Annotated in this window: 51 protein-coding genes, 1 tRNA gene and 1 pseudogene (1 of these 53 only partly in view); 31 read left to right on the top strand and 22 right to left on the bottom strand. The window is 73.0% G+C overall.

What is annotated here, in order from left to right; all coding sequences use genetic code 11:
- Positions 1-141, top strand: partial view of an FAD-binding oxidoreductase gene (locus ACFSHS_RS03725; RefSeq protein ID WP_376871907.1) — the 3' end only. 1,308 nt of this gene lie to the left of the window's left edge; only the last 141 of its 1,449 coding nucleotides appear in the window; the start codon falls outside the window, past its left edge; the stop codon is at positions 139-141.
- Between the two features lie 101 nt (positions 142-242).
- On the opposite strand, the gene ACFSHS_RS03720 is transcribed toward ACFSHS_RS03725, so the two are convergent.
- From ACFSHS_RS03720 to ACFSHS_RS03695, 6 genes are all read right to left on the bottom strand, one after another.
- A complete protein-coding gene (locus ACFSHS_RS03720; protein WP_376871904.1) occupies positions 243-1,463 on the bottom strand; it encodes an alpha/beta fold hydrolase in 1,221 nt (406 codons plus the stop codon).
- Positions 1,456-2,985 (bottom strand): FAD-binding oxidoreductase, encoded by a 1,530-nt coding sequence (locus ACFSHS_RS03715; RefSeq protein ID WP_376871901.1) that lies wholly within the window; start codon positions 2,983-2,985, stop codon positions 1,456-1,458. Before ACFSHS_RS03715 ends, ACFSHS_RS03720 begins: the two co-directional genes overlap by 8 nt.
- Positions 2,982-4,952, bottom strand: coding sequence for a hypothetical protein (locus ACFSHS_RS03710; RefSeq protein WP_376871899.1), 1,971 nt, complete (start codon positions 4,950-4,952; stop codon positions 2,982-2,984). The genes ACFSHS_RS03715 and ACFSHS_RS03710 overlap by 4 nt, the downstream gene beginning before the upstream one ends.
- Entirely contained in the window at positions 4,949-7,372 is a 2,424-nt protein-coding gene (locus tag ACFSHS_RS03705; RefSeq protein ID WP_376871896.1) for an MMPL family transporter, read from the bottom strand. Before ACFSHS_RS03705 ends, ACFSHS_RS03710 begins: the two co-directional genes overlap by 4 nt.
- The gene (locus ACFSHS_RS03700) at positions 7,369-9,816 is read right to left on the bottom strand and encodes a GMC oxidoreductase (RefSeq protein ID WP_376871894.1); all 2,448 of its coding nucleotides are present in this window, start codon (positions 9,814-9,816) and stop codon (positions 7,369-7,371) included. Before ACFSHS_RS03700 ends, ACFSHS_RS03705 begins: the two co-directional genes overlap by 4 nt.
- A 384-nt stretch (positions 9,817-10,200) precedes the next feature.
- Positions 10,201-10,878, bottom strand: a complete 678-nt coding sequence (locus ACFSHS_RS03695; RefSeq protein WP_376871891.1) for a GntR family transcriptional regulator — start codon at positions 10,876-10,878, stop codon at positions 10,201-10,203.
- A gap of 63 nt (positions 10,879-10,941) precedes the next feature.
- On the opposite strand from ACFSHS_RS03695, the gene acnA reads away from it, so the two are divergent.
- From acnA to ACFSHS_RS03670, 5 genes are all read left to right on the top strand, one after another.
- Complete coding sequence (acnA, locus tag ACFSHS_RS03690) at positions 10,942-13,662, top strand: aconitate hydratase AcnA (RefSeq protein WP_376871889.1); 2,721 nt, start codon at positions 10,942-10,944, stop codon at positions 13,660-13,662.
- A 315-nt stretch (positions 13,663-13,977) separates the two neighbouring features.
- The gene (locus tag ACFSHS_RS03685) at positions 13,978-14,445 is read left to right on the top strand and encodes a LysM peptidoglycan-binding domain-containing protein (protein WP_376871887.1); all 468 of its coding nucleotides are present in this window, start codon (positions 13,978-13,980) and stop codon (positions 14,443-14,445) included.
- 58 nt (positions 14,446-14,503) lie between these two features.
- On the top strand, positions 14,504-14,950 hold the full coding sequence (locus ACFSHS_RS03680; RefSeq protein ID WP_376871885.1) for an SRPBCC family protein: 447 nt from the start codon (positions 14,504-14,506) through the stop codon (positions 14,948-14,950).
- A gap of 113 nt (positions 14,951-15,063) precedes the next feature.
- Complete coding sequence (locus ACFSHS_RS03675; protein WP_376871882.1) at positions 15,064-15,549, top strand: GNAT family N-acetyltransferase; 486 nt, start codon at positions 15,064-15,066, stop codon at positions 15,547-15,549.
- A gap of 152 nt (positions 15,550-15,701) precedes the next feature.
- Positions 15,702-17,243 (top strand): adenylate/guanylate cyclase domain-containing protein, encoded by a 1,542-nt coding sequence (locus tag ACFSHS_RS03670; RefSeq protein ID WP_376871880.1) that lies wholly within the window; start codon positions 15,702-15,704, stop codon positions 17,241-17,243.
- Here ACFSHS_RS03670 and ACFSHS_RS03665 read toward each other — a convergent pair.
- Positions 17,215-17,625 carry a hypothetical protein gene (locus ACFSHS_RS03665; protein ID WP_376871877.1) on the bottom strand — a complete coding sequence of 137 codons (411 nt, stop codon included), beginning with the start codon at positions 17,623-17,625 and terminating at the stop codon, positions 17,215-17,217. The two genes, ACFSHS_RS03670 and ACFSHS_RS03665, sit on opposite strands and share 29 nt — an antisense overlap.
- A 360-nt stretch (positions 17,626-17,985) precedes the next feature.
- Here ACFSHS_RS03665 and ACFSHS_RS03660 point away from each other — a divergent pair, with 360 nt between their 5' ends.
- The 6 genes from ACFSHS_RS03660 (at position 17,986) to ACFSHS_RS03635 (ending at position 22,913) form a co-directional block, all read left to right on the top strand.
- Complete coding sequence (locus ACFSHS_RS03660; RefSeq protein ID WP_376871875.1) at positions 17,986-18,930, top strand: trypsin-like serine peptidase; 945 nt, start codon at positions 17,986-17,988, stop codon at positions 18,928-18,930.
- Positions 18,931-19,125: 195 nt separating this feature from the next.
- A complete protein-coding gene (locus ACFSHS_RS03655) occupies positions 19,126-19,656 on the top strand; it encodes an RNA polymerase sigma factor (protein ID WP_376871872.1) in 531 nt (176 codons plus the stop codon).
- Complete coding sequence (locus ACFSHS_RS03650; RefSeq protein WP_376871869.1) at positions 19,653-20,504, top strand: anti-sigma factor family protein; 852 nt, start codon at positions 19,653-19,655, stop codon at positions 20,502-20,504. The genes ACFSHS_RS03655 and ACFSHS_RS03650 overlap by 4 nt, the downstream gene beginning before the upstream one ends.
- Positions 20,501-21,364 (top strand): ABC transporter ATP-binding protein, encoded by an 864-nt coding sequence (locus ACFSHS_RS03645; protein WP_376871867.1) that lies wholly within the window; start codon positions 20,501-20,503, stop codon positions 21,362-21,364. The genes ACFSHS_RS03650 and ACFSHS_RS03645 overlap by 4 nt, the downstream gene beginning before the upstream one ends.
- Complete coding sequence (locus ACFSHS_RS03640) at positions 21,361-22,314, top strand: hypothetical protein (RefSeq protein WP_376871865.1); 954 nt, start codon at positions 21,361-21,363, stop codon at positions 22,312-22,314. The genes ACFSHS_RS03645 and ACFSHS_RS03640 overlap by 4 nt, the downstream gene beginning before the upstream one ends.
- Before the next feature lie 35 nt (positions 22,315-22,349).
- The gene (locus ACFSHS_RS03635) at positions 22,350-22,913 is read left to right on the top strand and encodes a hypothetical protein (protein ID WP_376871863.1); all 564 of its coding nucleotides are present in this window, start codon (positions 22,350-22,352) and stop codon (positions 22,911-22,913) included.
- Between the two features lie 70 nt (positions 22,914-22,983).
- Here the strand turns inward: ACFSHS_RS03635 and ACFSHS_RS03630 are convergent, their stop codons facing one another.
- Both ACFSHS_RS03630 and ACFSHS_RS03625 read right to left on the bottom strand, forming a co-directional pair.
- Complete coding sequence (locus tag ACFSHS_RS03630; RefSeq protein WP_376872235.1) at positions 22,984-24,006, bottom strand: potassium channel family protein; 1,023 nt, start codon at positions 24,004-24,006, stop codon at positions 22,984-22,986.
- A gap of 106 nt (positions 24,007-24,112) precedes the next feature.
- Positions 24,113-25,846 (bottom strand): class I adenylate-forming enzyme family protein, encoded by a 1,734-nt coding sequence (locus tag ACFSHS_RS03625; protein ID WP_376871861.1) that lies wholly within the window; start codon positions 25,844-25,846, stop codon positions 24,113-24,115.
- Positions 25,847-25,940: 94 nt separating this feature from the next.
- On the opposite strand from ACFSHS_RS03625, the gene ACFSHS_RS03620 reads away from it, so the two are divergent.
- Entirely contained in the window at positions 25,941-26,792 is an 852-nt protein-coding gene (locus tag ACFSHS_RS03620) for a patatin-like phospholipase family protein (protein WP_376871859.1), read from the top strand.
- Between the two features lie 194 nt (positions 26,793-26,986).
- Here ACFSHS_RS03620 and ACFSHS_RS03615 read toward each other — a convergent pair whose 3' ends face one another.
- On the bottom strand, positions 26,987-27,502 hold the full coding sequence (locus ACFSHS_RS03615; RefSeq protein ID WP_376871857.1) for a MarR family winged helix-turn-helix transcriptional regulator: 516 nt from the start codon (positions 27,500-27,502) through the stop codon (positions 26,987-26,989).
- Between the two features lie 90 nt (positions 27,503-27,592).
- Here ACFSHS_RS03615 and ACFSHS_RS03610 point away from each other — a divergent pair, with 90 nt between their 5' ends.
- The 6 genes from ACFSHS_RS03610 (at position 27,593) to ACFSHS_RS03585 (ending at position 32,963) form a co-directional block, all read left to right on the top strand.
- A complete protein-coding gene (locus tag ACFSHS_RS03610) occupies positions 27,593-28,156 on the top strand; it encodes a YceI family protein (RefSeq protein ID WP_376871855.1) in 564 nt (187 codons plus the stop codon).
- 199 nt (positions 28,157-28,355) lie between these two features.
- Positions 28,356-28,682: a hypothetical protein gene (locus ACFSHS_RS03605; RefSeq protein WP_376871853.1), complete on the top strand. Its 327-nt coding sequence runs from the start codon at positions 28,356-28,358 to the stop codon at positions 28,680-28,682.
- Between the two features lie 173 nt (positions 28,683-28,855).
- Complete coding sequence (typA, locus tag ACFSHS_RS03600; protein WP_376871851.1) at positions 28,856-30,748, top strand: translational GTPase TypA; 1,893 nt, start codon at positions 28,856-28,858, stop codon at positions 30,746-30,748.
- Positions 30,749-30,971: 223 nt separating this feature from the next.
- Positions 30,972-31,463, top strand: a complete 492-nt coding sequence (locus ACFSHS_RS03595; RefSeq protein ID WP_376871848.1) for a DUF5994 family protein — start codon at positions 30,972-30,974, stop codon at positions 31,461-31,463.
- Between the two features lie 60 nt (positions 31,464-31,523).
- Positions 31,524-31,901: a cupin domain-containing protein gene (locus tag ACFSHS_RS03590; RefSeq protein ID WP_376871845.1), complete on the top strand. Its 378-nt coding sequence runs from the start codon at positions 31,524-31,526 to the stop codon at positions 31,899-31,901.
- Between the two features lie 66 nt (positions 31,902-31,967).
- On the top strand, positions 31,968-32,963 hold the full coding sequence (locus ACFSHS_RS03585; protein ID WP_376871843.1) for an NAD-dependent epimerase/dehydratase family protein: 996 nt from the start codon (positions 31,968-31,970) through the stop codon (positions 32,961-32,963).
- Between the two features lie 108 nt (positions 32,964-33,071).
- On the opposite strand, the gene ACFSHS_RS03580 is transcribed toward ACFSHS_RS03585, so the two are convergent.
- The 5 genes from ACFSHS_RS03580 to ACFSHS_RS03560 all read right to left on the bottom strand — a co-directional run bounded on the left by ACFSHS_RS03580 (position 33,072) and on the right by ACFSHS_RS03560 (position 38,024).
- Positions 33,072-34,061: a sulfite exporter TauE/SafE family protein gene (locus ACFSHS_RS03580; RefSeq protein ID WP_376871841.1), complete on the bottom strand. Its 990-nt coding sequence runs from the start codon at positions 34,059-34,061 to the stop codon at positions 33,072-33,074.
- Positions 34,062-34,299: 238 nt separating this feature from the next.
- A complete protein-coding gene (locus tag ACFSHS_RS03575) occupies positions 34,300-35,712 on the bottom strand; it encodes an MFS transporter (RefSeq protein ID WP_376871838.1) in 1,413 nt (470 codons plus the stop codon).
- Between the two features lie 6 nt (positions 35,713-35,718).
- Entirely contained in the window at positions 35,719-36,720 is a 1,002-nt protein-coding gene (locus tag ACFSHS_RS03570) for an inorganic phosphate transporter (RefSeq protein WP_376871836.1), read from the bottom strand.
- 19 nt (positions 36,721-36,739) lie between these two features.
- On the bottom strand, positions 36,740-37,357 hold the full coding sequence (locus ACFSHS_RS03565; RefSeq protein WP_376871833.1) for a DUF47 domain-containing protein: 618 nt from the start codon (positions 37,355-37,357) through the stop codon (positions 36,740-36,742).
- Positions 37,358-37,460: 103 nt separating this feature from the next.
- Entirely contained in the window at positions 37,461-38,024 is a 564-nt protein-coding gene (locus tag ACFSHS_RS03560) for a sigma-70 family RNA polymerase sigma factor (RefSeq protein WP_376871831.1), read from the bottom strand.
- Positions 38,025-38,119: 95 nt separating this feature from the next.
- On the opposite strand from ACFSHS_RS03560, the gene ACFSHS_RS03555 reads away from it, so the two are divergent.
- The 5 genes from ACFSHS_RS03555 to ACFSHS_RS03535 are packed head-to-tail and all read left to right on the top strand — an operon-like array spanning position 38,120 to position 43,107.
- On the top strand, positions 38,120-38,764 hold the full coding sequence (locus tag ACFSHS_RS03555) for a zf-HC2 domain-containing protein (RefSeq protein WP_376871829.1): 645 nt from the start codon (positions 38,120-38,122) through the stop codon (positions 38,762-38,764).
- Entirely contained in the window at positions 38,761-40,560 is a 1,800-nt protein-coding gene (locus ACFSHS_RS03550; RefSeq protein ID WP_376871827.1) for a copper resistance CopC/CopD family protein, read from the top strand. Before ACFSHS_RS03555 ends, ACFSHS_RS03550 begins: the two co-directional genes overlap by 4 nt.
- A 50-nt stretch (positions 40,561-40,610) precedes the next feature.
- A complete protein-coding gene (locus ACFSHS_RS03545; protein ID WP_376871824.1) occupies positions 40,611-41,348 on the top strand; it encodes a YcnI family copper-binding membrane protein in 738 nt (245 codons plus the stop codon).
- Positions 41,345-42,016 carry an SCO family protein gene (locus tag ACFSHS_RS03540; RefSeq protein ID WP_376871822.1) on the top strand — a complete coding sequence of 224 codons (672 nt, stop codon included), beginning with the start codon at positions 41,345-41,347 and terminating at the stop codon, positions 42,014-42,016. The genes ACFSHS_RS03545 and ACFSHS_RS03540 overlap by 4 nt, the downstream gene beginning before the upstream one ends.
- On the top strand, positions 42,013-43,107 hold the full coding sequence (locus ACFSHS_RS03535) for a hypothetical protein (protein WP_376871819.1): 1,095 nt from the start codon (positions 42,013-42,015) through the stop codon (positions 43,105-43,107). The genes ACFSHS_RS03540 and ACFSHS_RS03535 overlap by 4 nt, the downstream gene beginning before the upstream one ends.
- 27 nt (positions 43,108-43,134) lie before the next feature.
- On the opposite strand, the gene ACFSHS_RS03530 is transcribed toward ACFSHS_RS03535, so the two are convergent.
- The 4 genes from ACFSHS_RS03530 to ACFSHS_RS03515 are packed head-to-tail and all read right to left on the bottom strand — an operon-like array spanning position 43,135 to position 47,541.
- Entirely contained in the window at positions 43,135-43,959 is an 825-nt protein-coding gene (locus ACFSHS_RS03530; protein WP_376871817.1) for a phosphocholine cytidylyltransferase family protein, read from the bottom strand.
- Between the two features lie 44 nt (positions 43,960-44,003).
- Positions 44,004-45,095 carry a CDP-glycerol glycerophosphotransferase family protein gene (locus tag ACFSHS_RS03525; RefSeq protein ID WP_376871814.1) on the bottom strand — a complete coding sequence of 364 codons (1,092 nt, stop codon included), beginning with the start codon at positions 45,093-45,095 and terminating at the stop codon, positions 44,004-44,006.
- Positions 45,092-45,892, bottom strand: a complete 801-nt coding sequence (locus ACFSHS_RS03520; RefSeq protein ID WP_376871811.1) for an HAD family hydrolase — start codon at positions 45,890-45,892, stop codon at positions 45,092-45,094. The genes ACFSHS_RS03525 and ACFSHS_RS03520 overlap by 4 nt, the downstream gene beginning before the upstream one ends.
- Positions 45,893-45,927: 35 nt before the next feature.
- On the bottom strand, positions 45,928-47,541 hold the full coding sequence (locus ACFSHS_RS03515; protein WP_376871809.1) for a mannitol dehydrogenase family protein: 1,614 nt from the start codon (positions 47,539-47,541) through the stop codon (positions 45,928-45,930).
- A 486-nt stretch (positions 47,542-48,027) separates the two neighbouring features.
- Between ACFSHS_RS03515 and ACFSHS_RS03510 the strand changes: the two genes are divergently transcribed.
- The 4 genes from ACFSHS_RS03510 to ACFSHS_RS03495 all read left to right on the top strand — a co-directional run bounded on the left by ACFSHS_RS03510 (position 48,028) and on the right by ACFSHS_RS03495 (position 49,966).
- Positions 48,028-48,801, top strand: a complete 774-nt coding sequence (locus ACFSHS_RS03510; protein WP_376871806.1) for a M23 family metallopeptidase — start codon at positions 48,028-48,030, stop codon at positions 48,799-48,801.
- Positions 48,802-48,914: 113 nt separating this feature from the next.
- On the top strand, positions 48,915-49,346 hold the full coding sequence (locus ACFSHS_RS03505) for a helix-turn-helix domain-containing protein (RefSeq protein WP_376871803.1): 432 nt from the start codon (positions 48,915-48,917) through the stop codon (positions 49,344-49,346).
- Between the two features lie 19 nt (positions 49,347-49,365).
- Positions 49,366-49,779 (top strand): VOC family protein, encoded by a 414-nt coding sequence (locus ACFSHS_RS03500; protein WP_376871801.1) that lies wholly within the window; start codon positions 49,366-49,368, stop codon positions 49,777-49,779.
- A 114-nt stretch (positions 49,780-49,893) separates the two neighbouring features.
- Positions 49,894-49,966 (top strand) — tRNA-Ala (locus ACFSHS_RS03495).
- 206 nt (positions 49,967-50,172) lie between these two features.
- On the opposite strand, the pseudogene ACFSHS_RS03490 reads toward ACFSHS_RS03495, so the two are convergent.
- Together ACFSHS_RS03490 and ACFSHS_RS03485 are read right to left on the bottom strand one after the other, a co-directional pair.
- Positions 50,173-51,012, bottom strand: a pseudogene (locus ACFSHS_RS03490) (site-specific integrase); the annotation flags it as partial.
- A gap of 256 nt (positions 51,013-51,268) precedes the next feature.
- Positions 51,269-51,568 (bottom strand): helix-turn-helix domain-containing protein, encoded by a 300-nt coding sequence (locus tag ACFSHS_RS03485; protein ID WP_376871798.1) that lies wholly within the window; start codon positions 51,566-51,568, stop codon positions 51,269-51,271.
- A gap of 334 nt (positions 51,569-51,902) precedes the next feature.
- Here ACFSHS_RS03485 and ACFSHS_RS03480 point away from each other — a divergent pair, with 334 nt between their 5' ends.
- Positions 51,903-52,139 (top strand): DUF433 domain-containing protein, encoded by a 237-nt coding sequence (locus ACFSHS_RS03480; protein WP_376871796.1) that lies wholly within the window; start codon positions 51,903-51,905, stop codon positions 52,137-52,139.
- A 541-nt stretch (positions 52,140-52,680) separates the two neighbouring features.
- Here the strand turns inward: ACFSHS_RS03480 and ACFSHS_RS03475 are convergent.
- Entirely contained in the window at positions 52,681-52,890 is a 210-nt protein-coding gene (locus ACFSHS_RS03475) for a hypothetical protein (RefSeq protein WP_376871794.1), read from the bottom strand.
- Between the two features lie 673 nt (positions 52,891-53,563).
- On the opposite strand from ACFSHS_RS03475, the gene ACFSHS_RS03470 reads away from it, so the two are divergent.
- The gene (locus tag ACFSHS_RS03470) at positions 53,564-53,926 is read left to right on the top strand and encodes a hypothetical protein (RefSeq protein ID WP_376871791.1); all 363 of its coding nucleotides are present in this window, start codon (positions 53,564-53,566) and stop codon (positions 53,924-53,926) included.
- Positions 53,927-54,838: 912 nt separating this feature from the next.
- The gene (locus ACFSHS_RS03465) at positions 54,839-55,354 is read left to right on the top strand and encodes a hypothetical protein (protein ID WP_376871789.1); all 516 of its coding nucleotides are present in this window, start codon (positions 54,839-54,841) and stop codon (positions 55,352-55,354) included.
- Positions 55,355-56,577 lie beyond the last annotated feature (1,223 nt).

Below are 56,577 nucleotides of genomic sequence, written 5' to 3'. Positions count from 1 at the left end.
GACGTCTGGCCCGAGGAGGTCTACGCACGGCTGCGGCGGGTGAAGGCCGACTACGACCCGCACGAGGTCTTCCGGCAGGGGCACCGGATCCCACCGGCCCCGTTCGTGCCCCGGCCGTCGGAGGCAGTGGCGGCCTCGTAGACCGACGTGGTCGGCGGCGGGGGGCACGCCTCCCGCCGCCACCGCGGCGACCGCCGCAGCCGGACGGTGGAAACCACCCACCCCGACGCGGCCGCAGCGGGTCAGAGCGCCTTCTGCATGCCCTCCTTGTCGCCGACGGCGGCCGACTCCGCGGAACCCCGCGGTGCCGGCGCGGTCGCGGGCACGGCCTCGGCCGTCCGGTCGGCGCCCGCCGGCACGGCCGTCGCACCCGCGCGGTGCCGGTCCAGGAAGTCGAGGAACGTCGGGAAGACCTCCTCGGCCACGTGCTCGCCCATGAACGGGTCCTGGTGCCCGTAGCCGGGCAGCACCGCGAGCTCGTGCCGGCCCGGTGCGCGGCGTTCCAGCTCGCGGTGGCAGACGATGTTGGAGTCCCGGAACACGTTGTTGTGGTCGCCGGTCGCCAGCATCACCGGCGTCCGGATGTCCGCCGCGTTCTGGAGGTAGTCGTCCGGCAGCCGGTCGTAGCGCGGGTCCTCGGGGTGCATCTTCACCGCGTTCCCGGCCGCGACCATCTTCCGGACGTGCCGGTAGTAGTTCATGCTCGTCGCCCCGTAGAGGTCGCCGCCGCGCCGGTGGGTGACGTCGGCGAGCTTCTCGTGGCTGTAGAGCGCCGGCCATCCGGTGCCCCACATCAGGCTCAGCATGTGGCAGTCCGGCTCGTCGCACTCCTTGTGGAACGCCGACACGATCTTCGAGAAGAGCTTCCCGCGGGACGGGCCCGGGTCCTCGCTCCAGCGGGGGTTCAGGTACGGCAGGCCGATGACGTCCTCGACCAGGACCGGTGCGAAGGTCAGCTTGGCCCGCGACCACGTCGGCACCCGCGGCGTCAGCCCCACGCTGTTGGCGATGACGCTGGCGATCCCGTCGACGGCCCCGCCGAACAGGCTCATGAGGAACGACACCGCACCGAGGCAGTGGCAGATGACGTGGATGGGTTTTCCGTCGGTGTGCTGCCGCATCAGCTCGACCGCCGGGGGGAAGTCGTACAGCGCGATGTCGTCCATGGTGTAGCGGTGCTTGAACAGGTTGTACGAGAACCGGTTGCTCATCCGGAAGTCCATGCACCAGACGTCGCTGTAACCGTTGTCGAGCAGGTAGGTCACCAGGTTCCGGTGCTCGGGCATGATGAACATGTCCGTGGACGTCGTGAGGCCGTGGATGACCAGCACCGACTCGGTGGCCTGGGTGCCCCGGCTGAACCGCAGCAGGCTCAGGCCGAGTCCGTCCTCGGTCGGGAAGTAGTACGTGCGGACGTCGGCGTCGGGCACGCCGTCCAGGGTGTAGAGCGGGATCTCACGCACCGACGATCTCCTCCTTCGCGGCCGCAGCGCTCTGCTGCTCGGCCATCCGGGTCCAGTACGCGTTGGGGTCGACCTCGGCCCGGCGCGCAGGGTCCTTCGACGTCTTGGTGTGCATGTAGCGGAAGCCGTGGTGGGCGATGCAGATGTCGTCGAGCTCGGTCACCAGGTCCTCGAGGGCCTGCTCGTCCATGCCGCCGGCGCTCATGCCCTGGAAGAACATGAGCTCGCAGAACTGCTTGCCGCGGCCCTCCGTGGCGAGGTACTCGCTGGTGATGCCCTTGACGTACACCGAGATGAACGTGAAGCAGTCCCGCTCGGCGCGGTAGCGCCGCATCAGGTCGTAGGTCTCGCGGAACAGCTCCTCGAAGCGGTCGAGCGGCGCCAGCACGATGAACATGCGGGTCGGGTCGCCGACCGTCGAGTCGAGCACCTTGTCGGTGAAGAACTCGACGTTCTTCACGGTCGCGTACGCCGGGCTGAAGACGACGCCGGTCATCCCGACGTACTTCAGCGCCTGGTCCAGCGGCGCCGGCAGCCGCCCGCCCACGTAGCCCAGGCCGTGCAGGGCGTCGTAGGCCACCCGGTCGCGCAGCCGGGCGTACGTCGTCTGCTCGGTGGGGTGGTACGCCGAGAACTGGCCGAGGCCGAAGCTCCCGCCGTCCCCGCGCGGGAAGTCGATCCACACCCCGCGCTCGTACAGCGCCTCGCCGGGGTTGCGGATCGCCTGCGCGGCGCCGTCGATGAACGTCGCGACGTCCCAGTAATGGGTCTGGTGGTTCTTCAGCACGGTCGTGTACTTGTCGATGTCGATCAGCCGGACGGTGATCGTCGCCATCACACCGTGCCGGCCCAGCCCGCAGAGCACCTTGTGGAAGTCGGCCGCGTTCTCCTCGCGGCTGCAGGTGACCAGTTCGCCGTCCCAGGTGACGTACTGCAGCCGCTCGATGGTGTCGACGAACAGCCCGAACCGGTGGGACGCCGGGCTGATGCCGCCCACGGAGGCGAACCCGCCCGCCGTGATGTGGTTGTGGTCGCCGATGACGGGCAGGCCCAGGCCCATCTCGGAGAGGTGGTCGTCGATCTGGGCGGAGACGGCGCCGGCCTGGATGGTCGCGGTCATCCCCGCCCGGTCGACCTCGAGGATCCCGTTCAGCTTCTCCGTCAGCAGCACCGAGCCGCCGTCGGTCACCACCAGGTCGTTGCTGGAGTGGCCCTTGCTGCGCACCCGGAGCTGCTCGCCGAGCGACTTCGCCTCGCGCACGGCGGCCACCACGTCCTCGGTCGTCTGGGGCAGGTAGATCTTGCGCGGGAACCTCGGCGCGATGCCGGGGTTGGCGACGCGCTCCCAGTCGAAGCCGAGGCTGTCGATGCTGTCGTGGACGAACAGCTCGTGGCTGTTGATGCGTTTCTTCCAGGCCGGCGCGCCGCCGGAGTCCGGGATCGGTGGCGGGTCCTCGGCCGGCGAGGGCACGCCCCGTTGTCGGGGCAGGCCGGCGCGCACGCCCGCGCGCGTGGTGGTCATGACGTCGTCCTCTCGGAGGCGGGGAAGGCGGGCGGGGCCTGGCTGGCCCCGGGAGGGTTCGGAGGGACGTGGGACCCGGTCACGGGCGCACCTCGGGGAACCGCGTCGTCGAGCGTGGACACCGTCTGCGCCGGGATCCGTCGTGCCGCGGGCGGCTGCGGCGCGGGCGCCTGCGGCGTACGGGCGATCCGGATGGGGGGCTCGATGAGGACCGGCGCCAGTGGCGTGTCGACCGCCTCGAACCGCTCGCCGTCCGTGGGCGCCCCCTCCCGCACGCGCCAGCGGCGGGGCACCCGTGGCAGGCCGACGGGGTAGACGGTGAGCGTGCCGTCGGGCTGCAGCCGCAGCCGGAGGAAGTTGCGGCGGTCGGGGATGGCCTGGCCGGCGAACAACTCGTTGCTGTTCAGGCCGAAGCGGTCGGCGACGAGCAGGTAGACCGCCACCAGCTCCGCCGCCAGCAGCCCGCCCACCACGAACACCAGCGGCACGACCAGCGCCAGCGACCAGACGCCGGGCACCCCGGCGGTCAGCCAGGTGGCGAGCCGGATCACCGCCACCGCCAGCGCCAGGTGCAGGAGACCGTGGGCCAGCCCCACGATCCGTCCGCGCCACTGCGAGGCGTGCTTGGTGAAGGCGATGGCGCCGCCGAGCGCGACGGCGCACAGGACGAGGCCGGCGACGCTGTTGACCAGGCCCCCGGCGAGGTTGGCGAGGCTCGCGTCGCGCAGGGCGGCGGCCATCGCCCGCAGGTCGTCCAGCAGGCCGTGCGCCGGCTCGCGCAGCGCCGCACCCACCGCGAGGGCGAGCAGCGCGTAGAGACCGCCCAGCAGGGCGGCGAACGTCCAGGTGCCGAGGGGCAGGCGCAGGATGCCCCAGCCGAGGCGGCGGGAGTCCGCCGGGTCGGGGTAGACGGCCTCGCGTTCGTACGGCGTCGAGGGGCTCTTGCTGCGCGCCCGGCTCTCCGGTGGCGGCACCAGGATCGACGGCGGCAGGTGGTGGGTGGGGGAGAGGTAGGCGCCGCCGGCACCCGCGGTGATCTTCTGCGCGCCGTCCCGCGCGGCGTAGCGCGAGTAGTGGTGCCGGTCGCCGGTCAGCGCCAGGCGGACGGCGGCGCCTCTCGGGCGGACCACGGTGCGCTCGAAGAAGTCGAGGGTGGCGTAGGCCTCGACGTCGTCGTCGGTCGCCGCCACCCAGCTGGGCTTGGCCGTGCACAGCACGATCGCGTCGCCGGGCTGGAGCTCCCGGGCCACCGTCTTGAAGTAGGCCAGCTGCGCCTCGTCGAGGTAGGTGTCGAACTGGATGTCGATCCCCCACAGCCACCAGCCGGCCGACAGCTTCGTGGCGAAGTAGCTGCGGGCCTGCGCGCTGCGCCACCCCCCGATCCACCGCTTCTGGCAAAAGGTGCGCATGAAGGCGGTCAGCCCGTCGTACCAGTCGTGGTTGCCGGGCACGGCCTGTAGGTAGGGGGCCTCGTCGTCGGGCACCTCCGGCAGCGCGGCCCGGTAGGGGCCGATCAGCCGGTTCTCGTACTCGTCGACGCTCGCGGCCGGGTAGCACTCGTCGCCGCCCATGACCAGCAATCGGCCGCGCCGGGTGGGGTGGGGCTGCCCGACCGGCGTCGCGAGCTCGAGCGCCGGGCGGGAGAGCAGCGCCGCGACGGCGTAGGTGGCGTCGAAACCGTCGCCCGTGTCGGACACGTAGTCGACCCACAGGTCGCCGTCGGCGTCGCTGAGGTCGAGGTAGCCCTGGGCGTCGATGTCGCCCATCTGCTCGCGCTTGTCGTTGTACTGGCCCAGCACGCCGCTGATGACGGCTTGCAGGGCGGTCTGCAGCAGCAGGCTCGGCTGCAGCCACCGGGTGCCCCGCTGTCGCTCGAAGGACTCCGCGGGGTCGTCGGCCGGCACCCTCGGCGGCGCCAGGCCCTGGGTGCGGACGTCGGGGGGCGGTCCGTCGGCCGTGGCGGTCATGAGCGGCTCCTGGTGTCCTCGGGCGGTGTCGTCGCGGCCGACCGGGAGGTCGCGGCCGCGTCGGATTCCTGACGTGGGGCCTGACGTGGGGCCGGCACGCCGGCCGGCACCGGGGTGGGGCGGGCCGGGCGGCCCTGCCCGGGCAGCCACCAGTTCCAGGCGCCGAGCAGCCGCATCGAGGCCGGGACGACGAGCAGCCGGATCACGGTCGCGTCGAGCGCGATGGCCACCGCCAGCCCCAGGCCGAGCTGCTGCAGCGGCAGGATGGCGGTGAACGCGAACGCGCCGAAGACGGCGACCATCAGCACGGCGGCACCCGAGATGAGCGGGCCGGTCCGCGCGACGCCCCGGGCCACGCTGACCGTGCCGTCGCCGGTGGCCAGCCACTCCTCCCGCACCCTGCTGAGCAGGAAGATCTCGTAGTCGGTGCTCAGGCTGAACAGCAGCGCCAGCAGCAGGACCGGCACGATGTTCTGCAGGTGCGTGGAGGGCTCGACCCCGAGCAGCCCGGCGCCGACGCCGTCCTGGAACACCAGGACCAGCAGCCCGAACGCGGCCGCGGCCGACAGCAGGTTGACCGCGATTGCCTTCAGCGGCAGCAGCAGCGACCGGAACGTCAGCAGCAGGACCACGAAGATCACGCCCAGCATCAGCGCGAGCGCCCACGGCAGCCGCTCGGTGATCGCCTGGTTGCTGTCGACGCCCTCGGCGGTCTCCCCGCCGACGACCGCCGACACCCCGCTGCCGTCCAGGGCGGCCGCCGTCTCCGACCGCACCTCGCCGATCAGGGTGCGCGCCGAGGCGCTGGCGGCGTTGTCGTCGGGCACGACGTCGAGCACCAGCCGCCGCCCGTCGTCGGAGACGAAGTGGTCCACGGTGGCCGCGACGTCCGGTGGCAGTCCGTCGCGGACCTCGGGGTCCAGCGCCGCGAGCGGGTCACCGGGACTCAACTGGTCCAGCAGCCCCAGCGGGGAGTCCACCCGCGCGACGCCGTCCAGGCCTTCGAGCCGCTCCTGCAGGCCGGTCAGCCCGTCGCCGGCGCCGGACCCGGCGAGCGGCATCCGGCTCTGGACGACCACGGTCATGGGGGAGGCGGCGCCCGGGCCGAACTGCTCCTGCAGCACGTCGTAGCCCTGCCGCACGGGGGAGCTCGGAGGCACGATCCGGGCGTCGGCGGTGAAGACGTGCAGGTTCAGCGCCGGCCAGGCCAGCGCGAGCAGGACGGCCAGGGTGACCAGCAGCACCGTCCACGGCCGCCGCATGATCCGCACGGTGAGCGCTTCCCAGCCCGAGCCCTCGCGGGCTGCCCGACGGCGGGGCAGGGGGATGCGCCCGGCCTCGATGCGGTGGCCGAGCAGCAGCAGGAGCGTCGGCAGCACCAGCACGCTGGTGAGCGCGGCCAGCGCCACGACGACGATCGCGCCGAGCGCGATGGAGTGCACGACGCCCAGCGGGACGAGGAAGAGCGACGCCATCGCCAGGACGATCACCAGCGCCGAGGACAGCACGGTCTCGCCGGAGGTCCGCAGCGTCGTTGCCACCGCCTGCCGCGGTGTCGCGCCGCCGCGGAGCTCCGCGGTGAACCGGCTGATCACGAACAGCGCGTAGTCCACCCCGACGCCGAGCCCCAGCATCGTCACGGCGCTCTGCACGAACACCGAGAGCTCGAGCCAGCCGGTCACCACGGTGAGGACGCCGAGGGCCACCACGATCCCGGTGATCGCCACGACCAGCGAGACGACCGAGGCGACGACGCTGCGGTAGAGGAGCAGCAGGAGCAGCAGGATGAGCGGCAGGGTGACCAGCTCGGCCTGGGTCAGCCCCTCCTCGCTGAGCACGGTGACCTCGCCCCAGAAGGACGCCGCGCCCACGAGGGCCACCCGCAGTCCCTGGTCGCCGTAGCGCTCGGTGAGCTCGTCCTGCACCTCGGGGAGCAGCTGCCGGGCACGGCCGTCGTCCAGATCGAGCGCGACCAGGGTGATGACGGTGCGGCCGTCCTCGCCCACGAAGGGCTCGCGGGCCTGCTCGCCGAGCGTGGCCCAGCCGTAGGTGCCGCTCACCTCCAGCTCGTCGCGACCGGTGAGGTCGTCGGTCACCGCGCGGACGCGGTCGGCGAACTCGGGCTCGTCGGCGGTGTTGCGCTCGTCGTGCACCAGCAGGGTCACGGCCGTGGCACCGCGGGCGAGGAAGCCCTCCCGGACCGCCTCGACGGCCTGCTGCGACTGGGAGCCGTGCACGTACCAGCCGCCGCCGGAGAGCAGGCCGGGCAGCGGCCGGCCGACGACCGCGGCCGTGGCGAGGACGAGGACCCAGAGGACCAGCACCGTCCATCGCCGCCTGCCGAGCAGGCCGCTGACCCTCTCGGCGAGCGATCGGCGCGAGGCGGGGGAGGGAGCCTGCGCCGTCGCCGGCGTCGTCACGGCCGGCTCCCCGCCGTCTCCAGCACCCGGGGGCCGTAGGTGTTCCACAGCTCGCCGAGGAAGACCGAGCCGAAGGCCTGCACCGCCCGCACGGAGTCACCGGGCCGGGGCCCGCTGGCGCGGAGCGTGGTCAGCTGCTTCATGAAGTCGGGCAGGTGGATGGTGATGATGCCGCTGCCGAGCAGCTCGGCGTCCCCGTCCTCGTCCGTCTCCCGGTGACCGGAGTAGAGCCGGACGTACAGCGTCGACGTGTCGCGCCAGACGTCCCAGCCGGGGTCGTCGTGCACGTCCTTGAAGCCCGACAGGGTGACCGGGTTGCCGGCGCCGTCGCGGAAGAACAGCCGGTAGAGCATCCGCGAGCGGCGCGGGTCGCCGCCGTCGGCCGGCGTGTGCACGAAGAGGTTGAACGTGCCTCGCTCGACCGGCAGCCGCCCGCCCAGGGCCTCGCACTCCACCCAGCCGACGGCCGTGCCGGTCCGCTCGGCATCGACGAGGAAGCGGTCGACGTCCTCGATCGTGATGGTCAGGTGGAACATCAGCCGCGTGCCCTGGGCCCGGCCGCGGTCGAAGCCGCGCTGGTGGTCGGTCTCCCCGAGGGTGACGAAGCCCTTCATCTCCTCGGTGAAGGCGAGTCGGGTAGCCCGCCCCTCCGGGGACGGGGCCGGCGCCGGGATGGTGGGCGCGGCCGGGGTGTGCTCCTCCCCCTTCGCCCGCGCGGCGGTGCGGACGACCGTGCCGCGTCGTGCGTGCTGGTCGAGCAGGTGCTCGGCCAGCCGGTCGGCGAAGGCGGCGATCGTGAGCGACGGGTTGGCGCCGACGGGGCCCGGCATGGCGGCCCCGTCGGCCACGTACATGCCCGGGTGACCGAAGACCTCGCCGAACGAGTCGACGACACCCTCCCGGGGATGCCGGCCCATCGGCGCGCCGCCGAGCGGGTGCACCGTGATGACCCGCCGGCGCAGGTGCCAGATCGGGTTGTCCCGGAAACCGGCGCCGAGTTCGCCCGCGACGTCGCGCATGACGCCGCGGACCCGTGCGAAGTAGCGCGTGGACGTGGCGCTGGTCCAGTCGACCTGGAGGTAGCCGCGGCGCAGCCGCAGCACCCCGTCGGGCACGTCCCGCCCCATGCCCAGGATCGGCAGCGAACCCGCGGAGAAGGCGGCGTTGCCCAGCAGGGCCTGCATCTCCGAGCCGAGCCCCGACCGGGGCGAGCCGGTGACCCGCGCCCACAGCCGGTTGGCCGCGAACCTCGCGATGCGCACGGCGGTGGCCGGCGCGTTGGCGGCCTCCACCATCCACTCGGCGAAGTAGGGATAGCCGGCGTCCTCGACGTAGAAGCCCCGGCCCTCGGCCCCGTCGCCGTCGGCCTCGTCGGCCACCCGGATCCGGCTGGTGATCACCGGGCCGCGGCTGCCCTCGATCCGCCGGGGGCTGCCGTCGGTATTCCGCGCGCCCAGGACGAAGGTCAGCAGGTCGCCGTTGCCGCTGAACCGCGTGCCCAGGGTCCGGGACATCGCCGGGAAGGCGGACCGGTTGCGCAGCAGCAGGTACGGGGTGCCCAGGGCACCGGCGGCCAGGACCAGCCGGTCGGCGCTGATCTCGGTCTGCGGCAGCCGATCGGTACGGGTGCGCCGTCCTTCGGCCGCCGGGTCGTGGCCGACGTAGGAGATCCGGTAGCCGCCGCCGTCGGCCGGGGCGATCCGCCGGACCTCGCTGCGCGTCCGGATCGTGGCGCCGGCGTGGGCCGCCGCGGACAGGTAGGTGTGGTCGAGGGTGTTCTTGCTGCCGTAGTTGCAGCCGATGTCGCACTCGCCGCAGAGCCGGCAGGTGGTGCGCAGCCTGCCGTGGAGATTGCCGTACTCGTACGGCTGGATCGCCTCGCCCGGGACCGGCCGGCCGCCGTTGCTGCTGAAGCTCACCGCGAGCTTCGGCAGGTCCCAGTCCAGGCCGAGCCGCTGGGCGGCGTCCCGCAGGGCGAGGGTCTTGGGCGTGGAGGCGTACGGCTCGGTGTCCATCGGGTACGGCCGGGCGCGCAGCATCCGCTCGACCGCGTCGTAGTGCGGGTCCAGGTCGGCCCGGCTGATCGGCCAGTGCTCGTAGCCGCCGCCCGGCACCGGGTCCTCCTGGACGAACCAGCGCTCGTCCTTGCGGATGAGGACGTTGGCGTAGATCAGCGACCCGCCGCCCAGACCGCTGGCGACGACGGCCTCCAGGCCCCGGAAGGACCACAGGTCGAACAGCCCCTGCAGGCCCTCGCTGGGATCCCAGAAGTTGCGCTGCATCTCGTACGGGGTGCGCGCGAAGGAGCCCGGGGGGTAGGCCTTTCCCCGCTCCAGGACGCAGACGCGCAGTCCGGCCGAGGCCAGGCGGTAGGCGGTCACGGAGCCTCCGAAGCCACTGCCGACGACGACCGCGTCGAAGTGCTCGGAGCCGGCTGCTGTCATGAGTGGGTCCTCATCCGTCGTGCCGCGCCGGGGAAGCGCTGCCGAGTGTGGCCCTCCCGGCGCCGTCGCGGACCCCGATTCCGCGCGCCGGACGGACCGGCTCGCGGCGCCGCCCGGGCGCTGATCCGGGCGCGCGGCACGGCCACGCCGGCGGCCGCACGAAGGCCCTGGTCAGCGCCGCCGGACGGCCGGGGGATCCCCCGGGGCGGGGTTGGCGAGGACGAGTTCGACATCGTCCGGAGGAGGGGACAGGTTCCCCGTCGGATACACCCGGCTCCGGGCATCGCACGTCGGGGTGGAGCGGTGGGCCGGGGACCGTCGGGCCGGCCGGTCGGATCGGGGGACGGGTCACCGGTGCGCAGCGGGCCCGGACGCGTCGCCTGCTCAGCGCTCCATCAGCACGTCGATCGCGCGACGGCCCAGGCTGTTGGCCACGTGGACGCGCATCTGCTCCTCCGCCGCGTCGGCGTCGCGGTCGAGGACGGCGCGCATCATCGCCTGGTGCTCGGCCTGGACGCGGGCTCGGTCGTCGGGTGAGTCCTCCCGGGCCTCCAGCGCAGCGCGGCGGTAGCGGTCGGCCTTGTCCCACAGCCCGTCGAGCAGGCTGATCAGCAGCTCGTTGTGGGAGGCGCGGTACAACGCGGCGTGGAAGGCGCGGTGGGCCTCGAGGGCGGCCAGGCCACTGCCGGCGCCCAGGGGCTCGAGCGATGCGGCCGCCGCCCGGATCTGCGCGACGTCCGCCTCGTCGCGCCGCTCGGCGGCCAGCCGGATGGCCAGGGGATCGAGCTGCTGCCGCACCTCGAACAGGTTCCGGGCCTCGGCGGCAGTCAGCCGGGCCACGTGCGCGTCCCGGTGGGCGTCGAGGACGACGAAGCCCTCGGAGGCCAGCCGGCGCATCGCCTCGCGGACCGGGGTGGTGCTGACGTCCAGCTCGGCCGCGAGCGCCTCCAGGTTCACCGTGGCGCCCTGGGGCAGCCGGCCCGACATGATGCGCTCGCGGACCTCGCCGTACGCGTAGTCGGACTTGGTGAGCATCGGGCGCGCGGCCGGCAGTCCGTTCACGCTGCGTTCCTCCCCGTGGTCACGCTGATCTTAGCGCGTCGGTACAGCCTGTAGGATATATCCGTGCTCCGTACGTCCGTGCGACGACTCGACAGCTTCGACGCGCGGGGCAGGGTGGCCCTCGGCGACGCCGGCCCGCGCGAGATCTGGCGGCTGGAGGCGGTCCCTGGCGCGGAGCGGCTGCCGTTCTCCCACAAGGTGCTGCTGGAGAACCTGCTGCGGCACGAGGACGGCGTCTCGGTCACCGCCGACGCCGTCCGCCGCCTGGTCGACGGCACCGGAACCGGGGACGCGGTTTCCTTCTCGCCCGCGCGGGTCTTCCTCCACGACACCAACGGCGTCCCCGTCCTGGTCGACCTGGCGGCCATGCGGGAGGCCGTCGGAGAGCTCGGCGGGGATCCCGCGTCGGTCAACCCCGTCATCCCCGCCGAGCTCACCGTCGACCACTCCGTGGTCGCCGACCACTTCGCCCGCCCCGACGCCATCGCGCTCAACGTCGAGCAGGAGTACCGCCGCAACGACGAGCGCTATCGATTCCTCAAGTGGGGGCAGGACCAGTTCCGCGGGCTCGCCGTCGTCCCGCCGGGAACCGGGATCATGCACCAGATCAACCTCGAGTACCTCGCCGACGTCGTCGTCCTGCGCGACGGGCTGGCCTTCCCCGACACCCTGGTCGGCACCGACTCGCACACGACGATGATCAACGGCCTGGGCGTGCTCGGCTGGGGCGTCGGTGGCATCGAGGCGGAGGCGGCGATGCTCGGTCTGCCGGTCGCCACGCTCGTCCCGCCGGTCGTGGGCCTCGAGCTGACCGGCGAGCTGCGTCCCGGCGTCACCGCCACCGACCTCGTGCTGACGATCGCCGAGCTGCTGCGGGCGCACGGGGTGGTCGGCTCGTTCGTCGAGTTCACCGGCCCGTCGGTGGCCGCCGTACCGCTGGCCGACCGGGCCACGCTGGCCAACATGAGCCCCGAGTTCGGCTCCACGTGCGCGATCTTCCCGATCGACCGGGTGACCGTCGACTACCTGCGGTTCACCGGCCGGGACGCCGACCACGTCGAGGCGGTCGAGCGGTACGCCAAGGAGCAGGGGCTCTGGCACGACCCCGCCGCGGCGCTGCGCTTCGCCGACCTGCTGCGGCTGGACCTGTCGACGGTGGAGCCGTCGCTGGCCGGTCCGCGCCGTCCCCAGGACCGCGTCCCGCTGGCCAGCGCGCGCAGCCGGTTCCAGGCTGTGCTCGGCGAGATGCTGGCCGAGCGGTCTCCCGCACCTCCCGACGACGGCGTCGACGAGGCGAGTCGGGAGTCCTTCCCCGCCAGCGATCCGCCGGCACTGTCCGCGACTCCTGCCGTCGGCCGACCTGCGGGCCTCGACCACGGGGCCGTGGCGATCGCGGCCATCACCTCGTGCACCAACACCTCCAACCCCTCCGTGATGGTCGCGGCGGGACTGCTCGCCCGGAACGCCGTGGCGGCCGGGCTGTCGACCCGGCCGTGGGTGAAGACGAGCCTGGCGCCGGGGTCCAAGGTGGTCACCGACTACCTGCACCGTTCGGGCCTGGACCGGCCGCTGGAGGAGCTGGGCTTCCACACCATCGGCTACGGCTGCATGACCTGCATCGGCAACTCCGGGCCCCTGGCCCCCGGGGTCGGCGAGGAGGTCGCCGATCGGGACCTGCTGGTGGCCGCCGTCCTCTCCGGCAACCGCAACTTCGAGGGGCGCATCCACAACGACGTCGCGATGAACTACCTGGCCTCGCCACCCCTGGTGGTCGCCTACGCGCTGGTGGGCTCCATGGACGTGGACCTGCTGCACCAGCCGCTGGGCACCGGGCGGGACGGCCGGCCGATCTACCTCGGCGACCTGTGGCCGACCGATGCGGAGGTCCAGCAGGTGATCCGGGCGGGCCTGGAACCCGCGATGTTCACCGCCCGCTACGCCGACGTCTTCCGCGGTGACGAGCGGTGGGCCGCGTTGCCCTCAGCCGGCACGGCGACGTTCGACTGGGACCCGCGGTCCACCTACGTCCGCCGCCCGCCCTTCCTGGAGGGGCTCACGCGGACGCCGCCGGAGGCCTCCGACATCACCGGCGCGCGCGTGCTGGCGGTGCTGGGCGACTCCATCACCACCGATCACATCTGCCCCGCCGGGCGGATCCCCGCGGACAGCCCGGCCGGCGCGTTCCTCCGGGCCCGGGGCGAGACCGACCTCAGCACCTACGCCTCTCGGCGCGGCAACCACGAGGTCATGCTGCGCGGCGCCTTCGGCAACCAGCGCCTCCGCAACCGGCTCGTCCCCGACCGCCGCGGCGGGTGGACCCTCGACCACCTCGACGCCACCCCGCGGACCATCTACGACGCGGCCGAGCACTACCGCGCGGCCGACGTGCCGCTGGTCGTGCTGGCCGGCAAGGAGTACGGCACCGGCTCCTCCCGTGACTGGGCGGCCAAGGGCACCGCGCTCCTCGGTGTCCGGGCGGTGCTCGCGGAGAGCTTCGAGCGCATCCACCGGTCCAACCTCGTCGGCATGGGCGTCCTGCCCCTGCAGTTCCGGGACGGCGACAGCGTCGGGACCCTCGGGCTCACCGGGCACGAGACCTTCGACGTCCTGGGCCTCGGCGGGCTGTCGGAGACCGACCGGCCCCGCTGCGTCGTCGTCCTGGCGCGGTCGGACGACGGGACGGAGAAGCGGTTCTCGGCCACCGTCCGACTGGACACCGCCACCGAGGCGCTGTACTTCCGCCACGGCGGGATCCTCCCGTACGTGGCCCGCTCGCTGGTCTGAGCGCCGGCCGCCGAGCCAAGAAGCATCACCGCGGCGACGTGGCGCGCGGTCAGCGGGACCAGGGCCCCGACGAGGCGGGCCGGGCGCGCGGATCCGGCCCCGCGGCACTCCTTCCGGGACGCGTGCCTCCGGCGTCATCACGGAGCCCGCGGCGCCGCGGGGACGAGCCCCACGTGCTTCGTCGCCCACTCGCGATGCAGCGCTCTCCGGCGTGCCGCCCGGCGCGTCGCCGGCACGGCACGGGACCGGGTTGTCGCGGCCGCCCGTGCGGGGGACAGTCGCGGCGCCCGAGCCCTGCACGTCACGGGAGGTGCGATGGACGCCTTCGGCATCCAGCTCCGCCAGCCGCTCGCCTGGGACCTCATCGGACGGAACCTCGCCGTCGCCGCGCTGGGCACCGCGTTCGAGGCCACCTACGGCTGGCTGCTCCGCGCCGCGGACGGTGAGATCGCGGCCGGCTCCTTCACGGCCGGCTCCATGGGCCTCATGGAGTCCTTCGTCCACGAGGCGCCGGTGGCCACCGACTTCGTCGGCCAGGCCACCTTCGAGCTGTTCGGCGACGACCCGACCGGCGAGCGCGATCCCGGGCTCGACACCCAATCCGTGCCGGTCATCGTCATCGGCGGGATGCAGGGCTACTCGCTGCACCAGGTGGTGCGCGGCGACACCCTCACCGCCATCGCCCGGAACACCGGCTCCACCGTGCAGCGGATCGCGGTGGCCAACCGGCTGCAGGACCCGAACCGGATCCTCGTCGGGCAGGTCCTGCGGATCCCGCTCTAGGACGGCCCCTGGACGGTCCGCCGTCGCCCGCGCGACGATGCGGGCGGAGGTGACGGTCATGCCGCGGGACGTCGACGTGTGCACCGAGACGGTGATCCGGCGTCCGTGCGACGAGGTGGCCGCCTACGCGGGCGACCCCACGCACGCCCCGGAGTGGTACGCCAACATCTCCTCGGTCGAGTGGCGCACACCGCCCCCGGTCGCCGTGGGGTCGCGGATGGACTTCGTGGCCACGTTCCTCGGCCGTCGGCTGGCCTACACCTACGAGGTCGCCGAGCTCGAGCCGAACCGGCGACTGGTGATGCGGACCGCGGACGGTCCGTTCCCCATGGAGACGACCTACACGTGGGAGCCGGTCGGCGACGGCACCCGCATGACGTTGCGCAACCGCGGGCGGCCCGGTGGTCTCTCCGCCCTGGCGGGCCCGTTCATGGCGGCGGCGATGCGCCGGGCCAACCGCAAGGACCTCGCCGCGCTGAAGACCCGGCTGGAAGGACCCTCCTGATCCGCCACACCGGGGACGTCGTCGGGTGCGCGCTGCTGAGCGAGCAGTTGCTCCAGCCGGGAACGCGTGCCCTCGGGGCCGACGAGCGAGCGGGGCGAGGGCGACAACTGCTGGTGCGCGACGCCACGGCGCCGATCGGCGACCGCTCCCTCCGCCTCCTGCCGCTCGACGCCGACAACCGGTGGGCTCGGTACACGCGGGAGCGGATCGCGGTCGAGGCGGCGTTCGGTCTCGACGAGCCGGGGGCACGGGAGCTGGTTGCGCAGGCCCGGGCTCGGACCCGGCGGCTCGGCCTCCGGATGTGGCTGGCGACCGACGTGGGCGAGCGCGTGGTCGGAGGCATCGGCGGGTTCTTCCTCCCGGCGCCGCACGCAGCGGTGGCGCGGCTGCAGGAGGTCGATGTCTTCCCCGAATACCGCGGGGCGGGGCTCGGCGACGCCCTGCTGGAGGCCGCGCGCCGGCGGCTGGCCCACGACGGGGCACGCAGCCTCGTCGTCGCAGCGGACGAGGACGACTGGCCACTGGGCTGGTACCGCCGCCGGGGGTTCCTGCCGGTCCTCCGTGTGGCGGCGACCGACGCCGACGGTCCGCCGGCCTGACACCGGCGAAGGGCGGCGAGGGCCGACACCCCACCGGGCGACGTCGGTGCCCGCCGTGCGGCGCCCGGGCCGCCGACCCGCGATCATGACCGCATGATCACGATCGGGTGCACGGCCGCATCCGCGGGGCGGCACCCGTCGTTGCCCCGGGCATGACCACCGGCAGCGGCGTGACCTCCGGCAGCGGCGTGGAGGAGATCCCCCGGGACGGCGCATGGGCCTCCTGGGCGCCCTCCGGACGGGCCGCCGTCCCGGCGATCGTGCTCCTCGTGGTCGTGGCCAACCTGGTCGGGGTCGCCACTGTGTTCCTCCTGCTGCTCGGCGTGGAGGACGGCAGCGGCCACACCGGTCGGGCGCCGGTGCTCTGGGCGGTCGCCGCCTACCTGGCGGTCGCGTTCCCCGCCGGCACGGTGGCCGGACTACGGCGGCAGCGGGTGACCAACCAGTGGCTGATGGCCGGTCGGCAGCCCACCAGCGACGAGGCGGGCCACGCGCTCCGCCTGCCCGTCGACACCGCGCTGATCGCAGGGCTCATCTGGCTGGTGGGCGCGGTCCTGGTGGCCGCGGTGTCCGCCGCCGCCTTCCCGAACCCGCTGGTCGGGCTGCGGACCGGCGTCGCCACCCTGCTTGGCGGCATGGCGACGGCCGGCGTCACCTACCTGCTGGTCGCGCGGGCGGCCCGCTCGGTCACCGCGATCGCCCTCGCCGCTCACCCGCCAGTCGGCGCGCTGACCCTCGGCGTCCGGCCGCGCCTGCTGCTCACCTGGGGCCTCACCAGCGGCGTCCCGATGCTCGGGGTGGTGCTGCTGTTCGTCGACCCCAGCAACCCGTCCGGCCCCGGCAGGGGAGCGGTGGTCTTCCTCGTCGTCGTCGCGCTGCTGGTCGGGGCGCTGGCGACCCTGCTGACCGCCCGTGCGGTGGGGCAGCCCCTGCGCGACCTGCGGCAGGCGGTCCAGCGCATCGGCCGGGGCGACTACGCCGTCCGCGTGGTGGTCGACGACGCCGGTGAGATCGGGCTGCTCCAGGAGGGCGTCAACACGATGGCCGCGGGGCTGGCGGAGCGGGAGCGGCTGCGCGACCTGTTCGGCCGCCACGTCGGGGCGCCGGTCGCCGACCGCGCGCTGGCGACCGGCGTCTCCCTGGGCGGCGAGGAGCGCACCGTCGCCGCGTTGTTCGTCGACATCGCCGGGTCCACCTCGCTGGTCCGGCGCACCGGCCCGGCGGAGATGGTCGGGCTGCTCAACCGGTTCTTCCAGGTCGTCGTGGACGCGATCGAGAGCGACGGCGGGCTGGTGAACAAGTTCGAGGGCGATGCGGCGCTCTGCGTGTTCGGGGCGCCCACGGACCACCCCGACCCGGCCGGGGCGGCGCTGCGGGCCGCCCGCCGTATCTGCCACGCCGTCCGCGCCGCGGGGGAGGTCGACGTCGGGGTGGGAGTCGCCTGCGGCCGGGTCTGGGCCGGTCAGGTGGGCGCGGCCAGCCGGCTGGAGTACACGGTGATCGGCGACCCGGTCAACGAGGCCGCCCGGCTCACCGAACTCGCCAAGGAGCACCCCGGCCGGGCGGTGGCCAGCGAGGCGACCGTCCTCGCCGCCGCACCGGAGGAGCGCGCCCACTGGGTGCGGGAGGGCGAGGTGGAGCTGCGCGGCCGCGGGGAGCCGACCGTCACGTGGGTAGTACGCCGGTCCTCCTGACCGGCCGGGGCCGCGCACCGACGAGGAACCGGCGGAGGACCAGTCCGGCCGCCACGGCGGCGGCCGCCCACACGGCCCACCGCACCGGCTCCAGAGCGGCATCCGGATCGACCGGCCAGCGGGGCAGCCAGATCATCTCGACCGCCGCGCCGACGAGGCCGGCCACCAGCCCGACCACCCCCGACCGGCGGATCCCGGCTCCCGCCGGCCCGAGCACCGACCCGAGCACCAGGGCGACGAGCCACCACACCCGCATCTCGGGCCAGTACAGCGCGAAGGGCTCCTGCCGGACGACGGCATCCGTCGCGTAGTACGTCGTCTCATCGCGACGAGGGCGAGGACCCCGCCCACGGCTCCGCGCACCCAGGATCCGGCCAGCCACCCCCCGGCCACGGCCACCCCGGCCCACGCCCAGCCGGCGTTCAGCAACAGCGCGATCGCCACCCCGGCAGGGGACTCCGCAGCGTTGGCGAGGGACGACGCCACACCCCAACCGACGCCGAGCGCCACCCCCGCGACGATCCTCCGCACGGCGCCATCCTGCGGGAGGAGCCGCGTCGTGGGGTGAGCAACACACCGGTCCGGCTGGGCCCGTGGCGGTTCTCCGCGACGGGGTCCGCAGCCCTTGTCCGGTACCCTCCGCCGCCCTATCGTGGCGTCGCCGAACAGCCACGCGGAGCTTCTCCGGCTGTCCGGGCACGTGATCCGGCGCCGTCTCCCATGCCGTGCCCCGCGCCAGGGGGTGAGTGCTCTGGCCGAGACCTTCGACCTCGCCGAGCAGCTCGCGCGCCTCGCCGAGGGAACGGCCTGGCGGGCCGAGGACCCTGACCGCAAGACCAGGCGCGCCGATCGCCTGTGCGGTCCCGCCCCGGGTGGCCGGGCCGAGCCCGAGGTCGACGAGGTCCTGGAACGGGTTCTCGACGATCCCGACCTGCGTCCGCTGCACTGGCTCAGCGGTGGCCTGCGGGTGGCCGCGGCGGTGGGGCTGGTGGACGGCCCGCTGGGCAACGGCACGGGCTTCCTCGTGGCGCCCTGGCTGCTGATGACCAACAACCACGTGCTGCCCACCGAGGACGCGGCTGCCTCGGCGACCGTGCGCTTCGGCTACCAGCAGCAGGAGAACGGCGACGTCATCGGCGTGCAGGAGGTCGGGGCGGACCCCGCGCGCTTCTTCGTCACCAGCGGCGAGGACCGGCTCGACTACACCGTCGTGGCGGTGGGGCCGCTGCCGAGGAGCAGCGACGCGCCTGGCGACGTGCTCGGGACGATCCCGCTGGTCGGCGCGATCGGCAAGATCCTCGAGGGCGAGCCGATCAACATCATCCAGCACCCGGCGGGGCGTCCGAAGGAGATCGCCTTCCGGAACAACCGGCTGATCAAGCTGGTCGACGACGACGTGCTGACCTACTCCACCGACACCGACCGGGGATCGTCCGGGGCCCCCGTCCTCAACGACCAGTGGGAACTGGTGGGCCTGCACCGGTTCAGCGTCGAGGCGACCGACGCGCACGGCCGCCGGGTCGACCGCACCGGTCGCCCGGTCGGGCCGGACACGCCGGCCACCCTGCGCGTCTGGACCGCGAACAAGGGCAGCCGGGCCTCGGCGATCGTCCGCGACCTCACGGCGCGCTCGTACGACGGCGAGCGTGCGGCGCTCGCCGCCGCCCTGCTCCGGGGAGGCGGCTGAGAACGGCCGACGCCCAGGAGCAGTGCTCCTCCCCAGCCGGACCCGGCAGCCTGCACCTTCCCCACCCACGCCTGACGTTCCCCGCTTTCTGTACCGAAAGCTGCGGTGTGGCCCGCGGCTTCCGGTACAGGAAGCCGTCCGGCGGCTGCACGGTGCCCGCGAACACCTCGGGGCTCCCGGAGCTACAGGTCGAGCATGAGGACGCCGGAACCGCGCTCGGACGGTGACCTGCTGCGTGCGGTCGCCGAGCGGGACCGCGCGGCCCTGCGCGAGCTCTACGACCGGCACGCGCCGTGGTTGCGGGCCCGGCTGCGCCGGCGCTGCGGGGACGAGGGGACCGTCGAGGAGGTCCTCCAGGACACCTTCCTCGCGGTCTGGCGCAAGCCGGAGGCCTACGCGGGCTCCGGCGACGTGCCGGCCTGGCTCTGGGGCATCGGGATCCGCCGGCTGCTGGCCGCCGTCCGCCCGCGCCGTCCCCTGCCGCTCCGGCTGCTCGTCGACCCGCCGGCCCCCTCGGCGGAGGACGTCGTCCTGCTCGGGGTGGAGCACGGCGATCTCGCCGCGGCCGTCAACGGGCTCTCGCCCGAGCTCCGGGCCGTGGTCCGCGCGGTCGCGCTCGACGGGCTCACCAGCCGGGAGGCCGCCCGGCTGCTCGGCGTGCCGGCCGGCACGGTCCGCACCCGGATGGCGCGCGCCCGCGCCCAGCTGCAGGAGGCCCTCACATGAGCTGGCACGTGAATCCCGAGACCCTCGCGCACTACCTGGACGGAGAGCTGGCCGAGGACGCCGCCTCCTCCGTGGAGGCGCACCTGCTGCGGTGTGCCGGCTGCCGGGAACAGCTGGCGGCCGCGGCCCGGCCCGTCACGCCGTCGCACGAGCGGACCTGGGCGGCGCTGGCGGAGGCGGTCGACACCGAGCCGGCCTCCCTCCTCGAGCGGGCGCTCGACACGGTGCTGCCCTCGCACGTGGTCCGCCTGGTCGCCGCCGCCCCGGCGCTGCGCCGGGCGTGGTGGACGGCGGGCACGGGGCTGCTCGTCCTCGCACTGCTGGCCGCGCAGCTGGGCACCGGAGCGTTCGGCACCGCCGTGTTCCTCGTCTCGGCGCCGCTCCTCCCGCTCCTCGGGGTCGCGCTGGCCTACGAGGGCAGCGACGAGCTGGCCGGGGAGGTCGCCGGCACGACGCCGTACCCGCGCTTCCGGGTCCTGCTCCTGCGGACCGCCGCCGTTGCGGTGACAACCCTTCCCGTGGCGGGGCTCCTGGCCCTCGCACTGCCCGTCGGGGTCCGTCCCGCCTCGCTCTGGCTCGTCCCGGCCCTCGCGCTCTGTGCGCTGGCGCTCCTGCTGTCCGCCCGCTTCGACACCCGTCGGGTGGCCGCCGTCCTGACCGCTCTCTGGCTGGTGTCGTGCGGGGCGGCCCTCCGCCCGCCCCGCGCGCCGCTGCCCATCGACGACCTGCTCGAGCGCTCGGTCGTCTTCCGTCCGGCCGGCCAGGCCGCGCTGCTCGCCGTGGCGGCGCTGGCACTGGTCCTGGCCGTCACCCGCCGCACCACCTTCGAGGACAGGAGCAGGGCATGAACGCATCCGTCGAGCTCGCCGGGGTCGCGAAGCGCTTCCGCGCCACCGTCGCGCTGCACGACGTGTCCGTGGAGATCGGAACCGGCGTCACCGGGCTGCTGGGGCCGAACGGGGCCGGGAAGACCACGCTGCTGCGGATCGTCGCCACCGCACTCGGCCAGGACAGCGGCACGGTGCGCGTGCTCGGCCGTGACCCGGCCGATCCCGCCGACCGGCTGGAGATCAGGCGGCGGCTGGGCTATCTACCGCAGGAGTCGGGCCTCTACAGCGGCTTCACCGCCTTCGCGTTCGTCGACTACGTCGCCGTCCTGAAGGAGATGACCGACCGACGGGCGCGGCACGAGGAGGTCCGCCGCGTGCTGGACGTCGTCGGCCTCGGCGACCGGGCGCACCAGCGCATCCGTGCCCTGTCCGGCGGGATGCGCCGCCGGGTGGGGCTCGCGCAGGCGCTGCTCGGCCGGCCGGAGCTGCTGGTCCTCGACGAGCCCACCGTCGGCCTCGACCCCGAGCAGCGACTCCGGTTCCGCGAGGTGCTGGCGGGCCTGCCGCCGGACACCACGGTGCTGCTCTCGACCCACCTCACGGAGGACGTCGCGGCGCTGTGCTCGCGCGTGGTGGTCATCGACCACGGCAGCGTCCTGTTCGAGGGGTGGACGTCGGAGCTCGCGGCGGTCGCCGACGGACGGGTCTGGGACGCCGAGCAGCCGGCCCCGGGCGCCGCGGTCGCCTGGCGCACGCCCGAGGGTCGCTACCGCAACGTCGGCGACCCACCGCCCGGCGCCGACCTGGTGCCGGCGGGGCCGGAACACGGCTACCTGCTGCTCACCGGTTCGCAGCGGGTCGAGGAGGTGGCGTCATGACGACGACGCAGCGAGCAGTCGACACCGTGGTGGGCCGGCCCACCCTCGGCCAGCTCGCGAGGGCCGAGATCCGCTACACGCTGCGCAACCCCCTGCTGTGGGTCGGCGCGCTCGGCGCGGCGGCGCTGTCGTGGGGGCCGGTCGTCGACGGCCTCGTCGACGACGTGGCGGGGGTGATCGACAACTACGTGCTGCTCGACTTCGGTACCGGGGTCCTCGCCCTGGTGGCCTTCCTGGTCGCCAACTGGGCCGCCCAGCGAGAGCGGCCGGCGACGACGGCCGAGCTGTTCTCCGCCGCGCCCGCGCGGCGATGGGACCGCACGGTCGGGCTGCTCGCCGCCGCGATCGTGCCGACGATCCAGGCGCTGGTGATCACGATCGGCACCCATCTCCTCGTGTGGCGCGCCGGGGGCGTGCAGCTGGGCGTCACGCGCGCGGTCACCCTCCAGCCGACACCCCTCGAGGCGCTGGGTGCGCCGTTGGCCGTCGGCTGCGCATTCGTCGCCGGAGTGGCGCTGGCCCGCCTGATCCGGTCCCGGGCCGTCGGCGCCCTGGTCGGACTCATCGGCTGGTTCCTGTTCCACTTCACCTACTGGGTGTGGCTGACCGCTCCCTTCGGGCTCTTCGCCGTCTCCCGGTCGGCGCTGACCTCGGCGGACCTGGGTCGTGAGGTCTCCGGCGCCGAGGAGGCGCGGTGGCCGGCGATCTCGCCGCCGGACGAGTTCACGCCGACCTACTGGGGGATCGACCGTGACCTCGGCCTGTACGGCCTGCACCTGCTGTACGTGGTCGGGGTGATCACCGCCCTCTGCGGGCTGGCGCTGGTGCGCAGCGGCCGGGATCGCCGGTCCTGGCGGCTGCTCGGCGGCGGCCTGGTCATCGCCGGCGTCGCCGTGGTCGTCGAGCTGCTCGTGCACGACGGCGCCCGGGTGTGGATGGGGTACATGTGAACCGGGCCCCTCGCCGGCCGGGCGTCGCTGTGCTCATGGCGGCGACCCTGCCGGTGATCGGGTGGCGCACCGTCCTCGGTGCGGTCTGCGGTGCGCTGGCGATCACGGCCATGGTCGCCGTACTGCCCCCGGGAGCGGACGGCGTCTTCCCGATGTTCGGCGTGCTCCTCCTCGCCGCCGGTTCCGCCGTGGCCGCCGACGACCCGACGGCGCCGATGAGTGCGACCGTCCCGGTCGCGACGCGCCGACAGCTGCTGGCCCGGGTGCTGCTCGTCGTGCCGGTCGCCGCGGCGGCGCTGGGCGCCGTCATGGCGATGGCCGCGGTGCTCGGCGTGGCGCTCGATCGCAGCCTGGTCGTGCTGTGGGCGACGCTCACCGCGGTCGCGCTGGCAGCCGGCGCGGCCGCCGGGCGGGCCGCCGGTGTCCCCGGCCCGGTCGCGGCCGTGATCGCGCTCGGCGCCGGTCTGGTGATCGCACGGGTCCTCCCGGCTCCGGTCCGGGAACGCGCACCGTGGGACTCGGCGATCGAGCGGGGGGTCTGGGCGCTCGCGCTCTCGCTCGCGGTCCTCTGGTGGAGCACCCGGGACCCGGCGTCCTGACCCACGCTTTCTGTACCGGAAGCTGCGGTGCCGACTCCCGCTTCCGGTACAGAAAGCGGGAGGTGGGGGCTCAGTGGTGGGAGCGGACGACGACCAGCACGTCCTCGGGCTGCAGCGTGCCGATGAGGGGGTCGTCGAACCGGAGCGTTCGCCCGCCGCGGGTGACCGACAGCACGATGTCGCGCAGCGACCGCGGGTCGAGCCCGATCTCGCTGCTGGTCACGGTGCGCTGCTGCAGGTCCAGCCCGTGTCCGCCGGTCACGAGGTCCTCGACGACGTTGACCACGCGCGGGGCGTCGGTCGAGAGCCCCAGCAGCCGGCCCGACGTCGCCGACGTGGTGATGACCGTGTCGGCGCCGGACTGGCGGAGGAGGTTGGCGTTCTCCTCCTCGCGGACACTGGTCGTGATCGGCACGTTGGGATTGAGCTGGCGCACGGTCAGGGTGATGAGGACGGCGGCGTCGTCCCGGTTGGCCGCGACGATGACCGCGCGCGCCCGCTCCACGGAGGCCCGCCGCAGCACCTCGGTGCGGCCCGCGTCGCCCACGATCCCGGTCAGGCCCAGCGAGTTGGCCTCGTCGATGGCCCGCGGCTCGGTGTCGACGACGACGATCCGGTCGAGCGGCGTGCCGAGGGCCTGCAGGGAACGGATGGCGGCACGGCCCTTGGTGCCGTAGCCGCACACGATGACGTGCTGGCGCACGCGAGACCTCCACCGACGGATCTGGAACTCCTCCCGCGAGCGCGCGGTGAGCGCCTCGAGGGTGGTTCCGATGAGGACGAGCAGGAACGTGATGCGCAGCGGCGTGATCAGCAGGATGTTGACCAGCCGTGCGCCGGGGGTGATCGGCGTGATGTCGCCGTAGCCGGTCGTCGAGAGGGTGACGGTCGCGTAGTAGAAGGAGTCCAGCAGCGTGAGGCCGACCTCGTCGCCGTCCCGGTAGCCGTCCCGGTCCAGGTAGATGACCCCGACGGTGAACAGCAGGACGACGAGGCCGATGAGGACCCGGCGCCACACCTGCCGGACCGGCGACTCCTCGGTGTGCGCGAGCCGGACTCCGGTGTGCTCGGTCTCCGGGCCGACCCGCTCCATCTCCACCCCGCGGACGATAGTGAGCCGTCGTCCCGACGGCGCGCCGCCGCACCCGTTCGGGTCATGAACCCGGACGGGCGCGGCGGCGACGATCAGGCGTCGGGGGTCACGCGGAGACCTTCTCCCGCTCCTTGGCGGCCAGTTCCCGCTTGAGGACCTTCCCGGCAGCCGAGACCGGGATGGCGTCGATGAAGACGACGTCGCGGAGCCGCTTGTACGGCGTGACCTTGCCGTTGACCGCGGCCATGACCGACTCCGCGGTGAGTGCGGCGCCGGCGTCGTCGCCCTTGCGGACGACGTAGGCGACCGGCAGCTCGCCGGCCTCCTCGTCGGGCCGGCCGACCACCGCCGCCCCGGCGACCCCCGGCAGGCCGAAGAGGATCTCCTCCAGCTCCCGCGGGAACACGTTGTAGCCCTTGTAGAGCAGCATGTCCTTGGTCCGGTCGACGATGGACAGGTAGCCGTCCTCGTCGAGGACCCCGACGTCGCCGGAGTGGAACCAGCCGTCCGCGTCGATGCTCTCGGCCGTCGCCTCCGGGCGGTGGGCGTAACCGCGCATCACCTGCGGACCCCGGATGCACACCTCACCGCGCTCGCCGGGCGGCAGGGGGTCGCCGCCGCCGAGGGGGCGGATGGAGATCTCCGTGTCGAACACCGGCACGCCGACGGTGCCCGCCTTGCGGGTGCCGGACCGGAACGTCGGGTTCCCCGTGGCCTGCATCGTCACCTCGGTGAGGCCGTACCCCTCGCCGATCACCGCGTTGGGCAGGACGGCCTGGAGCCGTTCGATGAGCGAGACCGGCAACGGCGCCGCGCCGCTGGAGACACCGCGCACGTGCGACCAGTCGGCCTCGGCGAACCCCGGCACCTGCAGCAGGGCGACGAAGACCGGCGGGGCACCCCCGATCGCGGTCACCTGGTACCTCTGGGCGTCCTCGACGTACTTCACCGGGTCGAAGCGCATGTGGATGACCGTGGTCGTGCCGCCCATGACCATGCCGTTGAGGTAGCCGATGGCGCCCATCGCGTGGAACCACGGCGTGAGGTTCACGATCCGGGCCTCGCCGAGCCGGGTCGGGTACTCGTCCTCACCGACCACCTGGCGGATGGTCACGTCGCCCGCCTCGTCGAGCTCCGGCAGCGAGCCCGACGTCCAGCAGGCCGACTGCAGGACGTTGGTGACCACGTTGCGGTGGGGCAGCTCCACGCCCTTGCTGACGCCGGTGGTCCCGCCGGTGTAGGCGAGGTGGGCGAGATCCTGCGCCGGGTCGAGCTGCGCGTCCACGTGCCGGTCGGCCGGGTCGCCGGCGAGGAGGTCGGCGAGGTCGACGTCACCGTCCTCGAGCGGCAGCCGCGCCGCGAAGTCGGTGATGTGCGGCTCGCCGGTGACCACGACGTTCCGCACCGGCGTCTGCGCCAGTGCGCCGCGGACGAAGGGCAGCACCTGGTCCCAGGTGATCAGCATCTTGGCGCCGGCGTCGGTGAGCTGGGCGGCCAGGTCGGCGGCCGGCAGCAGCGGGTTGGTGGGGGAGAAGACGGCGCCGGCGAGCATGATGCCGTAGTAGACCGGCGGGTACTGCCGGCAGTTGGGGATGTGCACGGCGACGACGTCCCCGCGCCCGATGCCGTGGTCGGCCAGCCAGCCGGCGACGGCGTGGGCCCGGCGCCCCAACTCCTCGAACGTCAGCGGGACGTCGTGGTCGATGAACGCCGGCCGGTCCCCCCAACGCCGGACCGCCGCCCGCAGGATCGAGCCGACCGGCACCTCCGGGTAGTCCAGCGAGCGCGGGAGGCCCGGGGGCCAGCTGGCGGTGGCGGAGCTGGACTGCGTGGCGGTCATGCGCAACCTCTCGTCGTCGGGGGCCGGGCACACAGCGTGGCCCAGCTCACACGCCCTGTCGAGGTCCTCAACCGGTGTCTGTGAGGATGTGGCGATGAGCGACCAGCGCACCGCTCTCGTGCTCGGCGGCGGCGGGATCACCGGCATCGCCTGGGAGATCGGCATCCTCGCCGGGCTCGCCGAGACGGGCACTGACCTCGGCCGCGCCGATCTGGTGGTCGGGACCTCGGCCGGGTCGGTGGTGAGTGCGCAGCTGACCGGCGGGCTCGATCCGGAGGCGATGTACGCCCGGCAGCTCGCGCCCGCCACCGCCGAGAAGGCGTTCCGCCTGAACCGGGCCACCGTGGCGCAGTTCGGGTGGGCGATGCTGCGCGCCCGCGGCCGGGACGTCGAGTTCCGGCGCCGCATCGGGGCGCTCGCCCTCGCCGCGGAGAGGGCCGGGCTCACCCCGACCGAGCAGGAACGCCTGGACGTGTTCGCTGCCCTGCTGCCGGGACTGGACTGGCCGGAGCGCGACCTGCGGATCACCGCGGTCGACGCCGGGAGCGGCGAGTTCCGGACATTCGACCGGAACTCGGGAGTACCGCTGGCCCACGCGGTGGCCGCCAGCTGCGCCGTGCCCGGGGTGTACCCGCCGGTGACGATCGACGGTCGCCGCTACGTCGACGGCGGGATGCGGTCGGCGGCCAACGCGGACCTGGCGCAGGGCTACGACCGGGTCGTCGTCCTCGCGCCCATCCCGCGGGGCTTCGGGCTCGTGGCGAGCGTGGACGCGCAGGTGACCGGGATGGTGGCGCGGGTCGCCGTCGTCTCGCCCGACGCCGCGAGCCGGACGGCGATCGGCCGCAACGTGCTCGACCCCGCGGCCCGGGGGCCCTCGGCGCGGGCGGGACGCGCCCAGGCGGCGACGGTGGCCGACCGCATCGCCGACGTCTGGACCGGCTGACGGCCCGTCCTTCCTCGCGGTGATCATGGCGCCGGGACCACGTCGGGAGCCCGGACGATGGTCACCACGCCATGATCGCGGCGACGGGGCGTTTCCGTCGCGGGCCCGCGCCGCCGGACGACGTCACGCCGGCCCCGTAGCCGGTGACCTTCCGCGCCGGACGTCCCGGGTGGGAGGGGAGGCCGGTGCCGGGGTCAGCGGCGGGAGTTCGGGTCCAGGTGACGGAGGAGCGTCTCGCCGAGGTCACGCATGTGCTCGACCTGCTCCGGGGTGAGCTGGTCGAACAGGTGGGTGCGCACGCTCTCCACGTGCACCGGTGCGGCGGCCTCCAGGGCGGCGAAGCCCTCGTCGGTCAGGACGGCGAGCTGCCCGCGGCCGTCACCGGGACAGACCTGCCGGCGCACCCAGCCGCGCTCTTCGAGCCGTGAGACCGCGTGCGAGAGCCGGCTGCGTGAGGACAGGCACCGGTCGGCCAGCTCGCTCATGCGCAGCATCCGGTCCTCGGTCTCGGACAGGGCGACGAGGATCTCGTAGTACGCGTGGGAGATGCCGGTCTCGTGGGTGAGCTCGCGGTCGAGCCGGTCCAGCAGCAGCTGCGCGCTGTAGAGCCAGGCCCGCCAGGCCTTCTGCTCCTCGACGTCGAGCCACCGCGGCTCACCCGGGAGCACGTCCGGTGCACCAGTGGATGCCGACGACACGTGCGCGTTCACGTGCTCAGCGTACTAGCGGAATAGTTGAGCTATCAACTACGCTGTGCCCGAGCAGAAGGTCAAACGCTCAACTATTCGGAGGCAACTGCAATGACCAGCTCCACCGCGATCCAGATCCCCGGCTACGTCGTCGGCACCTGGGACATCGACGCCGCCCACTCCACCGTCGGTTTCTCCGTGCGCCACATGATGGTCAGCAAGGTCCGCGGCTACTTCCGCGACTTCTCCGGCGAGATCGTCACCGCCGAGGACCCGACGCAGTCCAGCGTCACCGCGCGGATCAACATGGACTCCATCGACACCCGTCAGGAGCAGCGCGACGCGCACATCCGCTCCGCCGACTTCTTCGACGCGGGCAACCACACGGAGATGACCTTCCGCTCCACCGAGGTCCGCACCGACGGAGCCGACTGGACCGTGATCGGTGACCTGACCATCAAGGGCATCACCGAGCAGGTCGAGCTCGAGCTGGAGCTCAACGGCTTCGGCCCCGACGCCTACGGCGGCACCCGCGCCGGCTTCAGCGCCAAGACCGAGATCTCCCGCAAGGAGTTCGGCGTCGACATCGACATGCCGATGGACGGCGGCGGCGTCGTCGTCGGCGACAAGGTCACCGTCGAGCTCGAGATCGAGGCCGTGCTGCGCACCGCCTGAGAGAGGACCCCTCTGCCCCTGGACGGGTTGGCTGCTCCGAGGGCCCCGGGCGACTCGCCCGGGGCCCTCGCGCGGTTCCGTCGCCCGGCGCGGGACTCGGCCGCAGGCCCCCGCGATCATGGCGCCCTGACCGCCGATCCGGGCTCCGGCGTGGTCCCGGCGCCATGATCGCCGGACGGCGGCGGGGAGACTGGGTGACATGTCGACCCTGACCCGCGTGCGCACCCGCTTCCCCTCCGCCGTCCTGGTGGCCGTCGGTCTGGCCGCCGGCTTCGGCATCGCCCAGGGCACCGGCGTCCGGGCACTCGGTGGAGCCGTCTTCGCCGCCGCGGGCGTGGCCGCGGGGGTGCTCTGGTGGCGCCGGCGTGGTGCGGCTGTCGCGCTCGCGCTCGCGGCCCTCTACGTCGGCGCGTTCGTCCTCGCCCACGTGCTGGCCATCGGCGTGGGCCTGCCCGCCTGGCTGGCGGTGAGTCTGGTCACCCTGGCCGCCGCAGGGGTGACGTTCGCGGTGGCCGACCGCCCCTGACGTGCGGGAACGGCCCAAGGCCCCCTGCAGGGGCCCGCCGCGAACTTGTGAGCGGTGGGGGGCAGGGGGTCCTTCTACTACCATGGGAAGGTCGCCGACCGGGCGGCTGTTGCACGAGATGCCGCGAGCGTGGATGCCGCGGATCCCCGAACCCTCCTGAGGTGCCTCTCCGCATGCCCACCCGCGACGACCTGCGCAACGTGGCGATCATCGCCCACGTCGACCACGGCAAGACGACCCTGGTCGACGCCCTCCTCCGTCAGGCCGGCGCGCTCGGCCGCGCCAAGGGCGAGGGCACCGACGCCGACACCACGCAGGACCGCGTCATGGACTCGATGGACCTCGAGCGTGAGCGCGGCATCACCATCCTCGCCAAGAACACCGCGATCCGGCTGGCCGACGAGAACGGCAACCCGGTCACGGTCAACATCGTCGACACCCCGGGCCACGCCGACTTCGGTGGCGAGGTCGAGCGCGGCCTGTCCATGGTCGACGGCGTCGTCCTCCTCGTCGACTCCTCCGAGGGCCCGCTCCCGCAGACCCGCTTCGTCCTCCGCAAGGCCCTGGGCAAGGGCCTGCCCGTCATCCTCGTGGTCAACAAGACCGACCGCTCCGACGCCCGCATCGGCGAGGTCGTCGACGAGACCTACGAGCTCTTCATGGAGCTGCTCGAGGACTCCGGCATGGACGTCGACAACCTCGACTTCCCCATCGTCTACAGCAACGGCAAGACCGGCCAGGCCTCGCTCACGCGCCCGAACGACGGCGAGTCGCCGGACAGCCCGGACCTCGGGCCCCTGGTGAAGACGCTGCTCGACACCATCCCGGCGCCGGTCTACGACGCCGAGGAGCCGCTGCGCGCGCAGGTCACCAACCTCGACGCCTCCCCCTACCTCGGCCGGCTCGCGCTGCTGCGCATCCACTCCGGCACGATGAAGAACGGCCAGCAGGTCGCCTGGTGCCGCACCGATGGCACGATCAAGAACGTCAAGATCACCGAGCTGCTCGTGACCGAGGGCCTCACCCGCACCCCGGCCGACAGCGCCGGCCCCGGCGAGCTCGTGGCGATCGCCGGCATCGAGGACATCATGATCGGCGACACCCTCGCCGATCCGAACGACCCGCGCCCGCTGCCGCCGCTGACCGTCGACGAGCCGTCGATCTCGATCACCATCGGGATCAACACCTCGCCGCTGTCGGGCAAGTCGGGCAAGAAGCTGACCGCTCGGCTCATCAAGAACCGCCTCGACCAGGAGCTGGTCGGCAACGTGTCGGTGCGCATGCTGCCCACCGACCGCCCCGACACCTGGGAGATGCAGGGCCGCGGCGAGCTGGCGTTGGCCATCCTCGTCGAGCAGTTGCGCCGTGAGGAGTTCGAGCTCACCGTCGGCCGGCCGACCGTCGTGACCAAGGAGATCGACGGCAAGCTCCACGAGCCGGTCGAGCGGGTCACGATCGACACCCCCGGCGAGTACGTCGGCACCCTGACCCAGGCCCTCGCCGTCCGCCGCGGACGCCTGGAGAACCTGGTGCACCACGACACCGGCTGGGCGCGGATGGAGTACATCGTCCCGTCACGTGGCCTGATCGGGTTCCGCACCGAGTTCCTCACCGAGACCCGCGGCACCGGCGTCCTGAACCACAACCTCGAGGGCTACGAGCCGTGGCTGGGCGACATGCGCGCCCGCCCGACCGGCTCGCTGGTCGCCGACCGCCAGGGCGTGGCGACGACGTACTCGATGTTCTCGCTGCAGGAGCGCGGCCAGCTCATGGTGCAGCCGGGCACCGAGGTCTACGAGGGCATGATCGTCGGTGAGAATTCCCGTCCGGACGACATGGACGTGAACATCACCAAGGAGAAGAAGCTCACCAACATGCGCAAGTCCACCTCCGAGGAGCTGGAGCGGCTCATCCCGCCGCGCATCCTGAACCTGGAGCAGGCACTGGAGTTCTGCGCCGAGGACGAGTGCGTCGAGGTGACGCCGGCGACGGTCCGCATCCGCAAGGTGGTCCTCGACCAGACCGAGCGCGGCAAGGCCAAGAACCGCAAGCCCAAGCCCTCCTGACAGCGGACCCCGTCCTCCCACCCTTCGCGAGCTGCGGGCGGGACCCGGGACGCGGCCCCCGGGTTGTGCGTCGTGGCGGTCGAGTCACGGTCGGTGATGGCTGGCCGAGGGACGGTGACCCGCCCAGGAGCACTTCCCCGGGACGTCCGGACGCCCGGCCGTACGTTGCCATCGGGTCCGTGTGCCGCGGGCCGGTCGAGCGAGGAGAGGCGGCCGAGCGCTGATGACGACGATCACCCGAACGGCTCCGGAGACGGGTTTCCGGGGCGGCATCGATGTCCGGGTGAGTCTTCGGGACGACGCCGGTGACGGGGCCTCGGCGTTCGACGGCGCCTGGTTCCCGCGCAGCCGCGACCTGGCCGTGGAGGTGCCCGAGCTGATCGCCGAGCTGGACCGGCGCGGCGTCCGGGTCGAGCGCTTCACCTACGCCCTCGACGCCTGGTCACCGGTGGCGCGCAAGGTCGTCGTCCAGGGCCGCACCGTGCGCACGGGCGGCTTCCGCAGCATGGACCCCGGCGTCGTCTGCGTCACCTGGGCCGGGGGCAGCCGCCGCGGGGACCTCCTCGTGGTGCCGCCGGAGACCGACGTCCTGACCGGGGCGCGGGCCCTGCGGCTGTGCACCCGCCGCGGACTGCCGCGGTCGCCGCAGATGGTCCTGGCGGCGGCCCGCTCCACCCCGCTGCCCCAGGTCCCGGAGTACCGCCGGGCGGTGTGAGGCCCCCTTGTCCGCGGCGGCCGGGCGCTGCAGGGTGGTCGTGGGCGAGGGAGGCCGGCGATGAAGGACTGCACGATCATCCGGTCGGGGGCTGCCGTGCCGTACACCGGCAAGCAGGGCGTCGACTACGTCCCCGGCGTCTCCGCGGAGAGCTGCGGCGCCCAGGGCCTCTGCCTGCACCTGCTCGTGCTGCCCCCGGGTGCGGAGGCCAGGGCGCACGTGCACGAGGGGCACGAGTCGGCGATCTACGTCCTCGAGGGCTCCGCCGCGATGCGCCACGGACCCGGTCTCGAGCAGGTCTCCACCGTGGCGGCGGGCGACTTCGTCTACATCCCGGCCGGGGCGCCGCACCAGCCGTTCAACCCCAGCGACCGCCCGGTCCGGGCGCTGGTCGCCCGGACCGACCCGAACGAGCAGGAGAGCGTCGTCCTGCTCTGAGCCGGCCGGTTCCGCCGGCCGCGAACCGGCTGGACGCGGGGGGAACGGCTGCGCTGGGGTGGAGGCATGCGACTCCTCGTGCTCGGCGGCACGCACTTCCTGGGCCGGCACGTCGTGACGGCCGCGCTCGCACGGGGCCACGACGTCGCCACCTTCACCCGCGGCGTCTCCGGCGACCCGCCCGAGGGCGCCCGCGCCCTGCACGGGGACCGGGACGATCCCTCGGCGCTGCCCGCCGCGCTCGACGGATGGGCGCCCGACCTCGTGGTCGACACCTCGTGCCAGACCCGGGCGGCGGCCCGCAACGCCGCCGCCGCACTGAGCGGGGCCGGCGGCTCGGCACTCAAGGGATACGCCTTCGTCAGCAGCCTCAACGCCTACCGGAACTGGCCGCCCGGCCCGGTCGGCCCGGAGGACGCCGAACCGACGTGGACCACCGACGACGACGAGTACGGCCCGATCAAGGCCGACGCCGAGCGGATCCTCGGCAGCGCCCTCGGCGACCGCTTCCTCACCGCCCGGGCGGGTCTGGTCCTCGGCCCGCACGACCGGGTCCACCGGCTCGGCTGGTGGCTGGAGCGGATCGCGCAGGGCGGGCGCGTCGTCGTCCCGGACGCCCTGGACCAGCCGATCCACGCCGTCGACGCCTGCGACCTGGCCGGCTGGCTGGTCGAGTCGGCCGAGCGGGGCCGGTCGGGTGCGGTGACCACCACCGGCCCGCACGCCATGACGACGTTCGGTGGCCTGCTCGAACTCTGCCGGGAGGTGACCGGCGGCGACGCTGAGTGGGTGCCGGTCCCGGAGGAGGACCTGCTCGCCGCCGGCGTCCAGGAGTGGGTGCACCTGCCGCTGTGGCTGCGCCGGGAGGTCGCCCGCACCGCCTGGGACGTCGACACCTCGCGGGCTCGGTCGCTCGGACTGCCGAGCCGTCCGTTGCGGGAGACGGTGGCCGACACGTGGGCGTGGATGCGGTCGGTCGAGGAGCTGCCCGAGCCGCCACCCGGTCGGCCGCGCCCCGGACTGCCCCCCGACCTCGAGGCCCGCCTCCTCGCGGCCCACTGATCCGCTTTCCGTACCGGAAGCTGAGCCGGGCCGCTCAGCTTCCGGTACGGAAAGCGGAGAGGCCCCGTCCGGCTGGTGCCGGACGGGGCCCCGCGGGTCGTGCCGAGATCAGCTCTGCGGCGCGCTCGGCCGTCCGGCCGGGATCTGCGCCTCGACGGAGCCGGCCGGGTCCTCCGGCTCGGCGACGACGTTCCGCTCGGCCACCGCGGCGATGGCGTCGGCCGACTCCTGCGCGCGGTCCTTGCGGTACTGGCGGTAGGAGTGGGCGACGGCCGCGGCCCAGATGAGGTACAGCACCGCGTAGACCGCGTAGCGGGTGGCATCGCCGGCGTCGATCCAGTCGCCCTTCAGCAGGGTGCGGGTGTTGGTCAGCACGATCACGCCGCCGACCAGCGACCCGAGCATGCGGGGCGGGATGTGCCGGACCAGCCAGGCGGCGATCGGCGCGGCGACGAGGCCTCCGCCGAGCAGCCCGGCGACCCACAGGGCGTTGATGCCCTGGGAGCCGAGCGCGAACAGGAAGCCGAGGCTGGCTGCCAGGGCCACCAGGAACTCCGAGGTGTCGATGGAGCCGATCACCTTGCGGGGCTCCATCCGGCCGCTGGCCAGCAGCGCCGGGGTGCCCACGGGTCCCCAGCCGCCGCCGCCGGTGGCGTCGACGAAGCCGGCCACCAGACCGAGCGGGCCGAGGAAGCGCTTCCGGACCGGCTTCCCGAGGTTGCGCCGGTCGATGCCGCGCAAGGTGAAGCGCGCCAGGATGTAGAGGCCGAGCGTCACCAGGATCAGCGACATGACCGGCGCAGCGACCTCGGTGGAGAGGCTCGACAGGAAGCTCGCTCCCGCGAACGCGCCGACCGCCCCCGGGACGCCGACCTTGGCGACGACCTTCCAGTCGACGTTGCCGAACTTCCAGTGGGAGAGCCCGGAGGCGAGCGTCGTGCCGATCTCGGCGAGGTGGATGGTGGCCGACGCGGTGGCCGGGTTGGTGCCGATGGCGAGCAGCAGCGTGGTGGACGTGACGCCGTAGGCCATGCCGAGGCTGCCGTCGACGAGTTGGGCGCCCAGGCCGACGAGGGCGAGGAGGACGAGGGTCTTCACGGGTCTGAGCTCCGGTCTCGGGAGGGATCGCCGGCCGGGGAGGCGGCGGGGTCGGAGGGAGAGACGGGCGCCAGGGTTCGACGCGGTCGGGTCAGAGGCCCGGACAGGAAGCGCTGCACACGCGCAACAGGTCGACGTGCCGCCTGCTCACCAGGCGCAGTGCCGTCGTCCCTGTCACGGCGGTATGTCTACCAGATCGATGGATTTAATCGTCAAGGTGTTCCTGCGCGGTTCGCCGTCAGGCGCGCAGGACGTCGTCCCGGATGGTCCACCAGGAGACGGCGCCACCCACGGCGAACGCCACCGCGCACACGACCTGGGCCAGCCGGTAGCCGCCCGTGAACGCGGCCGGGTCGGTGTAGTCGTCGCCGGTGAGCCCCACGGCCACCGGCAGCGCGGCCACCGCGAGGAGCTGGGCGGCCCGGGCCACGGCGTTGTTCACCCCGCTGGCCACCCCGGCCAGCGTGTCGGGCGCGGCGGCGAGCACCGTGGCGGTCAGCGGCGCCACGAGGATCGCCATCCCCAGGCCCTGCAGGAGCGAGCCGGGCAGCACCTCCAGGACGTAGGGCCCGTCGCCGTCGACCCCCGCGAGCAGCAGGGTGCCGGCCGCGACGACGAGCGGCCCGACCGCCATCGGCAGCCGGGGCCCGATCCGCTGCGCCACGGCTCCGGCCCGGGGGGACAGGAGGGTGATGAGCAGGATCGACGGCAGCATCGCCGCGCCGGCGTCCGTCGCGTCGTAGCCGAGCACGGTCTGCAGCTGCAGCACGAGGAACAACGAGCTGCCCCCGAGCGCGCCGTAGACGGCGAGGGTGGCCAGGTTGGCCCCGGTGAACTGGCGGTCGCGGAAGAGGCGCGGCGGCAGCATGGGGTCGGCGGCCCGCCGCTCACGGACGACGAACGCCGCCCCCGCGGCCAGGCCCGCGGCCGCGGTGCCCAGGACGTCGGGCCGCGTCGGCCCCTCGCCGGCGGCGATGAGCGCGTAGGTCAGGCACCCGAGGAACAGGGCGCCGTGCAGCGCGCCGGCGACGTCGAACCGCCCGTGGCGCCCGCCGCTGCGGCTCTCCGGCACGTGCCGACCGGCGGCCACCACCACCAGGACGGCGATCGGCACGTTGATCAGGAAGACCAGCCGCCAGCTCACCGCATCGATGAGGACCCCGCCGAGGAAGGGGCCGACCAGTCCCGAGATGCCGGCGAGGGAGGACCACAGGCCGATGGCGCGGGCCCGGTCCCCGGGCCGGAACGAGGACTGGATGAGGGCCAGGCTGCCGGGGGTGAGCAGCGCGCCACCGACGCCCTGGAGCGCACGGGCGGCGACGAGCTGACCGGTGCTCTGGGCCAGTCCGCAGATCAGCGAGGCGGCGGCGAACCACACCACGCCGACGAGGAAGATGCGGCGGCGTCCGTACCGGTCGCCCAGCGACCCGCCCAGGAGGATCAGCGCCGCGAGCGTCAGCGTGTAGCCGGTGACGGTCCACTGCAGTCCCGACAGCGAGGCGTCCAGCTCGCGGCCGATCGCGGGCAGGGCGACCTGGACGGCGGTGGCGTCGAGGAAGGCCATGCCCGAGGCGAGCACCGTGACCGCGACCAGCCATCGGCCCGATGCGGTGCCGAGGGCGACCGGCGCTCCCTCGCGGCCACCGGTCACGGGGCCTCAGCCGACGACGAAGTTGGTCACGTAGAAGGCTCCGGCGGCCACGGCGGCCGCGGCCGGCAGCGTGACGACCCAGGCGACGACGATGTTGCCGGCGACACCCCAGCGCACGGCCGACAGCCGCCGGGTGGAGCCGACGCCCATGATCGAGGTCGTCGTGATGTGCGTGGTCGACACCGGGACGGCGAAGACGGTCGCGGTCGTGACCATGACGCTCGAGGCCACCGTCTGGGCGGAGAAGCCACCGGCCGGCGTGAGCTGGATGATCCGCCGCCCCATCGTGCGCATGATGCGGAAGCCGCCGGCGTAGGTGCCCGCGCTGATCGCCGCGGCCGCCGACAGGACGACCCAGAAGGGGACCTCGAAGCTGTCGATCTCGCCGGCCGTGTAGAGGGCGAGGGTCATGATCCCCATCGTCTTCTGGGCGTCCTGCATGCCGTGGCCGAGCGCCATCGTGGCCGAGCTGAAGATCTGCGCGGTCTTGAAGCCGCGGTTGGCCCTGGCCACGTTGGCGCCCCGGAAGGCCCAGAGGATGGTCAGCATGAACAGGTAGCCCAGCCCGAACCCGACCAGCGGCGAGACGATCATCGGGACGATGACCTTCTCGAAGACGCCCATCCACTGCACCGAGTGGGCCGCCGCGAGGGCCGCACCCACCAGGCCGCCGATCAGGGCGTGCGAGGACGACGACGGCAGGCCGTACCACCAGGTGATCATGTTCCACACGATCGCGCCGATCACGCCGGCGAAGACGATCTCGAGGCCGTAGTTGCCCTCGGGCGGGTCGATGATCCCGGCTCCGACCGTCTTGGCGACCTCGGTCGACAGCAGGGCGCCGACCAGGTTCATCACCGCGGCGAGGGCCAGTGCGATGCGAGGGGTCAGCGCCTTGGTCGAGACGGCGACGGCGATGGCGTTGGCCGCGTCGTGGAAGCCGTTGGTGTAGTCGAACGCCAGGGCCACCAGGATGATGACGACCAGACCGATGAAGGCCGGATCCATCAGAAGAGGTCCATCCGGGTCAGGACTCCTTGACCGCGATGGTCTCGACCACGTTCGCGACGTGCTCGAACGCGTCGGCCGCCTCCTCGAGCTGGTCGGCGACCTCCTTGAGCTTCAGGATCTCCAGCGCGTCGAACTCGCCGCTGTAGAGGCGGGAGAGCAGCCGCCGGTAGAGCTTGTCGGCCTCGTTCTCGATGCGGTTGACCTCGATCCAGTACTCGGAGAGGTCCTTCAGCGTGCGCAGCCGCGGCATCGCCTCGGCGGTCGTCTGCGCGCACCGCTGCAGCAGGGCCACCTGCTGGCTCATCTCCGCCGGCAGGGTGCCCAGCCCGGTCAGGACGACCAGGTCGGCGGCGGCCTCGACGAAGTCCATGACGTCGTCGAGGTCGCTCGCCAGGTTGTAGATGTCCTCGCGGTCGAACGGCGTCACGAAGCTCGTGTTCAGCTGCCGGAAGATCGCGTGGGTGGTCTGGTCGCCCGCGTGCTCGAGGTCGCGCAGCTTGCCGGCGAGGTCGGCGCGGCGAGCGTGGTCGTGGATGAACTCGCTGAGGACGTCGGTGGCGGCCACCAGGTTCTCCGCCGAAGCGGTGAACAGCGGGTAGAAGCTCGAGTCCTTGGGGGTCAGGCTGAAGGGCACGCGTGGCTCCGTATCGGGAGGGGAAACGGACGGCGTCATCGAGATGACGCACGGCCGTCGGGCAGCATAGGTGCCCAGCCGGCCCGGCGCGCACGCCGACCGCTCAGCCGTGAGCAGCGTCGCCCTCCGGCCCGTCGGTGCTCACCCCGCCGAGGGAGTCCACCAGGTCGGCCCGTGCCCGGGCCACCCGCGAGCGGATGGTGCCGACGGGGCAGCCGGCCACCTCGGCGGCCTCCGCGTACGGCAGGCCCAGCACCTGGGTCAGCACGAAGGCCTCGCGCCGGTCGGCGTCCAGCCGGCGCAGCAGATCGCTGACCGTGGCCCCCTCGGCCACCGGGTCGCGCGCCCGGCCGGCCGGCAACCGCTCCAGGTCCCCGTCGTCCCGGACGAGGGTGAGCCGCCGGCGGCGGCGGGCGCGGACGGCGTCGGCGCAGACGCGGCGGGCGATCGACAGCAGCCAGGTGCGCACGGAGGAGCGGTTCTCGAAGCGGTGCAGCGAGCCGAACGCCCGCAGGTAGGTCTCCTGCGCGAGGTCGTCGGCATCGTTCCGGTCACCGAGGGCCGCGCACAGCCGCCAGACGTCGGACTGCGTGGCACGCACGAGCGCCGCCGCGGCCAGCGGGTCGCCCCCCGCCGCGTCGGCCGCGGTGCGCGCCAGCTCGTCCATGACCTCGTCCTCGTCGCAGGGTGCCGTTGCGGGTTCTCGTGGGAAGAAGTTGCCCGGCCGGGAACCGTACGGGCCCGGGGGACGACCAATGCACCATGCAGTGTTCCCTCTTCCACGAGGCGATCTCCGCGCGGCTCGACGGCGAGCCGCTCGGGATGCCCGCCCGCGCGCTGGACGAGCACCTCGCCGCCTGTTCCGGCTGCGCGGCGTGGTCGGCCGACGCGGCCCGGGTGACCCGCCGCGCCAGGCTCGCGCCCGCGCCCGCGGTGCCCGACCTGACCGTCCCGGTGCTCCGCGCCCTGCCCCGGGAGCTGCCGGGGCAGCGCGCGGCGGCACGGGGGCGGCTGGCCGACTCGGCCCTCCGGCTGGCGCTGCTGGTCGTCGGCATCGCGCAGGGCGCCATGGCCTGGCCGGTGCTGACCTCCGGAGCCGGGGCCATGAGCGCACCGGTGCACATGGCGCACGAGACCGGAGCGTGGAACCTCGCCGTCGCAGCCGCGTTCCTCGCCGTCGCGTCCGCCCCCCGCCTGGCCGCCGGCGCCCTGCCCTTCCTCGGCTCCTTCGCCGCGCTCCTCTTGCCGGTCACCGTGGCCGACCTCGGCGCCGGCCACGTGCACGCCGAGCGGGCGGTGGCCCACCTCCTGGTGCTGGCCGGCGTGCTCCTGGTGTCGGCCGTGGCGTGGCGGGGCCGCAGCGGCCGCGCCGTCCGCGCGGTCGGCGGCCGGCGGGTGACCGCGTGAGGCGGCCGCTCGCTCTGCTGCTCGCGCTGCTCGCCGCCTTCCTCGTGGGCGGCGTCGTCACCGCCGGCCCGGCCGCTGCGCACGCCACCCTGGTCTCGACCGACCCGGCGGAGGGCGCCCGGCTCGACTCCGCGCCGGCGGAGGTCACCCTCGAGTTCAGCGAGAGCGTGTCCCTGGGCGCCGGCTACGCCCGGGTGCTCGCGTCCGACGGCGCGCGGGTGGACGCTGGCGACGCGGCCGTGGACGGCCGGTTCCTGACCGTCCCGTTGCCACCCGACCTGCCCGACGACGGGTACCTGGTCACCTACCGCGTCGTCTCGGCCGACTCGCACCCGATCTCCGGCGCGTACTCCTTCGTCGTGGGGGAGGGGGACCTGGTCGCGGCGGACGCGGCCGGGGTGGCGCCCGGCACCGATCCGGCCGTCGCGGCCGCGCTGCCGGTCGGGCGGTGGCTCGGCTTCGCGGGCCTGGCCCTGGTCGTCGGCGTCCCGGTGTTCGTGCAGTGCTGCTGGCCGGCGGGCTGGGGAGCGGACCGGCTGCGCCGGCTCACCCTGGCCGGCGCGGTCGCCGTCGTGGCCGGGGCGCTGCTCACCTTCCTCCTCCAGGGTCCCTACGCCGCGGCCAGGGGCATCGGTTCCGTCCTGGACCCGTCGCTGCTGTCCGCCACCGCCGCGTCGGCGACCGGCTGGACCGTGCTCGCCCGCGCCCTGCTCGCCGTCGCGCTGGCGGGGGTCCTCCTGCCGGCCTGGCGGCGGGGCGCGCCCCCGTCGACGCCCCGGGTGGTGGTGGCCGGCGTGCTGGCGGCCGGCCTGGTGCTGAGCACGGCGGCCGTCGGGCACCCCGTGGCCGGGCCGTGGCCGGGGCTGGCGGTGACCGTCGCGGCGGTGCACGCCGCCGGGATGGCGGTCTGGCTGGGGGGCCTGGCCGCGCTGCTGGCGGTGGTGCTGCGGGCCGGGACGCCGGCCGGGGATCTGGCCGGGGTGCTGTCCCCGTGGTCGCGCATCGCCTTCGGCGCGGTCGCCGCCCTGGTCGTGACCGGTGCGGTGCAGGCCGTCCGGGAGGTGGAGTCACCCACCGCGCTGTTCGCCACCACCTACGGCTGGGTGCTGGTCGCGAAGCTGCTGCTCGTCGCGGTGCTGCTGGCCGCCGCCGGGGTCTCCCGGGTCTGGGTGCAGCAGCGGCTCGGCGTCCGGCGGCCCCGGCCCGGCGGACGACGGAGCCTCACCGCGCATGCCTTCGCCGCTGCTGCCGGGAGCGCGGACGGCGACCCGGCCGGGACGGGCGGCGCCGTGGTGGAGCAGGCGGCGGACCTGCGCCGTCGGCTGCAGTCGGAGGCCGCCGCCGAGCACGTGCCGGCCCTGCGGCGGTCGGTCCTGGTCGAGGTCGCCGTCGCCGTGGTCGTCCTGGCGTTGTCGGCCGTGCTCGTCGGCACCCCGCCGGCGCGCTCTGCCGTCGCCCGGCCGGTCGACGTCATGCTGCCCCTCCAGGGCAGTGGCGGGCCCTCGGGCAGCGTGCAGGTGTCGGTCGACCCCGCACGGCCCGGGGGCAACACCATGCACCTCTACCTCTTCGACGACAGCGGCCGGCCGACCCAGCCCGCCGGGATCACCGTGAGCCTGGCCGAGCCGTCCCAGGAGATCGGCCCGCTCGACGTGGACCTCGAGCCGGCCGGCCCGGGCCACTACGTGGCCGACGGGATGACCATCCCGGGGGCCGGCACCTGGACCCTCGCGGTGAGCGTCCGGCTCGACGAGTTCACCGCCACCACCGCCCGTACCGAGTTCCCGGTCCGCTGACCGACGCCCGCGTCGCCGGACCACCCTCCACCCCGACGAACAGGAGTTCCGTGTCCCTGCCCCGCCCCCTCGCCCGGCTCGTCGTCCTCGTGGCGGCGCTGCTGACCACCCTGGCGGCCTCGATCGTGGTCGCCGGCAGCGCGTCGGCGCACGTCACCGTGTCGAGCCAGGACGCCGCGCCCGGTGGCTACGGGAAGATCACCTTCCGGGTGCCGAACGAGAGCGACACCGCCCGCACCGTCGGCCTGCGGATCCAGATACCCGAGGAGGCGGCCCTGGCCTCCCTGCGGACCCAGCCGGTGCCGGGCTGGACGGCGACGCTGACCACCTCGGGACTGGAGGAGCCGGTCGAGAACCACGGCCAGGACATCACCTCCTACGTCTCGGTGGTCGAGTTCCGCGCCGAGGACGGGGCCGGGATCGCACCGGGTGAGTTCCAGGAGTTCGCGCTCTCCGGTGGGCCGTTCCCGGATGCCGACCGGCTCACCTTCCCGGCGGTGCAGCGGTACAGCGACGGCAGCGAGTCGGCGTGGATCGAGCCGACGGTGGAGGGTCAGGAGGAGCCCGAGAACCCCGCGCCGGTGCTGACCCTGGCCGCGGCGGCGGATGCCGGCGCAGCGGCGAGCGCGACCACTGCGGCCGCGGAGGACGACGAGCACTCCCATGCCGCGGCGGTCGAGGAGTCCCCGGGCGCGCTGGCGCTCTTCCTGGCGATCCTCGCGCTGCTGGTCGGCATCAGTGGCGTCGTCCTCGGCTGGCGGGCGACGCGACGTACCGTGTCCTCGTGAGCTCCGCCGTCCGCGGTCGCCTGCGCCCGGCGCTGGCGGCGCTGTCCGTGTCCGTCCTCCTCGTGCTCGCCGGCTGCGGCGGCGACCCGGCCGACGCGGAGGCGGCCGGCCACGACCACTCGGACGCCCCGGCCGCCGTCGAGGCACCCGACGACCGGTACGCCGGACTGGACCTGGCCGAGCCCTACCGCCGGCCCTCGTTCACGCTCACCGACACCACCGGGGCGTCGTTCGACTTCCGGGCGGTCACCTCGGGCCGGCCGACATTGCTGTTCTTCGGCTACACCAACTGTCCCGACGTGTGCCCCACCACGATGGCCGACGTCGCAGTGGCGCTGCGGGGCCTGGACGCGGCGCTGGTCGAGGACCTCCAGGTCGTCTTCGTCACCACGGACCCGGCCACCGACAGCCCGGCGGTCCTCGGCGAGTACCTGGATCGGTTCGACGCCGACCTGCCCGTTCCCTTCATCGGCCTCACCGGCGACCAGGAGGCCATCGACCAGGCGCAGCTGTCGACCGGCGTGCCGCTGGCCGAGGATTCGGGCCGACTGCACTCGTCGTTGCTGCTGCTGTACGGAAGCGACGACGAGGCGCACGTCGCGTTCGACTCGGGGAACACGTCCCGGGACATCGCCGCGGACCTGCGCCTGGTGGCGGCCCAGGCGTGAGCCGGACGGCGGCCCGGCTGCTGGTCGTCCTCGCCGCGCTGCTGGCCACCCTGGCCGTCGCGGGGCCGGCCGCCGCGCACGTGGGCGGCGAGGCAGCCGGCAGCAACTTCGCCGGCCGCGTCCTCGCGATGACGCCGGAGGTTCCCGGCGTCAGCCTCCGGGTGCTGGAGTTCGGCGACGCGCTGGAGCTGGTGAACCGCACCTCCGCCGAGGTGCTCGTCCCCGGCTACGACGACGAGCCGTACCTGCGGATCGGCCCGGACGGCGTGTGGCGCAACGCCAACAGCCCGGCCACCTACATCAACCTCGACCGCTACGCGGAGGTGCGCCTCCCGGATCGCGCGGACGCGCGCGCGGAACCGGACTGGGTGCGCGTCTCGACCGAGCCGCACCACGTGTGGCACGACCACCGCACGCACTGGATGAGCGATGCGGTGCTGCCACCCGCCGTCGCCGCCGATCCCGGCAGCCCGCACCTGGTGTTCGAGTGGGCCGTGCCGTTGGTGCACGACGGCACCCCGGTGGAGGTGACCGGCGAGCTCACCTGGAGCCCCCCGCCGTCGCCGTGGCTGGTCTGGCCGCTCTGCGCGGCGGGAGGCGCGCTGGCGGTCGCGGCCGGGCTGCTGGCGCGCACCGCGCGACCGCTGGGCACCCTGCTGCTGGTGGGTGGGGCCGCCGCGCTGTGGCACGCGGCGGCGACGCCGGAGCCCCCGGTGAGCGTCGCCTCGCACGCCGGCGCCGTCGCCTCGGCGCTCCTGCCGGCCCTGACCGCGGTGCTCGTGGCGGGCCTGGGCTTCCGGGCCGCCCGGCGGGGACGGGGGGCGATGACGGGCCTGCTGGCCGTCGTCCTGGGCTGGTTGCTGCTGGTGCAGGGCCTGCCCGACGTCGACGTCCTGTGGACGGCCAACGTGGCCTCGGCCGGCCCCGGCGCTCTCGCGCGGGCAGCGGTGGCCCTGCTGCTCGCCCTCGGCGCCGGCCTCGTCGCCGGCGGGGTGGCGGCGATCCGCCGCTTCCGCGAGGTCGTCCCGCAGCAGGACGGGGCGGGGCCGTACGACGGGTCCGCTCCCGTCCGGCCGGTCCCCGTCGGCTGACGGGGACCGGCCGGGCCGGAAGGACGGTCAGACGACCTCGGCGACCTCGGTGTCGTCGACGACGTGGTTGAGCAGGCCGGGCAGCAGGTTGTTGGCCCGCTGCAGGTCGGTCTCGAAGTCGACCTCCACGGCGGCGAACTGCGAGATGTCCACCGGCCGGAAGCGCAAACCCTGCCGCTCGATGGCGGTCTCCATGCCGCGCTCGAAGTAGTCCTGCAGGTCGCAGGCGCGCAGGTGGTCGATGAGCGCCTGCTTGTCCGCGGCGGAGACGAAGTTGATGCCGACGGCCTCGCCGAGCCCGCCGACCACGGTCTTCGACAGCTCCCGGACGAAGCCGTCGCCGTCGAGGGTGTACTTGACCTCCTCGTCGGCCACGCTGTTCGTGTCGACGCAGACGAAGCTCTGCCCGGCACGGAGGAACGGCAGGGCCTGCTCCAGCACCGCCGGGTCGAAGACGACATCACCGTTGAGCCACAGCACGCCGCCGTCGCGGGAGTTGGTCAGCGCGCGGAGCAGGCTCTTGGACGTGTTGGTCGAGGCGAAGTCGGGGTTGTACGCGAACGTCAGGTCCGGCGCCGCCTGCATGATCATCTCGCAGCGGTAGCCGACCACGGCCGTGATCGGTACCTCGGCGCCGAGCACTGCGCGCAGGCCGTCGAGCTGGCGCTGCAGGATGCTGCGGCCGTCGTGCAGCGGGGTGAGGCACTTCGGGTGATCGCGGCCCAGGCGGGTCCCCATGCCCGCGGCCAGGATCACGACCTGCAGGGGTGACTGGACCGGCTGCAGGCGCGTCGAGCGCGAGGGGGATCGGCCACGCAGGACGTTCGTCAGGATCCGATCAGAGGTCCGCACGGTTCTCATCTCCCTCGGTGGTTCTTCTGGTGGGGTGGGGCGGGTCATCGGCCGGTCGCGGACGCGCCGGGCGGGAAGAGCAGGTTCAGGACGCGCTCGGTGGCGGATCCGTCCTCCAGGTGGGTGAACGTCTCCCGGAACCGGGCGTAGCGGTCGGCGTGTTCGGCGGCGATCGCGTCGATGTCGGCGATGGCGTCCACGAGCTCCTTGCTGGTGCGCAGCAGGGGAGTGGGCGCGACCTCCGCCAGGTCGAAGTAGAAGCCCCGCAGCTCGTCCCGGAAGTACTCCAGGTCGTAGGTGAAGAACAGCATGGGCTTGCCGGTGATCGCGAAGTCGAACATGGTCGACGAGTAGTCGGTGACCATGAGGTCGGCGGCCAGGTACAGGTCCCGGATGTCGGGGTGGCTGCACACGTCGCGCACCGGGGAGCCGTCGACCACCTCCAGCCGGTCCATGACCATGTTGTGCAGGCGGAGCAGCAGGACGTGGTCGTCGCCCAGCCGCTGCGTGAACTCGTCGAGGTCGACCGGGAACTCGAAGTCCTGCGGCCCGGTCTTCTTGAAGACCAGGTCGTCGCGCCAGGTGGGGGTGTAGAGGACGACCTTCTGGTCCGCCCCGATGCCGAGGTCGGCCCGGACGGCGGCGCGCACCTCGTCGCGTCGCGGCGAGCTGAGCAGGTCGTTGCGCGGCAGGCCGGTCTCGTGGATGGGCCCGGTGAAGCCGAACGCGTTCCGCAGCCGTTCGGTGCTGACCCGGTTGGGCGAGAGCAGCATGTCCCAGCGGGCGATGTCGTGCTCGAGGTAGGCCAGCCGGCCCTCCGGGGCCCACAGGACGTCGTTGTGGATGCGCTTGAGCATCGTCCCGTGCCAGGTCTGCAGGTAGGTCGCTCCCGGCCGCTTCTCCCAGTCGAGCGGGATGTGGTCGTTGGAGACGACGATGTCGGCCGCCTCGAGCGCGGCGATGCACTCGGGGGTGCCGAACTCGACGGTGCTGAGGTCGGACGGGAAGGTGTGCTGCAGGTGCGGCGCGGCCAGCCAGGTGTGCGTCGCGTCGACCCCCTGGGCCAGCAGGGCCTCGTAGATCGCGCGCGGGCTGTCGGAGAAGTGCCCGCGGAAGGCGGTGTAGACGATGTTCACCGGGCGGCTCCCGTCGTCAGCAGGTTCCCGTCGGTCTCTCCCGCAGCTGCTGCGCGTCCGGCGAGCGCGGGGAGCAGCAGGTCGGCGACCTCCTGCCACGAGCTGACGACGGCGAGGACACCGGCCCCACGCAGGGCGGCGGCGCGCTCCTCGCGCTCCTCCGGGGCCACGAAGAGCAGGTTGCCGAGGGTAGGGCAACCGGCGGCCACGGCCGACTGCGCGCCGGGGAGGGAGTCCTCGACGGCCAGGCCCGCCTCCGGCGGGATGCCCAGCTGGGCGCAGGCGTGCAGGTAGATCGCCGGATCCGGCTTGCTGGTGGGCGTGGGCAGGGAGTCCTCGGCGCTGAACCGGCGGTCCGGGGGGATCAGCTCGTCCAGCCCGGTGGCGGTGAAGCACCCAGCCAGCCGGGCCAGGGCGCTGGAGCTCACCGCGGCCAGGGGCACCTGCTCGGCCAGCGCCGTGAGGGCGGCGGAGGTCGGGGCGTGCGGGCGGAGCGTGCGCGCCAGGTGCTCGGTGACCGCCTTCTTCTCCTCGAGGACCCATGGCTCGACGTCGACGTCGGGGACGCCGGCCTCGGCGGCGAGGCGCCGGGCGGTCGACCGGAAGTTCAGCCCGGTGGTGGCCAGCCGCAGCTCGCCGGCGGTGAACCGGCGGTCGCTGCCGAGGGAGGCCAGGAAGGCGTTCGTGACCTCGACCGATGCGTCGAAAGCCGGCTCCTCGGACGGGAAGAGGTTGCCGTCGGCGTCGCAGAGCAGGACCTGCACCTGCTCGAGCAGCGGCGTCGGATCGAGCGGCATGCGGTGGAGTCCCCTCGGGAGGTGGTGGTCATGGGTCACGGCCGGAGTCTTCCGGAACCGCGCACGGCGGCGGCCAGGGTCTGCCGGACGCCGTCGCGTTCGAGCCGTTCGAGGGCGTCGGCGAGCTCGGTGACGAACCGCGGGTTCTCGCCGAGGTCGCCGAAGATCGACCGCTCGCCCAGCAGCGGGCGCGGATCGGTTCCCCCGGCGCGGGCGAGCTCCTGGAGGAGGTCCGACTTCGGGTCGTCGACGGGCACCGGCCGGCCCGCCATGTCGACGCCGCGCAGGTAGCGGAACCAGGCCGCCACCGCGAGGGTCAGCAGCGCGTGCGGACCCTCGGTGTCGAGTGCCTCCCGCAGGGAGGGCAGCAGGTGGTGCGGCATCTTCGTGGAACCCCGCCGGCACAGCCGGTAGAGCTGGTCGGCGATGGCGGGATTGGCGAAGCGCCGCAGCAGCGACTGCTTGTACTCGTCGAGGTCGATGCCGTCGGGCGGCGGGAGGAGGGGCGTGACCTCGGCGTCCATCATCTGCTCGACGTACGCGGCGAACACCGGGTCGGCCATCACCTCGTCGATGCTGGCGTAGCCGGCGAGCGAGCCCAGGTAGCCGAGCGCGCAGTGACTGGCGTTGAGCAGCCGGGTCTTCATCAGCTCGTAGCGGGCGACGTCGGGCACGAATCGCACCCCGACGAGGTCGAGCGGTGGCCGGCCGTTGCAGAAGGAGTCCTCGATGACCCACTGCGAGAACGGCTCGGTGATCACCGGCCAGTTGTCGTCGACGCCGTAGCGCTGGGCCACCGCCGCGCGCTGCTCGGGCGTGGTGTGCGGCGTGATCCGGTCGACCATGCTGCTGGGGAAGGCCACGCGGTCGGCGATCCAGCGGGCGAGCACCTCGTCGCGCAGCCGGGCGAAACCGACGACGGCGGCGCGGGCGGCGTCGCCGTTGCGGTGCATGTTGTCGCAGGACACGACTGTGAACGGCGGCAGCCCGGCGCGGCGGCGGCGGTCCAGGGCCTCGACGATGTAGCCGAAGACGGTCCGCGGCCGGGCGGTGTTCGCCAGGTCCCACCGGACGTCGACGTCGTCGGGGTCGAACGCGCCGGTCTGGGGGCAGAGCCGGTAGCCGTTGCCGGTGATGGTCAGCGACACCATGCGGGTGCGCGCATCGGTGAGGACGTCGAGGACCGTGGCCGGGTCGTCGGGAGCGAAGTGGTAGTCGACCATCACACCGACCACCCGGGCCCGCTCACCGTCGGGGCTGCGCTCGACCACCGTGTAGAGGTGGTCCTGCGGCGCCAGGGCGTCCTTCATGTCCCGGCTGTGCAGGCCCACGCCCACGACGCCCCAGGCGTCGCTGATCCGGCGCTCGGCGACCTCGTCGAAGTACAGGAGCTGGTGGGCGCGGTGGAAGCCCCCGACGCTGAAATGGACGACGGCCGGCGTCAGGGCCGATCGGTCGTAGGTGGGCACCGTCAGCTGCTCGTCGTGCTGTCCCAGGGTCCGATCCGACAGCGGTCGGATCTGCGCGGGCGTTGCCACCACGTTGGGCAGGTCGGCCAGGGCGATGTCCCTGGCGCTCGTCCGGGGGAAGTCCTCCCCGGTGAGCGGGCCGGGGGCCAGGGGGAGGGGGACGATCTCTGCCTGCGTCAACGCATCCCTCCGTCTCGTCGTTCGTGGGCACGGCTCATCGCAGCCGTCCCAGTTACGGGCCGACGGTGACCAGCAGTACACGGGTGGTGCGGTCTCCCGCGCAATGGGTCGGACGCTGGACCGCTCCGAAGACGTCCAAATCGTTAGACGCGCGAGCGGCGCGGTTTTTTTCACGCCGGAGGCCCACGATGCCCGAGGCGTCGTCGTCCCAAACCTCCGATCCACCCACTCGGGTGTACGGCAGCGCGGCGCTGTGAGGCGCCCCACGGCGGTTCCACCCGCCCGGCCTGCCTCCCGCCTGGCAGCTCGTCGAATCACACCGGTGTCAGCAACTCCTGTGACATGCGGGGAGTGTGAGGCAGCTCGCGCGGCGTGTCGCGAGCGACGCGCTGTACGCCGGGTCACGAGACGGTCACGAAATGTTTGGATGGTGCGTAGCCGAAACCGCCGTCAGCGGCTTCTCCAGTCAGACAGATGGGCAGGTGCATGCGCGCACGTCCCGGCCAGGAGGCCCCCACCGACCTCCTGACGACGGTCCGCCCCGCCGCCGGTCGCGGCGGCGCGTCGCGCCCCCGGCGAGTTTCCCCCGCGGGCCACGCCCGCCGGCCGGCGATGCTGCTGACCGCCCTGCTGACCGGCGGGGTCGCGGCGGCCGTCCTGGGCCTGCACGGCGCGCCGGTGGCCTCGGCGGAGGCGACCTCGGTCCTCGGGGCACAGGAGGCGCTCCTGGCCGGGGACGAGGGGCTGGAGCTCAAGCCGCAGGCCTCGGTCACCGTGGCCGAGGCGCAGGCCCGGCTCCAGGAGGTCGCCGCCTCGCGTGCCGCTCGGGCCGAGGCCGCGGCGGCGGCGGCCGAGGCGGCCCGCCCGAAGTGGGTCCTGCCGGTCGAGGGCGCCCGGTTCACCAGCGGCTACGGCAGCCGGTGGGGCACGTTCCACTACGGCATCGACCTGGCGGCGCCGATGCGCACCCCCGAGTACGCGGTGGGCGACGGTGTCGTCCTGCGCGCCGGTGCGGCCAGCGGTTTCGGCCTGGCCGTCTACATCCTCCACGAGAACGGCGACGTCACCGTCTACGGCCACATGGACGAGATCCTGGTGGAGCCGGGCCAGTACGTGGAGGCCGGCGAGACGATCGCGCTGCTCGGCAACCGCGGCCAGTCCACCGGCCCGCACCTGCACTTCGAGGTGCACCAGGGCGGCGAGGACGGCGAGCGGATCAACCCGGTTCCCTGGCTGCGGGCGCGCGGCGTCGGCATCTGACCCGGTGCACCGTGCCCGGCGGCAGGTGTGCGCAGATCCTGGTGACGGCGCCCCGGACACGACCACCTGTGCACAGTTCCCGCGCACGCCGCCGGGCGTGATCTGATCCCGCCGTGGCCGGCGCCGTCGAGGACTCGAACCGGCGGATGCTCCGGGCGCGCGACGTCATGGACCGCCGGTACGCCGAGCCCCTCGACGTCCCCACCCTGGCGCGGATCGCGCACGTGTCCGAGGCGCACTTCATCCGCACCTTCCGCGCCACGTTCGGCGAGACGCCCAACCGCTACCTGCAGCGGCGCCGGGTGGAGCGGGCCATGTTCCTGCTGCGTTCCGGCGACCGCAGCGTCACCGACATCTGCATGGACGTCGGCTTCAGCAGCCTGGGCACGTTCAGCCGGGTGTTCCGCGACATCGTCGGGGAGCCGCCGTCGGTCTACCGCCGCCGGGGCCCCTTGCCGCCGGTGCCGACGTGCTTCGCGATGGCCTGGGCCCGCCCCGCCGACCTGGCCAGACCGAGCAGTTTCGGAGAAGCACCCGAGGCGTGAGCCTCCCTAGCGTTTCCCCATGCTGACCGCGATCACCATCACCCAGATCTACGTGCCCGACCAGGACCAGGCGCTCGACTTCTACGTCGGCAAGCTGGGGTTCGAGGTCCAGTCCGACGTGAACTTCGGCCCCATGCGCTGGCTCACGGTGAACCTGCCGGGGCAGCCCGACCGTGCCGTGCTCCTGGAGAAGCCGGGCGCGCCGTCGATGAGCGAGGAGACCGCCGCGCAGGTGCGGGAGGCCATCGCCAAGGGGGTGGCCGGCGGGCACCTCTTCTTCGCCTGCGACGACGCGTACAAGACCCACGCCGAGCTCAAGGCCAAGGGCGTCGAGATCACCGAGGAGCCGGTCGACCAGCCCTACGGCATCGACTTCGGCCTCCGCGACCCGTTCGGCAACCACCTCCGCATCGCCCAGATGAAGCAGGGCTGACCGCGTTCCTCCGGTGCCGGCGCCGCGCTGCGCGGCGCCGGCACCCCTGCGCGGGGACGGCGACGCGGGCCTGTACAGTTGCTCCCGGCTCGGACGCACCAGACCGGGTCGCAAGGGGCTGTGGCGCAGCTGGTAGCGCACCACACTGGCAGTGTGGGGGTCAGGGGTTCGAGTCCCCTCAGCTCCACCCCTCTGAGCAGGGCTTTCCTCGTCCTGCGCGCTTTCAACGAACTCCGTGGTTGCAGTTCTGGTTGCAGTTAGCCCACCCTTACTCGAGCCGCCGAGAAGCAGCGTGCCCATGCGGTCGGCCGCCTCGCGGGCCAGCGCCGGCATCACGTGGCTGTAGATGTCGGTGGTCGTGCGCATCTGGCTGTGGCCGAGCAGTTCCATCACGACCCGCGGATGGACGTTCTCGCTCAGCAGCAGCGTCGCGGCGGTGTGCCGGCCGTCGTGGAGGCGGACATGCCGGACGCCGGCTGCCTTGAGCAGTGCAGTCCAGTCGTCGTAGTCGGTCTTCTTGTCGATCGGGCGGCCGTTGGGCTGGGCGAAGACCAGGTCCTCGTCCTGCCACTCGGAGCCGGCGAGCATCTGCTCGCCGAGCTGGGCGGCCTTGTGCTCGTGCAGGGCGGCGACGAGCGGCAGGGGCAGCCAGAGCGTGCGCAAGGAGCGGCGGGTCTTGGGCTCCTCGTAGATCAGCCCGCCGCGAACGCGGTGGATGCTGCGCCGCACGGTGAGTGTGTTGGCCAGCAGGTCGATGTCCTTCCACTGCAGCGCGAGCGCCTCTGACTGTCGCAGGCCGAGGGCGAGGGCGACGGTCCAGCGGGCGGAGTTGCGGACGCCGCTCGCAGCGTCGATGACGGCACGTGCCTCGTCGAGGGTGAGTGGGGTGGCGATACCGCTCGGCTCCTGCCGGGGCGGGTCGACGAGGGTGGCGACGTTGCGGGCGATGTGGCCGCGCTGCATGGCGACGGTCAGGGCGCGGGACAGGATCCGGTGGTCGCGGAGCACAGTGGCGGAGGAGTAGCCGGCGTCGAGCAGCTGCGTGTAGAGCTGGTCGAGGTGCTCGGGACGCAGGCGGTCGAGCCGGTGCCTGCCTATGACCGGGATGAGGTGCTTTCCGACGCTGGACTCGTAGCTCTCCAGCGTCCGCTGTCGCACCCGGCGCGGGGCGATGGTGGTCAGCCAATGCTCGAGCCACCAGGCGACGGTCGGGGTCGACGTCTCGCCGACCATCCCGGAGTCGCGCTTGCGCTCGAGCTCTCGGACCTTCGAGACCACGACGTCGCGTCTCTTGCTGCTGACGTGCCGGCGGTCGAGCTTGCCGTCGAGCGTGAACCCGACGGAGACGTAGCCGTGCCAGCGCCCGTCGGCGCCCTTGTAGATCGTCGACTCGCCGTTCGAGGCGCGTCCCGCCATTGGTCACCCCTGGGTCGTGGGCTGGAGTGTCAGTGTGGGCGAGCGGTCCGACACCGGCGGCGCGGTTGTGGATTCACGCGGGATCGGGCGACGGCGGGCCGAGTTCGAAGAGTCCGCGCTGGTCCGTGGTGGTCCCGGCCCGGCGCAGCGCACGAGGAGCGGTGCGGGGAGCTTCCAGGCCGCGAACGTAACGTTCCAGCTCGCTGCGGGAGAGGCGGCAGCTCCGGCCGATGTGGAAGGGGTGCAGGTCGCCGGCCTTCATCAGCGCGTAGACCGTCGTGCGCCCTAGGCGGAGCACCGTGGCGGCCTCCTCGGGTGTGAGCAGCAGCGGGTCGCTGGAGACCGGCTCCTGAGGTCGCTGCGCGTCGCTCATCTCGCCTCCTCGTCGGGTGGCCTCGTGCGCCGGCGTCCGGCGCCGCGCGCCCACCTGAAGAAGGCGCCATTTCCGGCCGATTGGTGACAGTGCCCGGCGAAGTTCCTGTTTTTCTCCAGTCCCTGCTGTCCGAGCTCCTGATCATCTGGGGCCGACGTCCGTCGAGTTGCTCGGTCTCCTGACCTGCTCCGGCGTGTCTACGGTTTTTCTCCAGTACGTCGAGCGGTTCGGGCGGTGTCGCAGCGCAGGCATCGAGGGTCCCGCTCGACGAGGGCCGCACGGTCCGGGGCTCGGCGTGCTGGGCGTAGATCGCGGGCGCGGGGACACTGGGCGCATGGGTTCCGACCGCCTGGCGTTGATCACCACTGATCCGGCCGTGCTGAGCGGCCAGGCGGTGATCGCCGGCACCCGCGTGCCGGTCAGCGTGGCGCTCGACTGCCTTGCCGCCGGAATGAGCCCCGACGAGATCGTTGCGGAGTATCCGACCCTGACCTTGGAAGGCGTGCAGGCGGCCGCCGCGTACGGGGCGCTGCTGGCTCGTGAGGAACTGGTACCCCTGGGCCCCGAGTGAGGGTCCAACCCCACGTCCCTCGGCAGGTGGCCGCCGCGTGCGGCGCCACGTCACCCCGTCAGCGGACCTCCGCACCGTCGACCCGATCAGCTACGTACACGCGTCCTCGCCTGCGCGCTCTCCGCGGCCATCTCGACTGCCCAACCGGACAAGATCACGAGCCGACACACCTTATGCATCCAGGACTGCGCAATCCGTTGTGACGAGTAGTCGGCGACGGGGTGACAGAGGTGCGGTCAGCTGCCCAATCGGCATGCCGCGGGCCTCACCGGCGCGCGCTACCCCTCGCACCGCATCGGTCCGCCTCTCGGCGCGGTGGACTGCGCGGCCAGAGGGCACTGCCGTTCAGCCGGGCCGGGAGTCACATCGCCAGCGGGAGCCGGTGGCGCGCCGGTCGGGGTGACATCGGGCCGGTCGGGTCGTCACCGCCCCCGTCACCTACGTCACCCCCGTTGGCCTCCCGCTCCACGACAACCGTCCCGACGTCGCCGTCGACGCCGGTGCCCTACAGGAGCAATACGGGAACTCCGCCTCCGGGCGCTCAGGGGAGGTCGGGTGCGCCGCTCCAGCGCGCCCGCCGCCGGTAGGACCGCAGCACCGGGTCCAGTGCCCGGCCGAGGGCGGGCAGGTCGCGGTCGTAGACGCTGCCGTCATCCAATTGACCGGCGAGCTCGCCGAGCAACCGCGGCCAGTCCCGACGGGTCGGCTCGAGGGGTACACGGATCTCGACCCGCCGCTCGACCACCTGCACTGCCGTCCGGCCGGAGTTCGCCGCGCGGCTCTGCTCCCAGGCCCGGTGCCGGCAGGTGGCCGAGCACCACTTCGGGATCGGACCGCGCCTGCGCGGGGTGATCGGTCCGCCGCACCATCCGCAGGTCGTCGCGGCGCTGCGGCGATCGGGCCCGTCCGCCGCAGGGCCGGCCTGGTCCGGACCGGGGCGCTTCACTGCGGTCTGCTCGTGGCGCTGACGACGTTGTTGCTCACCTGCCCGCCGTCGTGCCCGGTAGTCGGGGGTGCCGCTCGTTCCCATGGCCTGAAGTCTGCTGGCACTTCTCCTGTAACCCGTCACCACGAGCGCCCAGACCCTAGATGCAGGAGGTGTGTCCCATCTTGATCTTGGAATTCTCCAGTGCCTTGGGGTTGCTGCGAGGGCGACGCACGGGCGGGTCCGCCGGGCTGGGAGAAACGTGTCTGAAGACGGCCTATGGGACACCGGCGCGATCGCCGGTTGAGTAGGGACCCTCGGCCTAGTCTGCGCGACATGAGCGACAGCAAGCAGAGGGTGCCCGCATGTCGAAGCTGAAGTTGATCGCTGCCGCCCTTCTGGTTCCCGCTGGCATAGCCCTCACGGTGTGGCAAGTCAGTATTGAGCCGGCTGGAGCACCCCTCTCGACGTCGTGAGAGAAAAGGGTTGCGAAACCCAAGTGACGCTCACGAATGACCAGTACCCGCTAACGGCTAATATCCTCGCATTGGAGGTGGATGGCGAAGCCGTCTGCGTGGCTGAGCATCAGACCGTGGCGGTCGGTGAACTGCGCATCAAGGCCGAGCGTCTGATCGAGCACCGCGAAGTCCAGGGTGAACTTATGACGTATCCGAATGGTGTGCCGATAGACTTTCGACGGATTAGCTATTGGGTTGAGCCGAACTGGATTGATAAGCCTCAAATCGCCGTTGCAGGTGTGCTTAGTGGGCTGGGCGCCGGGATGCTGGGCACCTGGTTCCTGCAGGGTCGGCGGCGGCCGCCGCCAGGCGAAGTCGATGGCAGCCCGACGGCAACGCCCTAGCTAGTCGGGCACGCCTGGACTGCCACGCTGCCTGGATACACCCCGTCTCACTCCGGACGGCCGGCCAGGTCGAACTTCGCCGACGAAGCCCACGCCTGCATCGCCTAGTCCAGTTCGTCGCGATGAAGCCGCGCTCGGACGATCTTCAGGTGGACCGGGTCAAGAGAAGCCCTGCTCGCGGTGACGAGCTTGACCGCAGCGCTGTCCGACACCGCAAGCCCGACGCTGCCGGGTATGGGGCAGATCCGGCCCCGGCCGTCCGATGACACCTCCCATGTCTCCCGCTTCCACCCCCGCAGCGCTCGCCCGACATGGCGCACGTGCGGCATCACGCCCATGAGGGCTCGGCGGCCCACGACATCACGCGGCTCACGGAGAGCATCCACGGCGGCTGGCCCGCGGTTGTCCCATGGTGGGCCGCTCTGGGATAGAAGGCGGCTATCGAGACACCGACGAGACGCAATCCGTAAGGCGACGCCCACTCGGATCGAGGGACACGCGACTCAGGTCGGCGCGGGGGCTCCCGGCCCTGCGGACCACGATGGTCGGAAGGGCGCCGACGCCGATGATCCGGGTCGTGAACAGTCAAGCCCGCATCGCGATTACTGCCCACGGCAGCCGCCGCCATCCGCGCTGGCCCGAACCGCAGCGATCGCGAGTACGCCGGCGACGCCGACTAGCGCCCCTCGAGCGCGGCACGCCGCTGGCCGAGGTGCTGCGGGCCCAGGCGGCCGAACGTCCGCGAGGCCGGCAAGCGCCGACGCTCGAGGCCGGCGGCCGCACGGGGATGGCTATGTTGCTCCGCAACGTCGCGCGTCCCCTGCGACCAGCTCGCTACAGAGGGGAGCCGGTAGACGAGGGTGTAGGAATGGATCATAGCCTGACGTGGCCTCTACTCTGAGCATCATGGGCGTGACGCGCGACTACGTAGGGGGGATCGCTGAACTACTCGATGTGGGAGGCGTCAGCGAGGTTCAAACGCGGGCCAGCCTGGATGACGCCTGGCTGTCTCTAGGGAGAGCGTGGGGCACCGTCCTCGCGAGTTATCCTTCACCAGCCGAAATCCAGAAGGCGTCTACAGCGGTTCAGTCGCTGGAGCCGGAATGGCTTGAGGTGGAGCTGCGGCGCCTAACTCAGTCCTCCGAGTGGCATAAGGGTTTCCTCGGTTGGGCCTGGCTAGCTGCCTCCAAGTACGCCATTGCACTCATGGCCGTGCTGCTTGCCAATTTTGTGGATGTCCACTGGACCACTGTCCTCGCTGGCTCCATCCTGTTCTTGGCCATTGCCGACGACCTGGTGGGCTCAAGGGTTGCGAAGGCGGAGAGGTTCCCGTCTTCCGAAGAGGAACGGGATAGGCTTAAGCGCCTTCTTCGTCTAGAGGAACTGCGAAGCCGCGGCGACGTGAGCGGTCAGCATGGCCGAGCCTGACAATCCGCCGCGGGCGCGGCCGCGGGCGCGGCCGCGGCAGACCTCTCCGACTTCCGATGTCCTTGGGATGCCGCCCGCCGAAGTCTTGGCTGAGTACGCGAATGTCTTTCCCGAATTGCCACAAGAGATGTGGCAGGAAGTTCGCGGGTTGGTTGCGCACAGGCGGAGTCTTGAAGAGGCGGCATCTCGGCGTAAGACCACGGGGCAGTGGCTCGGGTTTGTGTTAGCACTAGCATTTCTTGGGGTTTCAGCTTGGCTTATCAACGGGGGGCACGACACTGCGGGCATCATTCTCGGCTCGGTCGACCTTGTAGCACTTGTCGCCGTCTTCGTTACGGGGCAGGTTGCTGGGCGTAGACGGGGCGGGGTCTCGAACTCTGGGGGCGGGGTTGCCAGTTCTGCGGGCGGTGCAGGTGAACTGTCGGCCTGACCCAAGGGAGCTTGTCGTCGGGCGCGGCAACGGGGCGGCACTGCCGGGGGGCCTGGCTCGTCCGCCGCTCGTCCCGGTAGTCGCTGGACAGCGGAGCGACGCTCGTGGCCACGTTGGCGGCGGCTAGAAGATTTGTTCTGACTCGTGCGTTTAAAAAGTTGGTAGGACCGTGGGGGGAATTGATCACCCCGCAGGCGTTGGCAAGCGCGCCGATGACCTCCCTGGGATCGTTCCATGACGGCCCGGACACGTAGGCGACGACAGCGACGGCCGCTGAGAGCCCGGCCACCTTTGCTCGGGCTCGATGTGGCCGCCCGGAGAATGGCTGGCGAGCGGCCTCGCCCGGTCTGCATTCCAGACGAGGGCGAGCAAGCGTGTCCGGCCAGACAGGTCCGCCGGTTGCGCTGGCGGCGAGCGTTACGAGGGATACGCACACAGTGCCTTCCGCCACAGACAGCCGCCGACGATTTGGCGTCGTTCGTGATGCGCCGCTTCAGCCCGAGGCCTGGACCTCAGAAGCTGAGGGCCGCTGGCTGGTCGTCGAGAATACCGGCCCCTACTACATCGAGAAGGGCATCGTTGTCGTCTGCCCATAGGAACCCCGCACCATGGGATACTCCATGTGGAGATAGCTGAGATCGTCCCTTTGTGGGCTGCTGAGGTGCAGTCGAACTGCCCATTCGAGCCGGTAGCGCGACAGCTTGCCTAGACGTCACAACGAGTCCCGGGCCACAGATGCAAGACGTGTAATCGGTTGCGATCTTGATCGCTGTCTTTGCGGATGAGAATGCTC

The organism is Blastococcus deserti, from assembly GCF_042682525.1.
Classification (GTDB): Bacteria; Actinomycetota; Actinomycetes; order Mycobacteriales; family Geodermatophilaceae; genus Blastococcus_B; species Blastococcus_B deserti.
This window is presented reverse-complemented; position numbering and strand designations above follow the sequence as displayed.

Excerpts from the sequence above, each read along its gene's own strand:
- ACFSHS_RS03715 (WP_376871901.1), bottom strand. The coding sequence starts at position 2,985 with ATGACCACCACGCGCGCGGGCGTGCGCGCCGGCCTGCCCCGACAACGG.
- ACFSHS_RS03710 (WP_376871899.1), bottom strand. The coding sequence starts at position 4,952 with ATGACCGCCACGGCCGACGGACCGCCCCCCGACGTCCGCACCCAGGGC.
- ACFSHS_RS03700 (WP_376871894.1), bottom strand. The coding sequence starts at position 9,816 with ATGACAGCAGCCGGCTCCGAGCACTTCGACGCGGTCGTCGTCGGCAGT.
- ACFSHS_RS03685 (WP_376871887.1), top strand. The coding sequence starts at position 13,978 with ATGGACGCCTTCGGCATCCAGCTCCGCCAGCCGCTCGCCTGGGACCTC.
- ACFSHS_RS03680 (WP_376871885.1), top strand. The coding sequence starts at position 14,504 with ATGCCGCGGGACGTCGACGTGTGCACCGAGACGGTGATCCGGCGTCCG.
- ACFSHS_RS03670 (WP_376871880.1), top strand. The coding sequence starts at position 15,702 with ATGACCACCGGCAGCGGCGTGACCTCCGGCAGCGGCGTGGAGGAGATC.
- ACFSHS_RS03655 (WP_376871872.1), top strand. The coding sequence starts at position 19,126 with ATGAGGACGCCGGAACCGCGCTCGGACGGTGACCTGCTGCGTGCGGTC.
- ACFSHS_RS03650 (WP_376871869.1), top strand. The coding sequence starts at position 19,653 with ATGAGCTGGCACGTGAATCCCGAGACCCTCGCGCACTACCTGGACGGA.
- ACFSHS_RS03645 (WP_376871867.1), top strand. The coding sequence starts at position 20,501 with ATGAACGCATCCGTCGAGCTCGCCGGGGTCGCGAAGCGCTTCCGCGCC.
- ACFSHS_RS03640 (WP_376871865.1), top strand. The coding sequence starts at position 21,361 with ATGACGACGACGCAGCGAGCAGTCGACACCGTGGTGGGCCGGCCCACC.
- ACFSHS_RS03635 (WP_376871863.1), top strand. The coding sequence starts at position 22,350 with ATGGCGGCGACCCTGCCGGTGATCGGGTGGCGCACCGTCCTCGGTGCG.
- ACFSHS_RS03630 (WP_376872235.1), bottom strand. The coding sequence starts at position 24,006 with ATGGAGCGGGTCGGCCCGGAGACCGAGCACACCGGAGTCCGGCTCGCG.
- ACFSHS_RS03625 (WP_376871861.1), bottom strand. The coding sequence starts at position 25,846 with ATGACCGCCACGCAGTCCAGCTCCGCCACCGCCAGCTGGCCCCCGGGC.
- ACFSHS_RS03620 (WP_376871859.1), top strand. The coding sequence starts at position 25,941 with ATGAGCGACCAGCGCACCGCTCTCGTGCTCGGCGGCGGCGGGATCACC.
- ACFSHS_RS03610 (WP_376871855.1), top strand. The coding sequence starts at position 27,593 with ATGACCAGCTCCACCGCGATCCAGATCCCCGGCTACGTCGTCGGCACC.
- ACFSHS_RS03605 (WP_376871853.1), top strand. The coding sequence starts at position 28,356 with ATGTCGACCCTGACCCGCGTGCGCACCCGCTTCCCCTCCGCCGTCCTG.
- typA (WP_376871851.1), top strand. The coding sequence starts at position 28,856 with ATGCCCACCCGCGACGACCTGCGCAACGTGGCGATCATCGCCCACGTC.
- ACFSHS_RS03595 (WP_376871848.1), top strand. The coding sequence starts at position 30,972 with ATGACGACGATCACCCGAACGGCTCCGGAGACGGGTTTCCGGGGCGGC.
- ACFSHS_RS03590 (WP_376871845.1), top strand. The coding sequence starts at position 31,524 with ATGAAGGACTGCACGATCATCCGGTCGGGGGCTGCCGTGCCGTACACC.
- ACFSHS_RS03585 (WP_376871843.1), top strand. The coding sequence starts at position 31,968 with ATGCGACTCCTCGTGCTCGGCGGCACGCACTTCCTGGGCCGGCACGTC.
- ACFSHS_RS03570 (WP_376871836.1), bottom strand. The coding sequence starts at position 36,720 with ATGGATCCGGCCTTCATCGGTCTGGTCGTCATCATCCTGGTGGCCCTG.
- ACFSHS_RS03560 (WP_376871831.1), bottom strand. The coding sequence starts at position 38,024 with ATGGACGAGCTGGCGCGCACCGCGGCCGACGCGGCGGGGGGCGACCCG.
- ACFSHS_RS03555 (WP_376871829.1), top strand. The coding sequence starts at position 38,120 with ATGCAGTGTTCCCTCTTCCACGAGGCGATCTCCGCGCGGCTCGACGGC.
- ACFSHS_RS03520 (WP_376871811.1), bottom strand. The coding sequence starts at position 45,892 with ATGCCGCTCGATCCGACGCCGCTGCTCGAGCAGGTGCAGGTCCTGCTC.
- ACFSHS_RS03510 (WP_376871806.1), top strand. The coding sequence starts at position 48,028 with ATGCGCGCACGTCCCGGCCAGGAGGCCCCCACCGACCTCCTGACGACG.
- ACFSHS_RS03500 (WP_376871801.1), top strand. The coding sequence starts at position 49,366 with ATGCTGACCGCGATCACCATCACCCAGATCTACGTGCCCGACCAGGAC.
- ACFSHS_RS03485 (WP_376871798.1), bottom strand. The coding sequence starts at position 51,568 with ATGAGCGACGCGCAGCGACCTCAGGAGCCGGTCTCCAGCGACCCGCTG.
- ACFSHS_RS03480 (WP_376871796.1), top strand. The coding sequence starts at position 51,903 with ATGGGTTCCGACCGCCTGGCGTTGATCACCACTGATCCGGCCGTGCTG.